Source organism: Sinorhizobium sp. BJ1 (genome assembly GCF_002531555.1).
GTDB classification, from domain to species: Bacteria; Pseudomonadota; Alphaproteobacteria; order Rhizobiales; family Rhizobiaceae; genus Sinorhizobium; species Sinorhizobium fredii_B.
In genome coordinates this window covers 1-57,671 of sequence record NZ_NWTH01000029.1, presented here as the reverse complement: position 1 = coordinate 57,671, position 57,671 = coordinate 1, and the positions used below count along the sequence as shown (strand labels likewise).

The window sequence follows — 57,671 nt, the reverse complement described above, 5'->3', positions numbered from 1 at the left end:
CCTTTCTGCGCGACGTGCATCATTACCTTTTCAACGTGGCCTGGACACCTCGATCGAGCGAGACCTACCAGGTTCAGCACGAAATCCGACGGCGCTTCGTTGAGAAGATTGCATCCGGTGCCAAAAAAGGCCGACCCCACGTGGTCGTCAGTCATAGCATGGGCACCGTGATCGCTTATGACTGTCTGGTGCGGGTACCAGACTGTCCGGGCGTTGACGCCTTGGTGACACTCGGCAGTCCGCTGGGAATTGACGAGGTGCAGGACAAGCTCGCACCGGAATGGACGCGTTCAGACGGGTTCCCGAGTCAAAAGGTTGAAGGCGACTGGGTAAACATCTTCGATCGCCTTGATGTTGTCGCGGCACTCGATCCGGTGCTGGCGAACGATTTCCGTCGCGGTGGGCTTGAGGTGGTCAGGGATATCCATGAACCTAATAGCGGCGTGTGGCGCCATAGTCTGAGGAAGTATTTCGAGGGGCCACTCTTGAGGACGGAGCTCAAGAGACTGCTGCAAATATAGGGGACGCCGATGAACTGCTCGGCAGAGGTGGCAAAGGTCCTCATAGCCGCCGCGAGCTTTGAGGAAAATCGGGTGGAATCGGTCTGCAGCAACTTGATCGAGTGCCTGCGGGCCGGTGATCGGGCACCGGACCTAGAGATTGCTCGAACGGTGCTGGACGTGCTGCGGCAGCACCGGCACATGAGCGCGCTCAAGCGTCTGGCGGACAATCTTGTGCGACTCGGATGTCAGGATGACCTTGTCTATCGGCACTACAGCCAAGCGCTAATCGAGAGCGGCGAACCCATTGCAGCAATCGAGATGCTTCAGGGCCTGGTTAGGAGAGTGCCCCTTGGCTCGAAAGAGTGGAATGAAGCTCAGGGGCTTCTCGGACGCGCATACAAGCAAATATACATCGACGCCTGCGGCTCCAACTTGGGTATGGCAGAGGGTGCCTTGAGGGCTGCCATAGCTGCGTATCGTCAGGTATTTGACAGTGACCCAACGCAGCTCTGGCATGGAGTGAACTTGGTCGCGTTGTTGGCCCGGGCTGACCGTGATGGTGTCAAGACTCCCGATTTTCTACGGATACACAGCATAATCGAGGCTTTGCGCCGCCAAATCGAACAACACTGGTCGGCAGGCACACTTGATGCCTGGGCCTATGCTTCCGCCGCCGAATTGGCGCTCGCGGGTGGCGATCTGAGCGGTGTGCGACGCTGGCTAAGGGAGTATTTGAACGCGGCCGACGTCGACGCCTTCAAGATTGCCGGGACCCTGCGCCAGTTCACCGAGGTATGGGGGCTTCGCGCGGGCGCCGGTGAAAGGGGAGCTGTTGTTGCTGTTCTAAGAGCGGCCCTGCTTCGTAGAAGGTCCGGGGTGCTCAGTCTGACGCCGCAGCAGGTTCAACGCACAGCTGAAGCGGACGTGGCATCTTTCGAAAAGATACTTGGAAACACCGGCGTTCAGACGTATTGGTGGGTGCGGACGGCAATGGACAGGGCACGCTCGGTTGCGCTGATCCGTCAACCGGATGGTCGAGGAGTCGGGACCGGATTTCTGGTCCGCGGCCGCGATCTCCACGAATCGCTCGGCGACGAACTCTTTCTGCTCACCAATGCTCACGTGGTAAGCGACTCGGCGGAACAGAGGGGAGTGCTCCGAAGCGACAAGGCATCCGTGGCCTTCGAGGCAACAGCCGACGTAGACCGGACCGCACGACGACATCGTTTGCTTGAGATTGTATGGAACTCTCCACCTGAACTGCTGGACGCCAGTCTGCTGCGTTTTGTGCAACCGCCGGTCGGGATCGAGCCTTGTCCCGTGTCGGATTCGCTTCCGGTGACAGATGAGGATCAGCGCGTTTACGTGATCGGCCATCCACTTGGGGGCGAGCTCAGCTTCTCGCTTCAGGACAATCGACTGCTGGACCATGAGGGTCCAATCAGCGGCAAGCCAGCGATCGCCGGGCGGGTTCTCTTGCATTACCGAGCTCCTACCGAACCGGGAAGCTCCGGCAGTCCGGTATTCTCCGCTGATTGGGACGTGATCGGTCTCCACCATGCAGGGGCGGACTTCATGCCAAAGTTGAACGGTAAGCAGGGGACCTACGCGGCGAACGAAGGAATTTGGATTCGTTCGATCAAAGAGGCGATTGCGCACAGCTTCATAGGCGGCACTGAGCCGAGCGAATGCTGAGTGCCTGTCTGGGGTCGGTAATGGCTCCGGAGGCGGCCGCTAATCGACAACTATCGGACGGCTGTTGCTTCACGAAGTAGACTTCGCTAACGTTCTCGTATTGTGCTCAAATGTGGCAGCCAGGTTGAAATGTCCGCGGTTGCGCAAATTGAAATGTCAACTTCAGGCTGCCGCGCGGCGACGCCGACCAGCCCCGATTTGACCGGCTGGTCCGGGTTGCAAGGTGAGATCGGGGCGGGTGAGAGGCACCCTTCGGCTTTAGCTTGGACAGCCCGATTAGGCGATCATTTTGCGGCATCGAGGTTGGAGAGCGCCTGTCGCCGTCGAGCAATGATCGCTGGATCGTTCATGAAATCCGTCCGTTTGCCCGGCTTGCGACCTCGCGGCGTATAGCCATTCTTCTCGCTGCTGGTCTTTATAGGCCAAGACATCGGAAAGCCGTTTGTTCTCGGTGATCGCCGCATGGGTCACACGCTGGTCCTTGTCGAACACCCGGTAAGGCAGGGAATGCCCCTTCCAGCGCATGTCCAGCCGGCCATCCGCATAGGCGTAAGTCTCGACATAGCGGCCGATCAGCCCGCGCGTCACATCGGTCTCCTCGGGCATGATCCGCTTGCGCTCGTAGGAGAACGTCAGTTGGGTACCGACTTAGCGCTGCTCACGCTTGCAGAGAATGTCGTTGAGCCGATCCGCCATGATGTTCAGCGGCCGGTGCATGTCCTCCGGCCGGGCAGGGGCGCGGGCAAACCGAGCGAACTGGGTGTTCTGCAGTGACACTCGTCAGCTTTTCGACAGGTAGGCCGGTTAAGAGCAGAGCGCTTCCACGTTGATGGTCCTCCGGACTCATCTGGTTGATGAAATGGCAGGAAGCATCGCAGCAGTATCGATCCATTTGCCGCGGTGGGACGCTTGTGAACCTGTACCCTCTCGAGTCGGCGCGGGAGCCGCAGCGCGCCTGCACTGGTTTCGAATGGTCGTTGCGCTGCGCAACCAGCTGCGGCTTGAGAAGCGGCGGGCGCATTCTTTGTTCTGACGATGGAGGAGTCGATGGACACAGGACAGGTACAGCGGAGTGCGGGTTCTTATCCGGTTCCTTCCGAGGAGGGGGAGCAGGAAAGTTACCTCAACGGCTTCACCCGAGCCGTGGCCGATTGGGTCGAAGCCTTGACAGGCTATCGGACGCCCGCCTCCTCGCGCGAGCGGATCCTGGAAGACTGGGTTGCTGAAGAAGGGCAAGGCGAAGCCGAGAACCGGCAACACGGGCGCTCACGAATCAGAGCTTCGGACAACGGGGGCTCGAGCTCGGTAGATTTGTCATCCCTCTCCCTGACCGCTTTGCCTGCCGCCCTGCCGCCCAGACTGCTGAGGCTGCACGCCATGCACAACGAGCTGGGCAGCCTGCCCGCTCAGCTGCCACCCGGTCTCCGCGAACTTCATATTAGCCACAACCAGTTGACCAGTTTGCCGGACGCTCTTCCAGCGAGCCTCGTTCGCCTGGAGGTGAGCGATAACAGGTTAACCAGCCTGCCGGCCAACCTACCGGCGGGGCTCGGTATCCTGAACGCAAACAACAACCGACTCAGTAGCCTGCCCAGCCCTCTACCGAGCGGGCTCACCTCGCTCGCGGTTAGCGGCAATCAGCTGACCGACCTGCCCGAGCCCCTCCCATCCTGGCTCGTCGAACTCGATGTCAGCAGCAATCAATTGACCCAACTCCCCGAACCCCTTCCGAGCGGGCTGCAATGGGTCAATCTTCGCGGTAACCGGCTGACCAGCCTGCCCGAATATCTCTTATCGGATATTAACTACCCGAGTTTGGAGCTTGAGTTCGGAGATAACCCACTCCTGGACGACTTCGGCGCTAACCTCGCGTCACCGCAGCTTGCGCAGCTATCTCTGTACGAGGCTGCCGCGCACTGGCTCGAGGACGATCCGGCGACACTGGCCGAATGGCAGCACTTTGCGAATGAGCCAGGCGCCGAGGACTACGCACGTTTCCTGGGGAGGCTACGAGGGAACATGAACTATGGCAGTGGCGAGTTTCGGCAGGCAGTAGCTGATGATCTGCGTCAGGCCTCGGCCAATCCGAGATTGCGCGAGCAGTTTTTCACACAGGCTTCCGAGGCCAACGCGACCTGCGAGGATCGTGTTATTTTGCACTGGAACGGTATGCAGACCGCGCGCCTCAACGCTGACGTCGAGGACGGGGTATATGACGATCGGCTTAGCGAACTGATCCAGCGCGGCCGTATTGCGTTCCGCCTGGAGACGCTGGACGAGATCGCGCGCGACAGGTTCAGATCGCTCCTCAGCGTCGACCCGAACATAGACGACGTCGAAGTCTACCTGGCCTATCAACATCTGCTGCGCGAACCGCTGGGGCTTAGTCACGTCGCCCCTCACATGCGCTTCCTAGCTGTCTCTCACGTAACCCAGAATGATGCGGCGCTGGCGCTGGACCTGGTCCGGGAGCGCGAAGCGAACCAATTCATAGACTACATGGCAACTCGCTGGCAACCCTGGGAGACGGTGCTGAGACGCATCGCGCCGGACGAACATGCAGCGATGCAAGACCGGCTCGTCGAAGCGATGGGCGAAGAGTTTCGAAGCCGCTTGGATCAGCGGCTGGCCGAGCACGGTCTGCTAGGCGACCCGGATGCCGAGCGGGTGCTCGGAGCCCAGGTTCGAAACCAAATCGCTGGCGAGATCAAACGCGAGGTCATGTACCGGCTGCTCGCCGATCGTGGCCTGGAACAATGAGACATCCCAAGACTCCCGCAGAGATCTTTATCATTGCTCTGTGGCGCTAGCTAAAGATCGATCGGGAAGGCTCGACCATCGCTTTCCAAGGTGCTTTTGCACTTGGGAAAGCGTGCTGCCGTCGATCAGGCCCTTTCGATCTTGCCGAGCCAGGAAAACTCCTGCGCGCGAGGCTCGGGGGTATACGCGTCCGGTCGAAAGCCGCTTCGGGAGGTATAGCGCGACGATCAGGATGAGGTGCGCCAGGAGAAGCTGGCGCGTTCCAGCCGGTGAAAGTCCGGCTCGGGTAAGGGGCAGCTCCCGCCCGATAGTGAGTGTTGCGGCGTGGACGGTGACGACCACGGCGAAGCGTACACAGCAAACATGTGGGGTATGGGAGTGAGCCACGATAACGACCAGATCGCAGGGGCCGAGACTTTCTCATCCGTCGCAGGCAACGTGCGCGGGGCCGATATGCGAGGCGCCGTCGCCCTGCCGGGGTCTACGGCCATGTCACGCATGAAAGGAACGCGTCAGAACCTGGGAGATCTCCCGTCTGGCCGGGTAGTGTCAGCCACGCCGGTCCGCATCGGAAAGGCGAGGAGCCGTAGCCAATGATGGACGGACAGGAGAAGTCAGACTCCGGCATAGTAGCTACGAAGCCAACGAACAAAGCCGGACAACCGGCGGTGGAGCTGGTGGAGCCAAGCCGGAGACCAAGGGGAGCGCGGAACAGCAATGCATGCACCGGACACAGAGCCGGGATCGCATGTTCCAGTCGCTGGACCGCATACGGAAGGCCGCAAGGATAAGGAAGAAGGATCAGTTCACCGCGCTCTTCCACCATATCAACGTCGATACCCTTCGGACAGCTTTCTACGCGCTGAAGCGCAAGGCCGCTCCCGGGGTGGATGGCATGACGTGGCGGGACTACGAGGCAGACCTCGAGCCCCGGTTTGAGGATCTGCACAGACGGGTCCAACGGGGAGCGTACCGCCCGCAACCGTCACGCCGAACGTATATACCGATGGCGGCGGATGGAAAGCAGCGGCCGCTGACGATTGCAGCCCTGGAAGACAAGATCGTCCAAGGAACAACGGTACAAGCTCGAGAATATCAGCGCGATCTTCGATCGAATGCAGGAGGGCAGGATCGACGGCCGCATCGTTCTGGATTTGAAGGGTTGAACCTTTCGATCAAAATAATGCAGTTTGACTACTCAATTTCGCGTCTCCGAAGCCGAGGGTCCTGCGGCCGTTGCCGGCGACCAGACGGGGGCAGGCGGTGAGACGCGCGAGACGGAAGGCCCAGAATGCGTGTACATGCCGGGCCTTTCTGGTGTGTACACGGTGAAGAGCCTCAGGCGGCTTTGCTGTGTGTCCGCCCTGATTGCTCGATATAGGCGTCGAAAGCGGCAGCGGCGGCACGGATGAGAAAGCGGCCTCCCTCGCGAAGCCGTATGACGCCGTCGGCATTTTCAAGGATGCCGTCGCTTTCCAGCATAGCGAGCTTGGCATTGCCGCGGAGCAGCATCTGCGGATCGAAGCCATGCGCGGTGGCAAGGGCGGGAACATCGACGCCGAAGTCGCACATCAGCCGCTCGATGATGCTCGCCCGCAGCCGGTCCTCGGGCGTCAGCCGGTAGCCTTTCACCGTTGCAAGCCGGCCCGAGGCGATGCGCTGAGCGTAGACGCCCGGCGGCACCTCGTTCTGGACATAGCCGTCCTTCATCCGTCCGATTGCAGAGGCGCCGAGGCCGATGAGGGTTTCGCAGGCATCCGTCGTGTAGCCTTGGAAATTGCGGTGCAGTTGCCCGCTTGCCTGGGCGATCGCCAGACTGTCGTTCGGGCGGGCGAAGTGATCGAGGCCGATACGGCGGTAGCCGGCGGCGACGAGTGTTGCGGCAATGGCTTCGGCTTGGGCGACACGCCCTTCCGCATCGGCAAGTGCTTTCTCGTCGATCAGCTTCTGATGTTTCTTGAACGAGGGCACGTGGGCATAACCGAAGACGGCGAAGCGCTCGGGTCCCATCCGGATGGCCGCCTCGGCGGTGGCGATGCAGGATTCGACCGTTTGGTGGGGCAGGCCGTAGATCAGATCGAAATTGATGCTGTCGACACCGGCCTTGCGCAGCCGAGTGACCGCGTCCATCGTCTGCTCCTCGCTCTGCACCCGGTTGATCGCCTTCTGTACTTCCGGATCAAAGCTCTGGACGCCGAGGCTTGCCCGGCGAACACCGGCTTCGCCGAGAGCCGGTGCCATTTCCGGCATGAGGGTGCGCGGGTCGATTTCCACCGCGATTTCAGCGGTGCTCGCGAAGTCGAAATGCTCGCGCAGAAGCCACATCAATGACAGGAACTCCTCGGGTCGCATGATCGTTGGGGTGCCCCCGCCGAAATGCACGTGGTCGATGCTAAGCTGTGCTCGCGTCTTTGCCGAGACAAGACGGACCTCCTCGTGCAGGAAGTCGAGATAGTCGAGGATCGGCTCGTCGCGCTGGGTGATCGTCGTATGACAGCCGCAGTACCAGCACATGGAACGACAAAAGGGGATGTGCAGGTAGAGCGAAGCCGGTTTCTCTGGCGGCGCGGCTGCAAGCCAGTCGCCGTAGGTGCTGGCGTCAATTGAGGGCGAAAAGCGAGGTGCCGTCGGATAGCTCGTGTAGCGGGGCAGTCGTGCCTCGCCATATTTTGCGACAAGAGCCGGTTGCATGAACAGTCCTTCTGGTACATGGTCGGTGCTGGATGAGCGGCATTCTATGCGCACACGGCCCTTTCTCTTTGAGTAATGTCAAGGAAGTGCACAAAGGCGCTTCCGCAATATTGTTGACCTCAGCCAAGTATGACTGCCCTTCAAGGAATCGTCGCGATAGCGGGACGACCGGGTCCGGTCGTCTTAGCGGCCGGGCTTTCGATTGCCGCAGCGGTTACCCTTCAGCAAGCTCTTCAAGCCATTCATCACGACCAAAGCAAGCGGAATGGGCATCGGACTGTCCATTTCGAAGCGGATCGTCGAGGCGCATGGCGGTGAGATGAGTGTCTCGAAAAATGCGGCGGGTGGGGTTACTTTCCGGTCACGCTGCCTGCCTATGTAGATGAACGCATCGGTGCCAATGACTGACTATGCGGTGCACATTGTTGACGACGAAGAGGCGGTAAGAAAGTCGCTGGCCTTCATGCTGACAATGAACGGCTTCGCCGTGAAGATGCATCAATCAGCCGAGGCCTTCCTCGCCTTCGCACCGGACGTTAGAAACGGGATTGTCGAGACGGACCTGAGAATGCCGGACATGTCCGGGGTGGACCTCCTCCGCAATCTCCGCGACCGAAAAAATCAAAATTCCCTTTTCGGGAAAAGCAACGTCGCTGCTTTCCGTGTCTACAAGCCTGAAAGCTCCAAAGGTCTGCAGAAAGAAAGCCATTTTGTCCTTTAGACGCGAACCAGCAAAATGCGCTCTGAAGTGACGAACGCTGCTGACTGTGTGAGCGGCAGTTTGTGCCAACTGTGCACAAACTTCAACAACTGCGTTCATTTGGTGGCGCGCTAACGTTAGGGTAGATTTTAGCAGAAGATTGCGCGACGATTTCGAGAAGTTTGCGACGCTTGCACATTTACCGAAGCTGAGCACGATCGAACGCAGGCGGGCGGTCGAAACGCTCAGATCGCCAGTATTCGAGAGACATGCTGTGGCAGGTCATTGATGAAATCGGAGCGCATGTCTTTTTTGATTACACAGATGAACGAGGCAGACCTCGAAGCGGCAGCAACCATCATTTCTCGCGCATACGCTGCGCCTCCTTGGAACGAGGACTTTTCAGTCGAAGCCGCAACCGAGCGTGTTTCGCAGCTTTTGGCCGCGCCAAGGCGCATAGCCTTAGCGGCCTGGGATGCGGATAAACGCGTTGGGATTACAATTGGTACACGGCGTCGACACCATGCGGGCCAACTGCTTTACCTGGAGGAGGTTGCGGTGCTTCCAGGTGCGCAGGGTGCCGGTGTCGGAACGGCACTGCTCAGCGCCATCGTCGAAACGGCAAAGGCGGCAGGGCGTCACAAAGTATGGCTGGTATCGCAACGCTCGGGCAGAGTATCCGAGTTCTACCGTCGTAATGGGTTCGTCTCCAGCGACAAGCTGGATATCTACTCCAAAGTGGGTTGAGCTCTAGCCGGCTCGTTGCGAGAGGATCAGCAGGACGTTTCGCCTGAACGCCGGACAAGCATGCTGCGAAGGCACTCCTGCTCGAAGCTGATGTGCCGTCGCACGCTGGTGAAGAAGCCGCGCAGCATGTAGCCGGCGGTCTCGGCATTGACGGTCCTGTCGGCCGCCCCCAGGCGGCCGAGCATTTCGGTCAGTTCCTCGGCGAAACATTCGTCTTCGCAGTGCTCGTATTTCAGGCGCTCCAGCAGGGCATGCACGGAAGCGTCGTCTGCAATACGTTGCTCGATCCAAGCAAAAACCCGCTGTTCCTCGCCGGCATGGAGATCCCGCATCATCGGACCGATCATCCTTGCCGCGTAGGCACATGTCTCGCGGTTGATCTCTTCCGGGAGGCTATCGGCAATCGCTTCGAGACTGTCGCAGAGCGCCAGTTGATCATGATGAGCGCTGGCGAGCCAGGCCAATGGATCCACCGGCGGCTCTCCTGCCGCGGAAGGCCGCGCTCCGTTCGTTAGGGTTCGGCCTTTGATCTTTACTCGCATGCGCTCCGGCCTTTCCCACCATCGCCTCATGTGCAGCCTGCCATGCTCGCAGGATGGGTCACAGCGCCGCGGCCGGCCTTGATCTGAATCAAGGTTGACGGCGAGCGATCCTGACAAACCAGGGCAGGTTGCGGCGGCATGCGTCGTTCGTGCGCCTTGTCGATGATTTGAGAAAGTTGGGGACACAACCATGTTCGAGATGACCGTGCTCGGGGTCGGCGCCTTCCTGGCGCTGGTTGGGGCCGGCCTCGCGCAGGACCGCCTTTTCGGCGCACATATGTGGGTTCTGTTCTTCGCGTTGCTCGGCGGCACGGTCGTGCTCCTGCAAAGGATGGAGTTCCGCCCGGCTGTCGCAGGCGCGGCACCCCCGCGGTCGGAATATTTCGACGAGGTCGTGAAATACGGCGTCATCGCCACGGTATTCTGGGGCGTCGTCGGCTTCCTAGTCGGCGTCATCGTGGCGCTACAGCTCGCCTTTCCGGACCTCAACATCGAGCCTTGGTTCAATTTCGGCCGCACGCGGCCGCTGCACACCTCGGCCGTCATCTTCGCCTTCGGCGGCAACGCGCTGATCGCGACGTCCTTCTATGTCGTCCAGCGCACCAGCCGTGCACGCCTCTTCGGCGGCAATCTCGGCTGGTTCGTGTTCTGGGGCTATCAGCTTTTCATCGTGCTGGCGGCAACGGGCTACCTCCTCGGCATCACCCAAAGCCGCGAATACGCCGAGCCTGAATGGTATGTCGATCTCTTGCTGACGATCGTCTGGGTCGCCTATCTCATCGCCTTCCTCGGCACGATCCTCGTGCGCAAGGAACCGCATATCTATGTGGCGAACTGGTTCTATCTCGCCTTCATCGTCACCATCGCCATGCTGCACATCGTCAACAATCTGGCGGTGCCGGTCTCTTTCCTCGGTTCGAAGAGCTATTCGGCTTTCTCGGGCGTTCAGGACGCGCTGACGCAATGGTGGTATGGGCACAACGCCGTCGGCTTCTTCCTGACGGCCGGCTTCCTGGCGATGATGTACTACTTCATCCCCAAGCAGGTGAACCGTCCCGTCTATTCGTGAACGGGCTCATCACCTTCGGCGCGATCTATTATCTCGTTCCGAAGCTGTGGAACCGCGAGCGGCTCTATAGCCTGCAGATGGTCAACTGGCACTTCTGGCTCGCCACCCTCGGCATCGTCGTCTATGCCGCCGTGATGTGGGTCGCCGGCATCCAGCAGGGCCTGATGTGGCGCGAATACGACGACCAGGGTTTCCTCGTCTATTCCTTCGCGGAATCGGTGGCGGCGATGTTCCCCTACTACGTCATGCGTGCCGCAGGCGGCGCCCTGTTCCTCGCCGGCGCACTCGTCATGGCCTTCAACGTAACAATGACGATCCTCGGCCGCGTGCGCGATGAAGCCCCGATTCTCGGTGCGACGGCGGTACCGCAGCCTGCGGAATAGGAGGGCAGATAATGTCCATTCTCGATAAACACGCGCTACTCGAACGCAACGCCACCTTGCTGCTCGTCGGCTCCCTGCTCGTCGTCTCCATCGGCGGGATCGTGGAAATCGCGCCGCTCTTCTATCTCGAAAACACCATCGAGAAGGTGGAAGGCATGTGGCCCTATTCGCCGCTGGAGCTTGCAGGCCTCCGCGAAGGCTGTTACGTCTGTCACAGCCAGATGATCCGCCCGTTCCGCGACGAAGTCGAACGCTACGGCCATTATTCGCTGGCGGCGGAGTCGATGTACGATCACCCGTTCCAATGGGGGTCGAAACGCACCGGGCCGGACCTCGCCCGCGTCGGCGACCGCTACTCCAACGAATGGCACGTACAACACATGATCGAGCCGCGCTCGGTGGTGCCGGAATCGGTGATGCCGAGCTATGCCTTCCTCAAGGAAACGCCGCTCGAGGTTACGAACGTCGCCCTGAACCTCAAGGCGAACAGGGCGGTCGGCGTTCCCTACACGGACGAGATGATCGACAAAGCGGCTGCCGACCTGAAGGCCCAGGCCGATCCCAATGCCGACAGTTCGGGCGTCGAGGCACGCTACCCTAAGGCGAAGCTCGGCGACTTCGACGGCGATCCGCAAAGACTGACGGAGATGGACGCGCTCGTCGCCTATCTGCAGATGTTGGGCACGCTGGTCGACTTCTCCAGCTATGACAATACGACCGGCTATCGCTGAAAAAAGGGGGCTGACGACGTGGAAACCTACACGGCCATGCACCATTTCGCCGACACCGTGCCGAAAGCAAAGCTCCCAGAGGCCGAGGAAGGCTTTTCTTTCAGAGCCGAAGACCCTTCCAGCCACGAGCGGGATGTCTACCGCGCGAACTTCAATCAACCGGAAACAGCAAAGTGAGCCTCTATGATCAGCCAACGCAGTGAACCGCGTCGTTTTACCGGATGGCATATGGTGGCGGTGATGGCGCTGTTCTTCGGCACCATCATCTCGGTAAACTTCGTCATGGCCTGGAATGCCAGCCGAAGCTGGAGCGGCCTCGTCGTCGAGAACGCCTACGTCGCCAGCCAGCAGTTCAATGGCAAGGCGGCCGAGACACGCGCCTTTGCGGCAAGCGGCATCAAGGGCGAACTCACGGCCGAGAACGGCGTCCGTTACGTGTTGACCCGCAGAGGCGAGCCGGAGCGGGCGGTCGATCAGGTTGTCGCAGTGCTCAAACGGCCCGTCGAGGCTCGTGAGGATGTTCGCGTCGAGCTCGTTCGCGACGGTAACGGCGTGTTCGTTTCGACGCAGGCGCTCAAACCGGGGCAGTGGATCGCGGACGTGACGTCCAAGGCGGGCGGAGTACTCGTCTACCGTCAGGCCATTCGGTTTATCGCAGCGGGAGAGGACCAATGAGCTGCTGTGCCTCGGCGGTCGGCACGACCGTTATTGCAGACGCGGCGGGGCAGGGGCTGCCCTCTTCCGAAGGGCTGTGGCTCACAAGCCGGGCGCTTGGGAACGGTTTGCGACAGACGGATCTTAGCGTGCCGGGCGTCCACTGCGGCGCATGCATCACAACGCTCGAGATGGCGTTGCGGGCGAGACCCGATGTCCAGCGGGCGCGCGTCAATCTTTCCTCCCGACGCCTTTCGATTATTTGGAAGGAGGAAACCGCTGGCAAGCGCAGCGATCCTCGAGAACTCGTGCGCGCCATCGCCGCACGCGGCTACGAGGCGCATCCCTTCACCCCTGGCGAGGAAGAGGGCGACGCCCTTCTGGCACAGTTGATCCGTGCAGTCGCCGTTTCGGGCTTTGCTGCGGCCAATATCATGCTGCTGTCCGTGTCCGTCTGGTCGGGCGCGGACGCGGCAACACGCGACCTCTTTCATTGGATTTCGGCTACGATCGCAGGGCCGACGCTGATCTATGCGGGCCGCTTCTTCTACCAGTCGGCCTGGAATGCGCTGCTCCACGGGCGGACCAACATGGATGTGCCAATCGCGCTTGCCGTCACACTCTCCTATGGCATGTCGCTCTACGAGACGATAGGCCATGGAGAGCATGCCTGGTTCGACGCGTCCGTCACCCTTCTGTTCTTCCTGCTCATTGGTCGAACGCTCGACCACACGATGCGCCGCCGCGCCCGTTCCGCAATCAGCGGTCTCGCACGGCTGTCGCCGCTTGGCGCAACAGTCCTCAATAGGGACGGTTCGCGGGAATATCGCGCCACAAGCGAGAATCTGATGATCGCTGCCGGCGAGCGAATACCGGTCGACGGACGCGTGGTTTCGGGCACCAGTGATCTGGACCGCTCGGTCGTCAACGGGGAGAGCGCGCCGATCTCGGTCGGCGCCGGCGATGCCGTCGAGGCCGGCACGCTCAACCTTACCGGCCCGCTGGTGCTCGAGGCGACGGCGAGCGCGCGCAACTCCTTCCTGGCCGAGATCCTGGGGCTGATGGAGGCGGCCGAAGGTGGGCGAGCCCGCTTGCAGGCGGTCGCGATTTCTACGCAAAGGGGATATTTGCGCTTTCTATTTCATAGAATACGCTACTTTACACGCGGGCCTTGCAAAAGAAAGCATACGGGACAAGACGGGCCAGTGCCGCCGTTGCCGCGTCCATCCACATACATCATCAGATCAACGTATCACAACGTTCGTCGTCAACGCGGGGAAGTGCGATGGTATCGAGAAAGCAACATAGGGCCGGAGACTTCACCTTGAAGACCGGAAATGACCTCAAAGAGATCTTGAAACAGACGACACACGTTTATCACAACAACGCGTGTTGCGAAACGGATAAGGTGGGGTTTGCCACCCCTGAGAACCGCCCGATCGAAGAACTTGTGGTTGACGCCACGCAAGGCTTTATCCCGCTGTGGGATAGGAACGTCATCCTAAACTGGCGCTTTCAGGAACAGTCGCTTCAGCGCTTTGCAAAACCCGAGGCCGTTAAAGCGTACGTACGAACGCTCTTCGGCGAGACGCCTATCAAATGGGGCAATGCTGTTCCCGTACAGTTTTCCGAAACGGCCGAACCGTGGGACTTCGAGATCGTGGTGAGAGCTGACGACAACTGCAGCAGTTTTTGGCTGCACGCTCGCGAGAGCATTCTTTCCGGATGCGGGGCAACATGAACTGGTTCTCTTTCCCAAAATGTTCGAACAGGTGCGGGAGGAGCAGGTCGAAACAGTTGCACATGAACTCGGCCATGTGTTCGGGCTCCGGCACTTCTTTGCAAAAGTCTCGGAAGCAGGTTACGCCAGCGAAATCTTCGGCGCCCACGACAAACGCTCGATCATGAACTACGGCGCCGACAGCATGCTGACGAAGACGGACATCGACGACCTGATACGTCTTTATCAATTAGCGTGGAGCGGAGCGCTTACAAAGATCAACGGCGCGCCGATCCGCTTGATGCGGCCGTTCAGCCAGTTGCGCCAGAAGGCAGATTTGCCCCCTCAATTCGCGCTGGTGGCACAAGTTTCGCCGTTAGACTTTAAAGCCGTCATTCAAGCGACGTTGAGGAGCAAACTATGCTCATGCGGACCGTACTTGCGGCAATGTTCGGCGCAGCCATGGCGGTCAGCGCTGTGGCATCCGACACGGTGATGGGCAACTGGAACATCCAAACACTCGGCTATCCGGGTGATCAAAAGGCCGTTTTCCCGGACGATAATGTGCGCAATGATACCGACTATGCGGATCTGAGAATTCGCGTTTTACGGAGAGAGGGCTGCAGGGATAGTGGTCGCGGATGCCGTGAGCTTCTGGCAACAACTCTTACTGAGGGCCTATTCTTACCCAGTCGACATCAATGGTATCAACCAAGGGCATATAACCTCGATACTGGCCGATCTTGAACTTCGTCTTCGAAGTCTTTCCAGCCCTGGGCTCGTAGCCGATCTTGCCGCTAACACGGACTATGAAGCGGGTCCCCTCGCTTATTTCAATCACCGCTGAACCTGAACGTCCGGCCTGGACTCGATAGTTCATTACAACCCAGTTTCCTGCGGGAGAGGATAGGACGGGCTCCGCACCGTACTCCACCTTCAGGTCCGGCGTGCACCTCTTGCCTTTCGAGTCTTCTGGGCGTGTCGATTGGCAATATTCGGGCGTCCCGTTTGTTCCGATCGAAGACGGAACCATCGACATTCATTGCCGATGCTATCATGCATCGGCAATGCTCGTCCTGGACGGTAATGTGAAGCACCCCATCGTCGAAGCGCTGGGCTAAGAATGGGCTTGCTCCCCATTCATCCCGCATTCCTTCTTGTACGCGTCGCTGACCGGCTCCTGTTTCCATTGCGCGGTCGCCCATTGGATCGAGTTGGTTTGGTCGCCAATCGTCTTGGGCATGCGGAACCCCAGTGAGTAGAGATGCTTCTCCGTGGCGTCATGGGTCAATTGTTTCGCGAGGCGGAGCTCCTGGCGTTGGATCCATAGTTTCTCCCCGTTTCCGTTCCTGACCTTTTCGAGGATTTCTTCGTTGCAGTAAGGGGTCCGGCCGATCAGGCGTCGGTGTTTTTCCCATTCATCCGGAGCATAACGATCATGCCAGGATAATAGCGTCTCCAGCCGCGATCCGGTGTAGCGACGACCCACCATCCCAGGATAACGAAGCGCAAAAGGGATTTGTTGGCTCTCCCTATTTAAGACGTGCCCACTTGCGATGGGCAGCTCTCGGGATTGGTCCTCAACTGAACTTCGGGCCTATTTTTTGCGTACAGGAGGCGCGGCGTCCGCGGGCGTTGATGCCGGGTTCTTTCCCAAGCCGGTCGCGCGCGCAAGTTCGGAGCGCTGTCGAGCGTAACTCGGCGCTGTCATCGGGTAGTCGGCTGGAAGTTTCCACTTCTCCCGATATTGTTCCGGCGTGAGACCGTACTTCGTCATCACGTGCCGCTTCAAAGACTTGAATTTTCCGCCATCCTCCAGGCAGACGATGAACTCGTCGGTCACAGACTTCTTGATTGAAACGGCAGGGCGTTGTTCTTCGGTGGTGGATTCGGTTTGTGGTAGAGAAGTTCCGCCCAGCGAGGCGTAGGTTTGCTGGATAAGATGCCGCAGATCGCCGGTGGGAACTACATTACGGCTCAAATAGGCGGCCACGATACGGCTGGTGAGCTCGAGTCTCCGTTCCCTTGTATCTGAATGAGATTCCGTCAATGGTCTTCTCCGTAGTCTGTGGTGATCGAAATTGAGCCGCGTAATTTGCAGGTATTTCCGCTGGAAGGAAGGCGATCCGAGAGGGGCGAGTGAAGTTATCGACAGCTTTCCGGTTACTTATTCTTGATTCCCGGCCGCATTTTGGCTTCCGAGAATCTTGCCTACTTTCTATGGTGATTGCTAACTCGCTCCACTCTCATGCCTTGCCAATCGGTACCGAGCGACGATGGCCACCAGCGCTGCGTCGCCTATCGAGGCCTCCCGCTCATGAGTACGATAGTGGCTTGTAACCGTGGGCTCGCTTCCGGCGCGTCAGGAAAAGAAAGCGACTGATCGCTTGACCATTATTCGCAGATAGATGAATGCGTTCTTGGCCGCGGGTGCCGATACGACACCAACGACAGACGAGCGCAGAGCCACGGAAGAGATCTGGTTCGATGGACATCGTATAATGGCGTGCCATGTTTCTGCTCGCGTCGATGCGCTGAACATATCCAATTCAGGGTCTGCCGACGCTTTATGACGATCCCGGGTGTCGCTCCCCGTCTGGCAATCGCCTACGCCGCGACGATCGACATTCTGTGCGGTTTTAGTGGCAAAAGGATAGCCTAAACCGCCCGCGTCGACTATGCTCACCGGAGTTCGCGCCGGAGCGTTTAAAGCAAGTGGGCCCCCGGATTTCCATCCCAGCGGAACGGTGGAGCATCCGCCTGCCGCGACAATCTGTTCGATGAAATGCGCGCACGCTATTCCGCCCCCCTGCTCATTGACTAATTCCGCACCCATCGGCGATGCTGTCGCGGTCTGAAAAGGGATAGCCATGACTTACGAGTGGCAGAGAACTCTCCTGGACGAGGAAGATCTTGCGAAACGAGCGGCGGCGACTGTGCCCAGAATGCTGGCGCATCCAGCGGTCACTTTCGATCAGCTGTCTCGGCTTAGCGGCCACATCGACGACTGCATTGCGAGGCTCGGGCGCCTCATTACCGACCTGGAAATCGCTGGCACCGATCAGGCCTGGATCCACGTAGCCAAGGCTATACATCGGCTCTGGAGAAGCTTGGCGCTCGATGCGGCCGAGAGGGTGCGATCGTTCGAGACAGCTTCCCTTGATGTCCGAAATGCGTCAACCGAAAGATAACCAAATCGCACGGCTGCTTTGGCAGCCGTTCGATGCATCTAATACGCGCCGACGTGGACAGGGCGATCAGGATCGACATAGAGGATAGTAAGGAGGTCGTTCTCGATCATACAGATCGCGCGCCCCCGGTGTTGCCGTCACGGTAGTAGGAGACGGCGAAACCTGCAATCGAAGAGACAAAGGGACAAAGGCGGCAGGGCACTCGTCGTGACCTTGCGCAGAACGAGGAAACGCCGCATATAAGTTAGAGACTTAATCGTGATTAGGACTATGAAGAAGCGATCTGAGACAACTCCGGTAAAGGGCGGGTGGGTTAAGCGTGAAGCTGCCACAGGCCGTTTCATGGAGATTGTCACGCACAAGGGTGCCGCTAAGGCAAGTTCAAAAACGGAGGCTACGGTCAGGGAAGCTTCGTCCAGGCGCAGTTCGGCGCTGAAGCGTCTGGCAGATCGCTAGTCGTCGGCACTACAGGCTGACCCTCGCGGACGCCACCGCTCACACGATGAAGCCTTGACGTATGGCGGCCTGAAAGGCGTTAGCAGCCTGCACCTGATCGAGTCGGCTCTGGCGCGACCCTATTCGGGGTACCGCAGCCCTTCTGCACAGCATGGTCGGCAATCACGGTTTCGTGGACGGTAATAAACGAACAGCCTGGCTCCTTGTCGAAATCTTAGTCGATCGTAGCGGGTATATGCTGGATATTCCGGACGACGAACCCGTCGATGATCTCGTCGTTGCCGTCGCTGCTGGGCAGATGGATTTCGACGAACTGGTGACCTGGTTTAAGTCTAGGTTAGTGGGACAGTAGCTGACTCAAGCTGATTCTCAATGAGCCGTCGATACTTGCTTACGAACTCCTGTTCGGGGTGGGGTCTCCCGTTCGAATCCTGTCAACGCGAATGGATGCAAAGTCGATTGGCGGCGGTCACATCATCGATCCATTGTCTCGAACGGGTGCGGGGGACCGACATCTCAAGCGAGCGCGCAAAGGCCGCGTTGTCCGTCAATCGAGGCCATCGCAGCGGCGCAAAACTCCCTGTCGCGACGTTGCAAAAGGCGGCCGTATGTTTTGATTGCCTCGCGGCAGATCGGTGGCAATCTCTGTCCGGCTCGACAGCGAGCCTGCTGCAAATTATCTATAAAATATGACCAACAGGAACGAAGACACTATTGCCACCCGCATTAGCCGCATCCTTGCCGATCGGATTGTGACGGGCGTAATGGAGCCGGGCACCAAGCTCCGGCAGGACCATATCGCCGAGGAGTTCGGAACGAGCCATGTGCCTGTGCGCGAGGCATTCCGTAGGCTTGAAGCGCAGGGCCTCGCTGTCAGTGAACCGCGCCGTGGGGTGCGGGTCGCGTCCTTCAGTCTCAAGGAGGTTCGCGAGGTTGCGGAGATGCGCGCCGCGCTCGAAGTCCTCGCGCTTCGCCATGCGGCTCCGCATCTGACGCCTTCGATCCTCAATGAGGCCGAGAAGGCGACGACCGAAGCGGACAACGCCCGCGATCTGCGCTCCTGGGAGGAGGCGAACCGGCGCTTCCACCGGCTGATCCTGACGCCCTGCGGCATGCCGCGCCTGCTTGCTGCTATCGACGATCTGCATGCGGTCAGCGCGCGTTTTCTGTTTGCAACGTGGCGGTCGAACTGGGAAGCCAAGCCCGATCACGATCATCGCTCGATTCTGGCCTTCCTTCGTCAGGGGAAGACCGAGAACGCCGCCGCCGTGCTGGGGCGCCACGTTCAGAGGATCGGCCAAAAGCCGATGAAAAACACGTCCGGTTCCCTGCCTAGCACCTTTGCGATCGTCGGCTGATCACGACGCTTAGCGGATTGCATTTGCAACATTTTTCCGGATGTGGGCGAGAATTCGTCGTGGCCGATCGATAGATCCGCCATCCCGTCATGGTTGAAGTTCGGCGCTTGCTCGCCGCTTAGGCGGTTGCGCCGCGTCGGGTTCGAATAGATTGTAGATAAAAATTAGAATCTATCTACACAAGCTGTTGCGCACGGGGAGGAGCTCTAGGAATGCTAGATAAACGCCGAATAGGGGGCGAAATTGGGGCCGAATCCGGGGCAAGGGCAGAGCGATGGACCGTCGCCGAGGCCGCAAAAATCTATAATTTTCCGTTCAACGATCTCCTGTTCCGCGCCCATTCTATCCACCGCGCGCATTTCGATCCGAACGCCGTGCAGATGAGCCGCCTCCTGTCAATCAAGACTGGAGGCTGCGCAGAGGATTGCGGCTATTGCAGTCAGTCGGCGCATTATCCGACCGGGCTCAAGGCGTCGAAGCGGATGGAAGTCGAACGGGTCATCGCTGAGGCGCGCAAAGCCAGGGAAGGCGGGGCGGCGCGCTACTGCATGGGGGCCGCCTGGCGCAGCCCGAAGGAGCGCGACATGGAGGCGATCGCCGCCATGATTCGCGGCGTGAAGGCGCTCGGGATGGAAACCTGCATGACCCTTGGCATGCTGTCGCCGGCCCAATCGGAGCGGCTGGCAGATGCTGGGCTCGATTACTACAATCATAACATCGATACCTCGGAGCGCTTCTACGGCGAGATCATCACCACCCGCACCTTCTCCGACCGCCTGGAAACGCTTGCCAATGTCCGTGATGCGGGCATCAAGGTCTGCGCCGGCGGCATATTGGGAATGGGCGAAACGATCGATGACCGCGTTTCGATGCTGGTGACGCTCGCCAATCTTCCGACCGCCCCCGAAAGCGTGCCGGTCAACATGCTGATTCCCATTCCCGGCTCGAAGCTCGCTGATGCGCCGCCGGTCGATCCGATCGATTTCGTCCGGGCGATCGCGCTCGCCCGTATCCTGATGCCGCAGTCCCATGTCCGCCTTTCAGCCGGCCGCACGGAGATGACCGACGAGATGCAGGCCCTCTGTTTCTTCGCCGGGGCGAATTCGATCTTCGTTGGCGAGACGCTGTTGACCGCCGATAACCCCGGCGAGGACCACGATGCGGCGCTGTTCCGCCGGCTCGGGCTGAAGCCGATGGAACTGCGGCCGGCGGACATGGAGCCGGCCGAATGAGCAGGCGTGCTCTCGACGCCTATGAGAGGACGTTGCAGGGGCTCGCGCGAAAGGGGCGGCGACGGGCGCTGCTTGCCGAAAGTGGGACTGATTTCACATCGAACGACTATCTGGCGCTCGCCAACTCGCCGCGCCTCAAAGCCGCAATCAGCGCAGCCGTCGAGCGCGGGGTGCCGGTCGGCGCCGGCGGATCGCGGCTGTTGCGCGGCAATCACCCGGAGCATGAGGCGCTTGAGTTCGAGGCGGCCGTATTCTTCGGCGCGGAGCGGTCGCTGTTTTTCGGCAGCGGCTATACGGCCAATTCCGCTCTGTTTTCGACCCTGCCGCAGCGCGACGACATCATCGTTCATGACGCGTTGATCCACGCGAGCGTGCATGAGGGGATCGCAGCAAGCAAGGTGCAGGCGGTTACCGCCGGGCACAACGATGTGGATGCCTTCGCCGGCGCCATCCGTAAGTGGCGCGGCGCCGGTGGAACCGGGCACCCGTGGATTGCGGTTGAAAGCCTCTATTCGATGGACGGCGACCGGGCGCCGCTTATGGAACTTGCCGCACTCGCAGAAGAGCACGATGGCTTTCTGGTCATCGACGAGGCCCATGCCACCGGTGTTTTCGGCCCCGGCGGACGCGGCTTTTCGGCGGCGCTTGAGGGTCGGGAAAACGTTGTGGTGCTGCATACCTGCGGCAAGGCGCTGGGCGTCTCCGGCGCGTTGCTCGGCGCCAGCCGAATCCTTTGCGACTATCTCGTCAACCGCGCCCGCGGCTTCATCTATTCGACCGCGCCATCGCCGCTGACGGCAGCCGCCGTTCGCGAGGCGTTGCGGATCGCCGCGGAGGAACCGCAGCGCCGGGCGGAATTCGAGGCTCTCAGCGCCTTTGCCAATGCGGCGCTCGCCGCGATGCTCGGCATCGAAGGCAGCGGATCTCAGATCCTCCCGGTGATGATCGGCGACAATGCTCGGGCCGTGAGGATCGCAGCGCGCCTGCGTACGGATGGCTTCGACATCCGGGCGATCCGCCCCCCGACCGTTCCCGAGGGCACGGCGCGGCTGAGGATCGCGATCACGCTGAACGTCGACAGGCCGGCGATCGCGCATATGCTGGAACGCCTGAAGGTCGCGATGGCGAAGGAATGGTGATTATGACATCCCGCATCGTGGTCACCGGGACGGACACCGGCATCGGCAAGACCGTCTTCGCCGCCGCACTCGCCGCTGCCCTTGGCGGCTTCTACTGGAAGCCGGTGCAGGCCGGACTCGAAGGCGAGACGGACAGCGAAGCGGTCGGACGGCTCGGGCGGATAAAGGCTTGCCGCATCCTGCCGGAGGCTTACAGGCTCACCACACCCGCCTCTCCGCATCTCTCCGCCAGGCTCGACGGTGTGGCGATCCTGCCGGAAAGCCTTTCCCCGCCTGAGACCGACGCGCCGCTTGTCATCGAAGGGGCAGGGGGGCTGCTGGTGCCGTTGACCGAGCGGACGGTCTTTGCCGATGTCTTTCAGCGCTGGCGGATTCCGGTCGTGCTCTGCGCCCGCACCGGACTCGGCACCATCAATCACACGCTGCTGTCGCTTGAAGCGATGCGCGTCCGTCGATCCCGGTCCTCGGCGTCGCATTCACCGGCGACGAACGGGCCGACACGGAACGGACGATCGCGGAACTGGGGCGCGTCCGCATTCTCGGGCGGCTGCCGCGGCTTGCCCGGCTGACCCCGGATGGGTTGCAGCGAGCCTTTCGCGAGCATTTCGAGGTGGACCATTTCCGCGAGGTTCTGGCATGAACGTTTCCCCGGTCTGGCACCCCTTCACCCAGCACGCGCTCGAACCGGCGATGAAGCGCATCCTCCGCACCGAGGGCGCCTATCTCATCGACGAGGATGGTGCGCACATTCTCGACGCGATCTCGTCCTGGTGGGTGATCACCCACGGGCACCGGCATCCGGCGATCATGGCAGCGATTGAGCGCGCTGCGGAAACCTACGATCAGGTGATTTTTGCCGAATACACCCATGCGCCGGCGGAGGAACTGGCCAGGGGCCTGATCGAGATCGCGCCGGCCGGGTTGAAGCACGTCTTCTATACCGACAGCGGCTCGACCGCGGTCGAAGTGGCGCTCAAGATGGCGCTCGGCTATTTCCACAACATCAGCGCGCCGCGTCACCGTATCTGCGTGATGGAGCACGCCTATCACGGCGATACGATCGGCACGATGTCTGCCGGCGAGCGCGGCATCTTCAATGCGGTCTACGAGCCGCTTCTCTTCGCGGTTGACCGATTGCCGTTTCCCGAAGCCGGTCGCGAACAGGAGACGCTCGACGCATTCGCGAGCTTCTGCGCCTCCGGCCAGATGGCGGGGCTGCTCATCGAGCCACTTGTGCTCGGCGCCGGCGGCATGAAGATCTATCCGGCCTTCGTCCTTGCCGAACTGAAGCGGATTGCCGACCGGCATGGCAGCCTCCTGATTGCCGATGAGGTGATGACAGGCTGGGGCCGCACCGGCAGTCTGTTTGCCTGTGAGCAGGCGGGGATCACGCCTGACATCCTGTGCACGTCGAAGGGGCTGACCGGCGGCGCGCTGCCGCTGGCGGCGACGCTTTGCACGGCCGAAATATTCGACGCGCATCTGTCGGCGGACCGGCGGCGGACATTCTTCCATTCCAGCTCCTATACCGCCAATCCGATCGCCTGCGCGGCGGCCGTCGCCAATCTCGGCGTCTGGAAGCCGGAGCCGGTCGGCGGGCGCATCGAAGCCCTTGCCGCCAACCAGCGGCGACGTCTGCAACGCTTCGGCGCCGATCCGCGCTTTGGCAATGTTCGTCAGGCAGGGACGATCGCCGCGCTCGACCTTTCCGTGCCGGCGGGCGGCTATCTTTCGGATGTCGGACCGCGGCTCAGGGCCTTCTTTCGCGAGTGCAAGCTGCTTATCCGCCCGCTCGGCAATGTCATCTATCTGATGCCGCCCTATTGCGTCACCGATGCCGATCTCGACCGGGCCTATGACGCGATCGACGAGGCAGCCTCGGCCTTTGTGAAGGGGCGGCTATGAGCACTGTCCGGTCATCCCGCCTTGCCGGCTTCGGCCATTCAGTGCCGGCAAGGCGCGTCGACAACGCCGAGATCGAAACGAAATTTGATCTCGAGCCGGGCTGGATCGAGCGCCGCACCGGCATCCGGGCACGGCGCTGGGTCGAGGAGGGCGATACGCTCAGCGGTCTCGCGGCCAAAGCCGGGGAGGACGCACTCGAGGAGGCCGGCATCTCACGCGACCGCATCGCCTTGACGCTGCTCGCGACATCGACGCCCGATCACCTGCTGCCGCCTTCCGCACCGCTGCTCGCCCATCGTCTTGGGCTTGCCAATTCCGGCGCGATCGACCTGGCCGGCGCTTGCTCGGGCTTCCTTTACGCGCTGACGCTCGCCGACGGTTTCGTCCGTAGCCGGGGAAAACCGGTCCTCGTCGTTGCCGCCAACATCCTGAGCCGCCGCATCAACCCGGCCGAAAGGGCAAGCGCCGTGCTCTTTGCCGACGCGGCAGGCGCCGTCGTCGTTGCGCCCTCGGACGATCCGGACAAGGGTCTGATAGGCGTGGACCTGGCGTCAGATGGGAGCGGTTACGATCTGATCACCATCCCCGCCGGCGGCAGTAACCGGCCCTTTGCGCCGAACATGCCTGCGGAGGATCTGCTGATGACGATGCGGGACGGGCGGGAGGTATTTGTCCGGGCGGTGGACATGATGACAGCCTGCGCAACCCGCGCGCTTGCCGATGCCGGTCTTGGGTCTGCGGACGTCAGCCGCTTCGTGCCCCACCAGGCGAATGTCCGGATCTTCGATGTGGTTTGCGGCAATCTCGGCGTCGATCCGTCAAGGACCGTGCGCACCATCGAGGAGCACGGCAACTCGTCGGCTGCGACGATCCCGCTCTCGCTGTCGCTTGCGCACAAGGCCAAGTCCTTCCTGCCCGGGGAGAAGCTGTTGCTGACGGCGGCCGGGGCGGGGATGACCGGAGGGGCTGTGCTCCTCAGCATTTAGGCTTCTCGGAACTCGTCGCACACCGGCTGACGGACCTGTCGTCCAAGCACGCGAGTGTCGGCGATCGCGATGCAATCCCTTCTGCTTCCGTACGGACGCGGGAACGAGTTTCATCATGGATCGCCGGCAGCGGATCCAAGCGGGCTCCCGAATGGGCCGCGGCTGCGCGACATCGTCGATCCTATCTGCAGCGACGTGATCAGGGTGAAGGCGCGGAATTTCAGGTGAGGGATGGCGGTGGCATTTCGTGAGTCGGCTGTTCGAATCTTTCAGGGCGGCAGCGTGCTGCGACCGATCGGGAGCCTCCACCTGGTGCCTGACTGATTGGCATACGAGCGCCTTCCGGTCTCGCAGGCTTTCCTCTATTAAGGCCACGACAAAAGTGACGGTGAGGGAACATGAGAAAGCTTGTCGCAGGCAAACTGCATGGCATCTACGTGACTGAGGCAAACCTCAACTATCATGGGTCAATCACTCTTGACCCCGATCATTGCGAGGAAGCCGGCATCCTGCCGATGGAGTTCGTCGAGATCTGGAATAAGAACTCCGGCGCGCGGATTTCAACATACGTCATTTTTGGTGAACGCGGTTCGAGGTGCTGCGTTCTCAACGGAGCCGCCGCGCGCACTTGTCAGCCCGGTGACCAGGTCATCATTTGCAACTCGGTCTATCTTGACGAAAGCCGAATTACTTCATTGAAACCGAAGGTACTCACGTTCGATGAAAACAATAACATACGCGACCGCATGAGCTACTCTGTGAACGTCGATCCTCAGGGAAGGTACACATTCGAAATTTTCGATGAGGCGCATGTTTCGTTGCCCGTTCCTCTAATGGTATCTGGCGCATAGAGCGCTTCCCGCGATTCGGTGACCCGACTTTGAAGACGTGGCACACTCTGTCCGGCAGTGCTCGCGGGTTTTGTATCTCGTGCTTTAGCAGGCTTGGTGCCTTGGTACAGCTCAAATGAAGATGACAGATGATCCCCTCAATACGGACCAGAAATGTGCTTACTCCTATGCACAACTGTTTGAGTCCCACCCACAAGCAATGTGGGTGTATGATATTGAGTCGCTGCAATTCTTGATGGTAAACGATGCCGCCATCGCCCGCTATGGCTATTCTCGGAGCGATTTTCTGAACATGACCATCAGGGACATTCGTCCCCAGGAAGACGTGCCTGCGTTGTTGGAAAGTATTGCCACGGGGCCTCGCGGGCACGAGGAGTCAGGTGTTTGGCGCCATCAGCTTAAGGATGGCCGGATTGTATTCGCAGAAATATCGTCCCATCCCTTCGACTTTGAAGGTCGAAGCGCAAGGCTGATAATGGCTCTGGATGTAACCAAGCGTCTGGTTGCTGAGCAGAAGAGTCGAGAAGGCGAGGAGCTGTTTCGGGCAGTCGCAAGCGTAACTGCGGACGTCATCTGGGATTGGAACGTTTCTACAGACGCGATCTGGTGGAGTGATGGCCTCAAGACGGTGTTCGGCCACTCGCCCGAAGAATGCCGCAGGAATCTTGAATTCTGGAAAACCCATGTCCATCCGGATGACCGAGAGCGCGTGTTGCGGACCACTCAAACGGCGATGGATCGCAGGCAACAAACATGGAAAGATGACTACAGGTTTCTTCGCAGCGATGGCTCGACCGCGCATGTCGAGGATTCCGGATATATTATCTACGATCACCAGGGAAATCCGGTTCGTTTCGTCGGCGGCATGACTGACATTTCGGCACGAAAGGAAGCCGAAGACAAGCTCACTCAGCAGGCTGCGCTTCTCGATCTTGCCCGCGATGCGATCATCGTTCATGACATCGACCAGAGGGTTCTGTTTTGGAACAAGGGCGCGGAGCGCATCTACGGATGGACGGCGGAAGAAGCAGCAGGCCGATCTCTTCGAGAACTGCTTTACGGCGATGATTACAATTCCAATCTCCGCGCTTATGTAGCCGCCGTCGTGGCAACGGGGGAATGGAGCGGGGAGATTGCGCAGCGGCGCCGGGACGGGAGCTGCATTACCGTGGACGCGCGATGCTCCCTGATGCGTGACGTTGATGGCAGCCCGCGATCGATCCTTTCGATTAATTCGGATATAACAGCGCGCCTCGCCGTCGAGGAGCAACTGAGACAAGCCCAAAAGCTAGAGGCAATCGGCCAGTTGACCGGGGGCTTAGCGCACGACTTCAACAATCTTCTGACCGTCATCCTGGGCAATGCAGAGGTTCTCGTCGACCGGCTGAGCGACGATAAGAACCTCCGCCGTCTCGCGGAGATGTCCTGGGCGGCTGCTCAACGGGGTGCCGAACTCGTGCACCGGCTGCTTGCTTTTGCGCGCCGACAGGCTCTTGAACCACAAGTGGTCGATCTCAATTCTCTGCTGAATGGTTTGGACGCTCTCCTGCGACGGACAATTTCCCAAGACATAGAAATCGAGTTTCTCCAACCGGCGGACCTTTGGAAGGCTCTGGTCGATCCCGCTCAGCTTGAAACGGCAATCCTGAACCTTTGCATCAACGCGCGCGCGATGCGAGGCCATGTGGCGGACGTCTGACGATCGAAACAGCAAACATCTCTCTCGATGAACACTTTGCCGATTGGAAGGCGGACGCCGCGTCGGGGCAATACGTGATGATGACAATCTCCGATACCGGGACCGGGATGGAGCCCCACGTCCTAGCGCGGGCCTTCGAACCGTTCTTCACGACCAAAGAAGCCGGAAAAGGGAGTGGTCTCGGCCTTAGCATGGTCTTTGGTTTTGCAAAGCAGTCGAATGGGCACGTCAAGATTCACTCGCAACCCGGCGAGGGCACGACGATCAAGATGTATCTTCCGAGAGCCGCCCAAGCTGATAAGGAAACAACATCGAGTCCAAGCAGGAGCAAGCTGCCCCGAGGCTCGGAGACGATTCTTTTGGTGGATGACAATGAGCTGGTACGCACCTATGCAGCCACACAACTCGCAAGCCTCGGCTACAAGCTAGTTCCTGCGAGCAATGGTCAGGAGGCCTTGGACACTCTCCGAGAAATAACAGATATAGATCTTCTGTTTACCGACATAGTAATGCCTGGCCGACTAAGTGGGCTTAATTTAGCGGAAGAGGCGCGCACAATTCGTCCAAATTTGCCGATTTTATTTACTTCTGGATACGCGGAGAACGCCCAAGGCGACCTAGGATTCGGTATCCACTTTCTCAGGAAGCCTTATCGTCCCTCGGAGCTGGCCGTAAAAGTTCGTCTGATGCTCGATGGCAACGCTTGAGGCGTTGGGGGGCGTATAAGCTCTGAGACGCCTGTGCTTGCGCTCAGGGGGCGCCCCCGCCCAAAACTTGCCGAAGCCTAAGCGAAAGTAAAAAAGCGTAAAACCACGTTAAAGAGGTGGCAATTAAGCAACTCGCGGCATAAAGGGGCGGAGTGGAAACGTGCCTCGGAACAAACCGCCTCGGACACACTACGGGATGCGCGTTCTGCGGGGGGAGGATACATGAAGCATGGCGGGCGAAGATCTTCCCAGAGAGTGGTTTAGCCGTTTCGGCAGACAACCCGCTTGCAGCACTCGTCAGGGAGGTGGCTTGCCATGGCGGTGCGGGTCATCGCGCATCACGGCGGCGACTCTCAAGAGCAGTCCAGGCTCCCTACCTGGGGGACACTGGCGAGAGAGGCACGTCGCCGCGCGGTTACAGCAGATCGAAGGCAACCTGGGTTCATGGATATACTTGTTATCGAAGACGATCCGTTGATGGCCGAAACGATTCGCATTGCGTGGCCGGTCCCCTCCGATCGCCTTCGGTTTCTGTCGACCTGCAAACAGGCTGCGCACATCGTACACAGCTGTGAGATCGATTACTTTGACGGGATTGTCATCGATGTAAACCTCCCGGATGGCAACGGGATCGAAATATTGCGAGCCATCCGGCGAAACACAAATGTTCCGCTTATTCTGATTTCCGGGGCGGGAACCGGCGACAGTCGCGCCGATGCAATTGACCTCGGCGCAGACGACTACATGATGAAGCCGTTTCATGTCCGGGAATTACACGCCCGAATGAGGAGGCTCGTGATGCACAGGTCCGAACGGCCGGTGGAGGAACGAAAGGAGCTGGTATCTTTCGGGCACGTGATCTGCGACCTCCAAAGAAGAGTCTTGGCATGTAGTGGGAGCGAAATGCGGCTAACGGACGCGGAAGCACGCATCATTGAAGCACTTTACAAAAACAGAAACCGAAATTGTTCGAAGTCTTTCCTGTACAAGATCGTCTTTTTTCGCGAATTCGACCCGTATGACAAGACGCTCGATGTTTATGTCAGTCGATTGCGAAAGAAACTGAAGCAACTGAGCGAGGAGAGCGGATCCTGCATTCAAACTGTTCGCGGTTCTGGGTACCGATACAGCGAATTGTGACCTTCGATCCTTCCTGCAGAGCAAAATTCGAAGTGGAACCTTGATCCTACTTAGGTCGTGGATTTCGGGTGACGCCAATCCTGGCCTGCAGCATGGCGCACGAGTCTCCACCGAAGCGGCTCTCAATTGAGCGACACACACCATATCTGGGGCAGGCAGCGCGGCGGTTTGTCAAGCCGACAGCTTGGTGAAGCAGGGCACCCCCAAACCACGCGCGGTTGTGCTGCCCAAAGCGGCGGGATGTGCCAATCCCCGAAAAACCGGACACAGCGTAGGCTCTGACAGGAGATATCCCTGGACATGGGTAGCACCAGCCGCTCTTGCCAGCGTGAGTTGCTCGTAGGTCTCGATCCCTTCAACGACGATCGTCGGGGCCACACAGGAGGCCAACCCTACCATGTGATGTAACAAGCGGTCAGCCTCACAACGCCTGCTCAACTGTGCGAAAAAAGCATCGATCTTGATAATGTCGACGGCCATCGAAAAAATGGTTTCGGGACTCGAGTAACCAGTCCCAAAATCGTCGATGGCAACTCTGTAACCTAAATTCCGAATGTCTTGAATGAATTCCGCAACACCGAACTGCTGTATGACGGGCGCGCTCTCAGTAATCTCCAAGACCAGTTGCGGTGCAAGCGACCGGTTTCGATGGAGTTGGTCGAAGAGCATCGCCCGGCGTTCTCTGCTGGAGAAGTTCAAGGATGAGACGTTGCATCCGAGCGGTACGGACGCGCTGTTGGACAACCATTCGAAGGCTAAGTTCAAAATATGGCGATCCAATTCTGGTGCATGCCCCGATGCTTCCAGGGCGGGCAAGAATTCGCCGGCGGTGATCACGGTGCCGTCGAGTTTTTCAAGTCTCGCCAGACATTCAGAATAAAACACTTCATGGTGCTCATTGACGCAATTCACTTGCTGTAGCGAAAAACCGATCCGGCCCTGTCGCATCGCCTGGAGGGCAGTGCGAACGATACTGTCCACGTCGTCGAAGCTCATTTTCTCCCCTTGGTTTGCTGCGTTTTCCTGCACATCACCTCGCGAGCAGTGCGATTAGCCCGCCGCAGCGGTCTCATTCGAAGGGGGCCCCCGCCTTCCCCACAGCATCGAACTGCTCGCCCAACCCGACCAGCCGATCTTGGCTGCGATCAATAATGAAGTACCGAGACACTAACGAGCGCCGCTGTCGCCTAACCGGTCGTGTCCAGCCGAGGCCCAGTAACAACTTCTCCATCTGGTAAAAAGTTAAAAAGGGTTAATACCAGCGAGCGCTGATTGCGACTCGTTAGGGGATTCCTAAATCGGCTGATTTCTGACTCATTGTGCCAAACGGAGGTTTGGGATGACGAGAGCGATTTCGTTGCGTGGAGACTTTGACGGGCCTGCGCTGCGGCGGCTGGCGAAGAAGGCAAAGGATGCCGCCCAGGTTCGGCGGCTGTTGGCGTGGCTTCGATTTATGATGGCGGCTCGCGGCAGTATGCATCCGAGATTGGCGGCGTGACGGTGCAGCTCGTCCGCGATTGGGTCATGCGCTTCAACGAACGCGGCCCCGATGGTTTGATGAATGGGAAAGCGCCTGGTGGGCGCGCGAAGCTAAACGACGCGCAGCGCCAAGCGCTTTCGAAGATCGTCGAAAGTGCCCTATCCCTGCCGTGCACGGCGTCGTGCGCTGGCGCAGGAAAGACCTCGTGCAGTGGCTCTTCCAGGAGTTCAGGATATCCGTCGACGAGACGACGGTCGGGCGGGAGTTGAAGGCGCTGGGCTTTGCCAAGCTCTCCGCCCGTCCGCGCCAAAGGAGGCGCGGTCGTCCAGTGCTTCGGCGAGCTTGACGTCGGACAGGTCGTACCAGACCGACAGCAGCATTGCCCTGAACAACGACAACGGCGGCCAGGCAGGTTCTCCTTTGGCGGCACTGGAGATCATCCCGAGAGCGCCATCGATCGGTGCCCAGTCGATCAGCTTGACAAGCGCATCCAGCGAGGACGGTTTACCGCGTGCGAGGACAAAGCCGAACTTTTCCTGACCAATGCGCCGACGCCACATCGCATCCCTCAATCCATTGTTCAGATCGATAGAATCACAGTCGTTCGCTTCGGTCCAGACACCCGCGCACAGGTCTCATAAAAAGCCGGGCGGTCGCGGAGCATGCACTCAATACCTTCGCCGAGAATCCTGCCAAACATGCGCGTGACGTTATTGCCGGACAAGGATCGCCAATCTAGAGCCTATTGGCTGTCTATGACTTTCCTGCCGAGCACCAGAGCCAGCTGAGAACTACAATCCGATCGAGAGCATCCGCCGCGGTGCGGCAACCGAACGTGCGAGCCAAGGAAGCGTTGCCGCCACAAACCGTAAAATTGATGGTGCAAGCTGATCGAGGTGGCCTCGAAACGTGCGGGTTGACTGAAGAGACCCAATCAGTTGCCGAGATGGTCGCGGCGTCAGAGTGCCGACGCCATTGTGCTCGTCCCGAACTGGCAAAGCCATGCCGCCTGCTCGGTTCCGTCACGAGTCGCGGTCAAGAGCGGCGAAATGACTGATCTGAGATCGCAATCGCGTCAGTCTCTAAGCGCGTCAGCTTGTCGACAGCTGATCCGAATAGAACGAGAGAGAGCGCCACTATCGGCTCGGCATTGCGAACCGACTCAATCCCCGGGGAGTTGACATGGACCCATTTAACAGCATCAACCCATTCGACCGTGACCACGCCGCAGTGTCACAACCACAACAGCAGCAAGCGGAGTTTGAGCCGTACTTGGATGAAGCGCCGCAGCTTAATGCCCCTGCCGTTGCAGAGTTTCCTGCTTCTTCAGATCGCTACTATCTTCCTCTGTCTGAGGAAGAGCGCAGCCTCATCGAGGCTTTGGAACGTGGGCACCAGGGGGCCCACGGTCCTCCTCCCGAAGACGCCGTCACCAGACACCTCGGGGACACCGCTGCCCAGCACAGCGCGCCGCGGGAAGCTTGGACTTGGCCGATAGAGCTGCCTGCGGAAGGTCACGATCGGGACCCGCTGCGAGGGATGATGGGCGAACCCACCCTAACATCGTCTCTCTCAACCGCGCGCGATCACCAGGGACCGGACCGCGGAAAAGCCGTTCGCCAGTTCAACTGGAGCGACGGCTACCAACCGGCTCGCAACGAGCTGACCGGGAGCGCTCCCTCTTCAAGTCACGAGGTCCTCATGGGTGAGGATTACACCGGGGAGTTGAAGCCTGCGAAAAGGCAAAGAACACTAAGCCATACGGAAGGGGATACCATCGGGCGCCAGGTGAGCGAGCCCGGTAGTTCAGTCGTTCGCGAGCTGATGGAAGACGCCGGCGCACCGTTTCAGACCAGCGATCGGCTCGTCCTTCCTGCGGAAGGCTACGATCAGGATCTGCTGTGGGCGATGGTGGGAAACGCCGGCCCATCGGCGTCTCTCGAGCCAACCGAGGGTCATCACCAAGGGCTGGATTCAGAATCGGCCGTTCTTCCCTTCAATTTCCGGCAGGGCGACCAGCACGCGTCCGCTGCGCTTGACCGGAGCAACGTCCCGCCGAGCCAGGACAGCCGACCCAACAGTTTTATCGTTCACAATGACCGCTACACGGCGCTGTTTGTGCCCGCGGCAACGATGAGGCGAAGCACCCCACTCAATCCGCCAGGCGCTGCCATTCCTCTGGGATTTCGACTGGAAAACGTTCCGCAGCCCAGCGCGCAACGAACGAATCGAGCCTCAGCGCTGTTTGGAGGGTCGATGGAGCAAGCCGCTCCGGCGTCCTCCAGGGCTGAGAGGACGTCCCCCGCGCCCCGCGAGATTTATGCTGCATCGTTCGCCGTTCCCGAGAATTTTTCGGACGGCGACCAACCAGCCCCGGACACGATGCTCTCGAAGCTCCGCCGCTGGGGCCACGTGCCGAACGAGGCGCAGCCGGCAATAAACTACGACATTCGCGGCGAGCGTTACACCGCCCTCTTGGGGCCGGGGGGCCCCAATGACGTTCGGCTCATCCATCACTCAAGCAATGTAGATGCCGACAGACAATCCCCACGCTAGGAACTAAGAACCCGTCCACATAGCTCCGGTATTGGACTTGCTAATGTAGCATAGCTTGCTCCAGCGAGCTTGGCGCGGTTCCGGGGGGTCCGGGTGAGCGCTACCCCGCCCGATTAACTTGCGCGCATCATCGCTGTGCGGCTCCTCGTTGAGCCGCACAGCGATCTTCTTTGATCTTCCGAACGCCAAAGTAGGTCGGTTGATGCGCTGAATCCGCTGGGCAGCGCGAGCACCGTCTTGCTGGCGCCAATTTCTGTTTTCCGCCAGTTGATCGCTGGAGCGGTGTCAGGCCCGGCTAGGTGGAAAACTCGTCCTCTCCTGAAGATCGACGCTGCTGGAGCCAACGCCACTAATGCCGTCGCGGTCACAGAACTTACGTCAGGGATTGTGGCACGCAGCCGAGCATCTCGCTCTTCCCGGGCACGGCGCGTTATCGTCACGTCACCTGATCCTGTCCTCCAGTGATGGCAGCGTATCAGCCGCCATGGCGAGTGCTAGGCGAGCTGCTTTCGGCGGAGTGATGAAACCCGCAACATCGGGTAGCCCTGGGCAGTGATGAAGCCGTACTCGGTGGCCACGCAGCGAGTTGTTAATCTGCGCCGCTGTCGCGCCAGAAAATCCCGCGCCAATAAACCGCACCGGCGCACGCCTCCATGGAGACCATGCACACAGGCTGCTCGGCTTGACGGAATACAAGTTGCGCCGCCACGGCGGAACATTTGACATAGATCAGAGACATGGAAGAGCGCCCCAGTTACGGAGCTAACATCAGGATGAGAGACGGCTATGCTAGAGACAAAACATAGCGAGGCAAGCCCGCCTTGGTACTTCAATTATCCAACCGCACCGCAGTTCTCCGCAGCGATCGGCGCGGAAACTTATGGGGAATGGCTGGGCGGCCTACCAGCTAACGATTCCGTATCGCTCTACATCCATATTCCATTCAGCCGGTCGATGTGCTGGTATTGCGGCTGCTACCATCACCCGGCGGGATGCGCCGATCCAAAATTACGTGGCGGCGCTGCGCGACGAGATCCGTTTGGTCTCGGAGCTAACGCAGCAGGCGCTGCCCGTGAGCGACGTACACTTTGGCGGCGGAACGCCGACGCTCGTTGGGCCAAAGGAATTCCTCGCCTTGATGGAGTTTCTGCGCCGATGCTTCGCATTCAGGCAAAAGACCGCCATCGCCGTGGAGATCGATCCGCGCACGTTCAGTGCGGAGACGGCCGAAGCCTTAGGAGCAGCCGGGGTGAACCGCGCGAGCCTTGGCGTGCAGAGTTTCGACCCCTTTGTTCAAAAAGTGATCAATCGGATCCAGAGTGTAGAGCAAACGGCGATTGCCGTCGAATACCTGCGCCAGCAGGGAATAAGCCGCATCAACATCGATCTCATCTACGGTCTTCCCAATCAGACGATGCAGTGCTGCGTTCAGACCGCAACGGTGGCGGTAGCCATGCGCCGCCAGCGGCTTGCCGTGTTAGGCTACGCTCACGCGCCATCCTCTAATAAACATCAGCGCCTCATCGAGAAGGCAGCGCTCCCGGACAGCGCTGCTCGCGCCGAACAAGCTGCGGCCGTAGCCGAGACGCTGGTTGCCGCCGGCTACCGAGAGATTGCGTTCGACCACTTCGCCTTGCCGGACGACGAGCTCGCATTGGCTCAGAAAAACGGTCGCCTGCGGCGCAACTCCCAAGGTTACTCTGCCGAAACCTGCAAAACCCTGATCGCCTTTGGTGCGTCGGCTATCGGGCGTGTTGGAGAGGGTTACGTCGAGAACGAAGCTGCGCTGGACGGCTATAGTCAGCACATCGCAGCCAGTCGCTTGGCAACGTCGAAGGGCTACCGTCTCACCGGCGAAGACCGCGTCCGAGGCGCAATCATCGAGCGACTGATGTGTGATCTCGAGGCCGACGTACCGGCAATCTGTGCAGCCCACGGATTTGATTGAACCCATTTTCCCGATTCAGCTGAGCGCTTGGCAATGCTGGCCGAACACGGGATGGTAGACGTCGAGAATGGCTTCATCCGCGTGCGGCATGGCCATCGCATTTTGCTTCGCTCTGTAGCTGCCGCATTCGACGCTTATCTCGACCAGTCGTAGTGAGCCACAGCGAGTGACCATGAGCGGAGGCCTGAGAAGTTCGATACGAACTGTTGCAATCCGCCGTGGATCGGAATTCCTTCGTGTACCCGTTATCGCAGCACCGTGAGTTTTAGTCCCCTGTACGAGCAACGCGCGACTTTCCGGCATCACGGGGACTTTGCCGCGCTCGAACGGCCGCTTTGGTTCAGTGCGAACACGAGGAATGGCTCCGGAGTGGTCGGCACGTTCACTTCTATAGGGGAGATGGCCACCGTACTCTGCTCCGTGACCCTGGGACGCATCCCCCTTCCGGCAGAGCGTTCAACGATAAGAATTCTAGCTGTTAAGGACATCTCATGACATTCAATATTGCGATCTATCGGAATCGTATCGGCCTTGCTCGAGTGCCGACAACGGTAGACGGTCTTATTGCCCTTCAGCAGGCTCAAATGCGCGCGATTCCCTTTGAAAACATCGATGTGCTATTGGGTGATATACCCAATCTGACTGAGAATTCGATCTGGGCCAAACTGATCAATGCCCGGCGAGGGGGGTACTGCTTCGAATTGAACAAGTTGTTTGGCTTGGCGCTCGAAGCACTCGGCTTCATGATCCAGCCCATCCTTGGCAGAGTGCGTATGGGTGCAGCGGAGGGTGGACCACGCACACACCAGGCATTCATCGTAACCATCGAGGGCGTCGACTGGCTCGCCGACGCTGGCTTCGGTGGTCCAGCACCGATTGAACCGCTGCGGATCGATACAGAGGAACTGCAAACAGCTGGCCGTGACGTGTTTCGTCTGCGAGCTGATTCCGCCAGCGGAGAACTCGTCATTGAACGCAAGAACGGGAATGAATGGTTCGCTCTTTATGGTTTCGATCGAGCCACCGCCTTGCCCTCAGATGTCGAGGGCGCTAACTTCATCTGCGCTCGCTGGGACCGTTCGCCGTTTCCATCCAGCCTCATGATCAGCGTGCTGACAGCCGAAGGGACTGCGAACTTGTTCAACAAGGATTTCAGCTTGATTCGGAACCAAACTGAGGAAACAGAAACACTCAAAACGAAGACCGAACTGCAGCGACTCTTGTCCGATGTTTTTCGGCTGCAACTTCCTCGGTCCACGATTGATTCGTTATGGGAAAAGCTTGGGTCGTGTGGACGGGTATAGGAAAGAAGGCCGGCAAGCCTTGCCACTGCAGCGGTTTTCAGCAGTCGATCGGCCTTTTTTTGCAGGCAACGTGTTTGGCATCACTCGAAGCCTCATAAGTAAATGATCCTGCTCGTTCAAGTCCGCTCACCAGCCGTCAGCGGTGGCAGCCAATCCGCAGCTCTAGCCAAGATCTCCGGATTGGATAGGTGAGCGTCGGTTACGGTGTCGCCACAAGCGATCGAGCATACCGGTCGACCCAGCGTCGGGGCCCCGTTAACCGGGCGCTGCTCAGCAATTATCTCAAATCCGTTCTCATTCCGCATTCCCAGACTCCACCGGTTGTGTGCTCGAATCGTTCAGGGGCGGCGGCGCGGCCATGAGCGTTGTTGACACGTTCGGGTGCCTGCGCTCTCGAGTGCTCGGATACACATGATGGGTGAGATGGAGCGGCTTGGTTAAAGGCGCTGCCGGCCGATTGAGTTCCGCAATGCCACGGAATCAGCGCCATCATCCATTTCCACCTTGGGCGTCGCTCTCAGCTCTCGAAGTCACTTTCTGAACTAACCCCCGCGGGTTGTCGGACATACGACATAGTGATGTCTGCGCAACATGTTGTTCTAACGTGTTTTTTCTGTTGGCTCGCTACTTGCTTCCTCGCTGGCAAATGCATTTTCGGAACCAGGAGAAGGAATAACTACAGAAAGTGCCATAGCCCCCAGTGAAATTTTGCCCTAGTTTTTTGCCAGGCTAGCCGGCCGCAACCTGCAGTGCCCCGCGCGCCATACCGATTACACGTCAGGACGTCGCTGGATGGGTATCGACGAAATCTGCGGTGAGATGCAACGAGTCTACCGGGATTCGCTGCCGGTATCCAACAACATCGATGAACGCGTCGATGGCACAACCGACAACTTCCCGATCAAGCGGTTCACCGGACTTGTCGTCATCACAGGCGGCGAGCCGTTGCGACAGCAGATCGAAGTGCTGGTACTCAAGCTGATTCAGCATTTCGGTTGCTATGTGCAAGTCGAAACAAACGGTTTGCTGGCTCCTCCACCGCTCAGCATCATCAACAAGAACACTGCTGATTGCCAGGGTCTATACATCGTGTGCAGCCCAAGGTCGGCCAAAATCAACCGGGTTACAGCTGAGCGAGCGTGTTGCTTCAAATTACGTGATAGCTGCGCACAGCGTCGACGAAAACGACGGGTTGCCGGTGTACGCGCTTGACAATATCCTCGGCAAACTGCGCGCTGCGCGACCTCCGGTGAACTATACCGGCACAATCTACCTGCAGCCGATGGACGAGCAGAACTTACAGCTCAAGGAGGATCACCTGCAAGCGTGTGTGCAGTCGTGCATGCAACACGGTTACAGGCTGCAACTTCAAATTCACAAGATCCTTAGTATGGAGTAAGAGTAACCATGATGAAAATCCTTGTCGTTCTTTCTGGCGGGCAAGATTCCACAACCTGTCTTTTCTGGGCCCGAAGCTTGCTCACCGATAAGGGTGACAAGTTGCGGGCATACAGCCACACCAGCTATGACGGGAAATACCCTTCAACAGACATGAACCACTCAAACGTCCTGCGAGCCCAAGGATTTCTCGAAGCTGAAGTTCCCGACCCGCTGGTCGTGGGCGCATGGCGCGAAGGGTGCATGGAGCTACCCACAACGGCGAACTATGCATCACTGCGTGGTGACGCATGAGCTGGCAGGCGAAGCGCTACCACGATATCAGTTGCGGACACCGCGTTGTCGGGCATGAAGGCAAGTGCAGGCATCTGCACGGGCACAACTACCGTGTGCATTTCACCTGCGAAGCTGATGAGCTCGACAATGTGGGGCGCGTCATCGACTTCAGCGACATGAAGAGCAAGCTCTGTATGTGGTTGGAAGAGAATTGGGATCACAAGATGCTCCTGTGGGAGCATGATCCGGTTGCCAACGTGTTGACCGACGACAAAATCAAAACGGGTGACGGGACGACGCTCGATGATGGCATCGTACTGGTCCCGTTCAATCCGACTGCTGAAAACATTGCGCAGCATCTTGTGCTCGTGGTGGGCCCGCAGCAGCTCAAAGGCACAGGCATCAAGCTGACCTATTGCGAAGTCGAAGAAACGCGCAAGTGTTCCGCCGTGTACGCCCTGCAGCCTCAAAAGAACGATTCCAGGCAGATGTAGAGGTAATGATCAACAACAAACTATCGTTCAGCGAGTTCAACGCGCTGGCAGCGAAGTTGGCTGCAGAACTAAACCGGGTTAAAAGCCGGATGTAGAGCAAGCATTCAAGATCTATGCTATTCCTCGCGGGGCGGGGCGACCGGGCGGATTGTTGCCAGCCGTCGGCCGCCGCAAGATTTTGGCACGCCACATATCAGTCAGCTTACAAGCTGCGTCATCGTCGGATCGGTAATTGCTTGCTCAATGGCCGTCCCGTCATTCGCCGCCGCAAACGACGTTCTGTTTTCCCTCCGACGATGGCAATTTCGTCGTTTTGGGCGGAATTGGCCTTGCTGGCAGGGCTTCTTGTTTCCGAGATCGTAGTCGGCCAGCGCCCGGTCGAGGCGGATGACCGTGCGATTTCGGGGGTTACTGGGAGAGCGACCTCGTTCTGGGCCTTGGCAGTTCGGCAACGGGCAGGCTCGTAGGGTGCACGACGCGCTTTCACGGCAATGCCAAGGAGTGGCCTCTCTACAAGGATGCGGCCTACGCGTGCAAACGGATCGGGGTGTTCATCGAAACCATATACAAACAGTATCGGCAGGATACGGCGCTCGACTAGTTAACCCCCGGAAGAATACGACCAGAAGCATTCACGCAGACGATAGATGGAAAAGCCGCGTAAGCTCCACATGGGAGATGTCCTCCATTTTCTCTGTCTCAGTCTAGAGGTGCGCTCCAAAACTGCCCGGCAATCACTCGGAATCCTATCCGGTGTTTTCCGAATGGCGTCCGGCTTTTCACCTCGGAATCCGAACTAACGGCGCGTCGGCAGCCATTCCATCAGGCTTTATTGCGGAAGTAGCTGCGGAACCGGAAAATCGAGCACATCGTTCGTATACCTTTCAGCCAACGCACTAAAAGGCGTGCCATTTTGCAACTTCAGCACCGCATGATGTTCGAGAAGGAACGGCGGTAGCGTCAAAGGTCCTGAGTCGGCCATCGGTAATGCTGCTGTCGTGTCCCAGCCTTCCGGGAGAGGGGACCAAAGCAGTTTGGCCGTTAAGGTGGTTCGGGTGAAGTTTAAGGACCGAACGGCTCGACCGAAAGAGATATCAGTAGTATTCAACGCCTCGTTCATCTCGGCTGTCAGTCTTGCAGGCACATACCAGTTGTCTGCTTCCGAAAGGATGCGATCACCGCAAGCTAGGCGGACATGGCGATAGACGATCGGCTCGTTCGGCCCGACGTTCAGCAATTCACGAATATGAAGGTCAGCTGGCTTGTCATGGCCCTGTACACGTTTCGCTACGATCTTAGAACCCGTTGGTGCAAGCCTATGCGCCGCACACCAGCGATCGAGCGTCAGCGTCGCACTGGCATTGCTGAGGAGATTCGCGTTTAGAGTCTGAAGAACCGCAAGGGCTTCTACGCGTGATAGGGGAGTTCCCGGCCACTGGTGCGGGGCGGACAGATCATCCGCCGTCGAAGGCTGCACGCCAACGATGGCGGTCATGACGGTGAAGGTGATGATGCGAATGAACGTCGAACAGGAAAAGACCATGGAAATGAAATCCTTTATGGGTCCTACGGACCTCGTGGCACGATTTTGTGAACTTTTGCAGGCAAGCCAGGCGTTCTTCGCCGAAAGCAGCGACAGGAAACCATGCGCGATTGCGCCTCCGCTGCGCGCCTCGGGCCGGTGATTGGAATCCCGCACATCACGTCCTCTTCCGCCAAGGCGCAAATTTCTCGCGTTCCGCCGGCCCTGTCACAAGCCGATTGACCGAAGGTCGTTCATCGGCATCAGACCACCTCTAACAGCGCTCGCGAAAGACATTCGCCCTCTGTCTTTCAGTTGAAGTCAGCTCTCTCTATCGCCGTTCGGAGGGTTTCCAAAACGCTTTGTTTGGATAGCAACGATCCACGCCGCAGATACCAGCTGCTCTCCCGGTTGAGCGCACAGAGCACAAGCAGATTGTAGATGTATTCGCGGCATATCTGTCGAATGAGAGAGGGCTCTCCGCCTCGACGGTGGTCTTATTAACAGAAAGTGTCATGAAGAGGATGATCCTGAAACGGCGACCTGGTTGGGCTGGGTTTAATGGGTCCTAGGAAATGATTGGAGAACTTGAACGTGCAGCGCCGCGTAGCGAGATGCGGGGCGCGAGCTTCCGCACGCGGCGTTGGCAGAAGTTCGAGGCCTGCATCGTAACAACTCGTCGCGGAAACAAGTGAAGTCTGGTAATGACCGCACTCCGTGCTCCTGGTTGTGATTGATGCTGCGCGCCACGGCCGTGAGAGTGCGTTCGGTCATCAGCGCGTCGCGCACACCGAGGAGATGAGATCAAGGCCCCTAAAATGACGTCCTCGTGTATCTATACTGACGATGGCTGCGATCCAAAAAAGCAATTTTGTCAACGTCATGGGGTAGGTTAGAAAAGAGGAGGCGGCGTCAGGAGAAAGAAGGTTTTTGCGTGCGCCGTCAGATCGCGACAGGTTGTTGCTCCAGCTTAAGATCTCATGTAGCCGGTCCAGCTCATGGCCACAACGCGCAGCACCGCCCGTCCACTAGAGTTAATTTATTGAGCGCAGAGGTTATGGCAGGCAAGCTTTTCGCGCGACTCCATGACCGGCCGAGGGCCATAACCGAGCGAGCGAAGATGCGATGAAATGGAGAACGCGTGTTGCTGTCGTGATCGATCGCGGCCATGCACCGCCCCTTCCGATTACTGGCAGGCCCTCGACAGCGAATGGTGTGATGCGCTTCACAGGGCATTCCCATCGACGGTGGGCACCCCACGATTGAACAGCTTTTCGTTAGGTCGCTGTTTCCCCACTTTCTTGAGCCTGCCCGGGTGGCCTAAAGGTCGACTGACAGGCTCTCTTCAGGACTTATTTTACATGTCGCAAGAAATTTCAGTTTCCGAAGTCAAAGAACTTCTCGGCAAGGAGATCGGGATCTCCGACTGGATCACCGTGACGCAGGAGAGCATAGACTGTTTTGCCGAGGCGACAGGCGACTTCCAGTTCATCCACACCGATCCGGTGCGCGCGGCGGCGGAAACCCCATTCGGCGGTACGATCGCGCATGGGTTCTTGGCGCTCTCGCTGCTTTCGGCGATGAGCTACAATTGCCTGCCCAAGATCCGCGAGCAGACGATGTGCATCAATTACGGCTTCGACAAGGTCCGCTTCGTCGCGCCGGTCAAGAGCGGAGCACGCGTGCGCGGCCGCTTCGCTGTTGCCGATGCACGCCTCCGCAGTGCCGGCATGTTGATGGTGAGCTATGATGCGATGGTGGAGATTGAAGACGAACGTAAGCCCGCGCTGACCGCGTTCTGGCAGACAATCATCCGATTTCAACCGAAAGATCGGTCGGCGGATATTTGACAAGGGCTTGGCCCAAGTTCTTGCCACGATACTGATGAAGTCGGCAAGGATCACGGCGAGCCCGCCCGAAGGCGACCGCTGGTCGCGCCGGAGACATCGGAGCCGTTTATTTTGCAGACACCTGCTTATATCAAATGGCGTGTGGATCAGATGCGGGCGAACTCCCGAATCGAAGGTATGACCTGATCCGCGGTACATAGACTTCACGGCTCAAATGGACACCGAAGGCGTACCAGTGGAAGAGCAGATCGAGCGTTTCAAGGCTTTCCTGAAGGCCACTAAACCGTCCGTGGCTGAATAGCCTCGGCAGAGGACCTCTCATTGCGTCGAGCGACCATCGGCCAACTTTGCCGCGAAGAAACATCCCCATCGCCAGCCACGATGACACCACCCTTTCCGACGTCAAGGAATTGCACGCCGACGGCATCACCCTAAGCGAATTTCCGACGACGGTTGAAGCTGCACGGCTTGCCCGCGAGTGCGGCATGAAGATCGTGATGGGCTCACCGGGCATCATTCTCGGCCGATCGCATTCCGGCAATGTCAGCGCGATGGGGTTGGCGCACCTCGGTCTGCTCGACGTGCTCACCTCCGACTATGTGCCGAGGAGCTTGCTGCACGCGGCTTTCGCGGAGGCCGCAGAGGGTTTCGACCTTCCGAAGGCGGTCGCGATGGTGACGAAGAACCCTGCAGACCTCCTCGGCTCTAAAGATCGCGGCCACATTGCCCCCGGACTGCGGGCCGATCTTCTTCGTCGATGGCGTGCCGGTCATCCGCAACGTCTGGGTCGCAGGGCGACAATACCTTTGAGCAGGCGCTCAGGCGCCGTTGGAACGACAATAATGAAATCAAAATGGCGCCGAACCGGCGATTGCCAACGGGTTGTCGGTCGATAAGGCCAAGGCGCGTGCCAGGACTTGCTCAACCGACTGCACGTTCCCGAACGCATCTGGTCGCTGGCGACCGCCACTTTGCCTGGCGGCGAACAGGAACGCGTCAACATCGCCCGCGGCTTCGTCGTCGACTATCCGATGCTGCTGCTCGAGGAACTGACAGCCTCGCTCGATGCCACCAACCGAAAGACCATTGTCGAACTGATCCGCGAAGCGAAGGCAGTGGTGCAGCCATCATCGGTATTTCCAGGACGACGACGTGCGTAGCGCGCTCGCCGACCGCCTGCTTGATCTTGGAAGGGCGGTCGAGCCCTTGATTCCCGCCGCAAGCTAAGGGAAGAGCCGCAAAATTTGTATTCTACCCGTTATTCGAAATCGCGCGGTTTAAGGTTTGTTTCGCCACAACTCGGATGTGAAACAGCACTTGCACTGGTTAAGTCCACCCTCTCCTGTCCGCTATTCCTCAGAAACGCGCGTAACCGGCACCGCTGTCCGTTTGTAAGGTCCGCGACAATGCAGTTCGACCTGGTTTCCTGCTCCTCATTTAAACGGTGGATATTGCACTTCATTCTTGCCTGAGCGCCTCTCTGCGTAACTGGCACGAGTTTTGAAGCTCCTCGTCAAGACGCGTCACGAACTACCGTGACCTACTGATAGCCGCGCCCTGAGAGGAGACTTATGCTTAACGAAGGTCGACCTGAGAAACTCGAATTTGTCGGAAGCCAGTTAATCGATGTTGTCGCGGCTATCGATAAGATTGCGGCATCATCCCCCGACAGGATTGCGATCCAATATGGCTCGGAGGAGCTCACCTATGGTGAGCTGCGGGCGCGGTCAGACGCCATCGCCAACACCCTACGGGAGCGCTGCGCGGATGGCGCGGTCATCGCCTATTGCGGCGAACGGAACAGCAATTGGGCAGCCACAGTAGTCGCCATTCTGAAAAGCGGCTCAACATATTTGCCGCTCGATCCATCCTTACCAGCCTCCCGAATTTCCTTCATGATTAAGCAAAGTGGATGCACTCTGATTATCGGGCCGGAAAAACCCAAAGCGCTTGGTCTTTTTGAGAAGGACTGCGACGGCGTCAGACAATTCATGACGGTGCAAACGGCGCTACTCGGTAGCCGTGTCTCTCCTGCAATGCCATCTTCGCCCGACGCCCGTCTCGCTTATATTCTGTTTACGTCCGGTTCGACGGGAAGGCCCAAGGGAGTGATGGTTCAGCGCGCAGGCCTAAACAACCATTTGATGGCCAAGATAGATGCCCTCCAACTAAGCGAGCAGGACTGTGTCGCACAGACTGCCTCTCATGGCTTTGATATCTCTCTGTGGCAGCTTTTGGCAGGCTTGTGTGTCGGCAGTTGCGTCGCGATCATAGATGACGCTGCACTGCGATCTCCGATAGCCCTTCTTAAAGCACTGCAGGCGCATCGTGTTGCAATCGCCCAATTCGTTCCATCGGTGCTCGCCGTATTCGTTGAACATCTGCTGACACTCTCAGCCAAGCAGCGGCTCTTCGGTGCCTTACGCATGGTCTCCACGGTCGGCGAACCGCTGACGCCTGCCTTGGCGCGCAGTTGGCTGAGGCTCTATCCTGAAGTCCCCATTCTCAATCACTACGGCCCGACAGAATGTGCGGACGGGGTGACGCACCATTTGATATCGGTCCCGCCCAGAGCAGCTGACACCTATGTACCTATTGGTAAGCCGATTTCTAATCTTGAGGTCTATGTCGCCAATGGATTGCGTCTGTGCAAGACGGGAGAAGTCGGCGAGATCTATGTCAGTGGAGTCGGTGTCGCTGATGGATATATCAACGATAACGACCGTACCAGAGACGCCTTTCTGCCAAACCCCTTCTCCGGCCATCCATCCTATCGACACCTCTACAAGACTGGCGATCTCGGACGCATCAGGGCAGACGGCCTCGTGGAATGTCTAGGTAGACGAGATCGTCAGATCAAGCTCCGCGGGCACCGGATCGAACTTGCAGAGATCGAGTCTCACCTCTGCGCTCATCCTTTGGTAACGGCCGCAGTGGCTACCGCGCCCGTCCACGAGAGCGTGAAACTTACGGCGCGGGACATAACCGGTGCCAACCGCGAAACTGGGCGAAGGCGAATAGTGGCCTATGTGTCGGCTCCTGCCGAACTAACAGAGGGTGAACTCCGGAGCTTTGTCGCCGAAGCGCTTCCTAGCTACATGGTTCCAGAACGAATCATTCGTGTCGACCGGTTTCCTATCACCCCAAACGGCAAAGTGGATCTCGCGTCGTTGCCGGAACCGTCGGCCGTTCGCCCCGAGCTGCTGAGCCCGTTTGAGGAGCCAAAGACGGGGTTGGAAAGCACGCTGCGAGATATTTGGTCCAATGTTCTTGGCATCAAGGTTATCGGCGTCAACGACCAGTTCATGGACCTCGGCGGTGACTCGCTCCGGGCGACGCTTATATTGGCTCAAATGCACGGACAGCTCGGGGCGAAGGTGGATTTCAGGCTTGTTCTGAATGGGACCATCAGATCGCTGGCGGCGGCGATATCAAGGCAATACAAGACAACACAAAACTTGCTTCCTGCAAGCGGGAAGCTCAAACGCTCACCGCTAACACGAGTGCAAGAGCACCTCTGGTTTCTATGGCAGCTCGATCCGGATGCGAAGAACTACATTATCCAGGGCGGTCTGCGCATACGGGGTGCCATAGATCTTACCGCATTCAATGAAGCCTGGTTCGATGTTGTTCAGGCGCATGACGCGCTTTCAGCACGTTTCAGCGACGAAGACGGGCCGGTTCAGATTTTTGATGATCCACAGGGCTGCTGCGATCTAGAGTTGGTGGACGCCACTCACCTGACTCAAGGGGAGACCGATGAACTAGTAGCGGACCTGAGGCACACGGAGCTCAACAACACCTTTGACCTCAGTCAAGGACGTTTGTTTCGTGCACGGATGATCCGCCTCGGCGCGGATGACCACCTCATACTGATAAGCGCGCACGAAATCATCATCGATGCATGGTCGATCTCTGTCCTCCTCAGAGATTTGCAGACGAGATACTCCAATGCTGCTGCCTTCTCTCCCGCGGAACGCACATCCCTCGCGGCCTATGCTCTTTGGGAAAGTGTACACATTACACCAGAGTCGCTCGATGAGCAGCGACGATATTGGCGTCGGCAGATAGGCGACAATCCTCCGGTACTTTTGCTAGGTAACAGGCGACTGCGGCCAAAAGAGAACTCCTGCCGTGGGGGCTCGCATGCGTTTTTCCTTGGCCGCGAACTGTCTGAGCAAACGCGAGACTTTGCACGCCGGCACAGATGCACGACTTCTACGATCCTCTTGGCGTGTTTCAAGCTGCTGTTGCGAATGTATAGCGGACAAGACGATGTTGTCGTTGGCATACCGCATGTCGTGCGTGGCCAACCAGGCACCGAGAAGATCGTGGGGTTCTTCCTCAACATGCTGCCAATCCGAACGACGATCGATGTCAATAAATCCTTTGTGACGCACGCGACTCACGTGCAGGGCATTATAAGCGATGCTATCGCGAACTCGGCGTATCCATTTAGCTGGATGGTCCGGGATACTCGATTCCACCGCGAGCCTGGTCAATCGCCTATCTTCCAAGTCATGTTCAACATGTACTCCGAGCCTCCGGAGCCTCAGGCAAAACACGATCTGGAACTGACATTTCGCGAATATGACACAGGGTATGTGAAATTCGACCTTACCCTGTACGCGCAAGACGAAGGCGATGCAATTGCGTTGCAACTGGCTTATGCCGAAGACAGTTTTTCGAGCGATGTGATCGCTCGCATGGCCGATAATCTTCGCCATCTCATTGCTGCCTGTGTCGAGAGGCCAGACGAGCCGATTGTCGCCTTAAGCGGCCTCAGCCCCTCGGAGGTCGCCTTTCTAAACGCGCTAAAGGGCGATGAGCCGTTATATGAGGACGAGCCTTCGCTCGTGGAAGCGTTTAATCGAGTAAGCGCTTCAACCGGCGATCAGGTGGCTTATTTCGGCGAGTTCGGGGCAATCACGTTTGGCCAGTTGCGCAAACGCATGGCTACGATCCAGTCCGTTCTGCGAACCTGTGGGGTGGGCGCGGGTGACAGCGTCGCCATGCTGGTCGACCGGTCGCCAGATGTAGCGGCCACTATGTTGGCTATCCGGAATTTGCAGGCAATCGTAGTGCCTATATCGCCATCTTACCCGAAGGGACGGATTGGCCACATCATAATGGACAGCGGGGCAAACCTCCTTGTTCACGCAATCGCGGATGAAGGGGCCACTTTCGGTGTGCCGTGCGTTAATCTGTCTACGCTGCAGCGTGAAAACGATCCTGGACGGGTCTCGAGCCGAACTGTCGAGCCACTAGAGGAGGGTGCAGCTAGCCTTATATACACTTCATCCTCGACGGGTAAGGCGAAGGGCGTCCTTATACCGGAATCTGCAATTCTCAATCGATTGAACTGGATGTGGCGATGCTTTCCTTTCGATCGCACCGACGTAATGGTCGTTCAGAAGTCAGCGGCACTTGTGGCTTCGATGTGGGAGTATTTTGGAGGGCTCCTGAAGGGCATTCCAACGCTGATCCTTACGCATGAGCAGTTGGTCGACCCCGACCTCTTGTTAGGGGCATTGACAAGGTATCAGGTGACGCGGTTGTTTGCTTCTCCGCCCGTTTTGACCGGGTTGATCGCCTCTCAAAAGCGAGAGGTGAAAACGACCAGCTTGCGCCTAGTTACAAGCAGTGCTGAACCGATGCCGCCATCGCTTCCTGTTCGTTGGCGAGAGTGCTTTCCAGATGTGCCGCTATGGAATTTTTATGGGACCACGGAGTGCGCATCTAATGCCGCGGTGTACCGAACATCGGACGCCAACGATGGCTCATCAGCTGTTCCGGTCGGCCGCCCGATCGATAATGTGAAAGTTTATGTCCTTGACGCAGAGTTGAAGCGGGTTCCTGTTGGAGTCTCAGGTGAACTTTGCATGGCAGGACGCTGTGTGAGTGCGGGATATTGGAAGGACTCACAACGAACTAAGCACTCTTTCGTGCCAAACCCATACGATGAAGGTCAATACAGTGTCCTTTATCGCAGTGGCGATATCGCCCGCATCTCAGCCAAAGGGCTTCTGGAGATTTGCGGTCGAGCGGACAACCAAGTTCAGCTTCGGGGTTTCCGAATTGAGCTGGAGGAAATTGAAGCGGCGCTTGAATCTCATTCTGGCATTGCGCAAGCCGCCGCTCTGGTAGAGGGCGTGGACGACGATCGGCGGCTCGTTTCCATTGTGGCTCCAGCTCACGACAATCTGACCTCAGGAGACATTATAACTCATCTGCGGCAGGTACTCCCGTCTTACATGATGCCATCAGATTTTCGGATGGTGGAATGTATGCCGCTCACACCCAGCGGGAAAATAGATCGGGCTCGTTTGCCTTCAATCTCGTCCCGGCCGATTCAAAAAACCAGATCGGCTGAACCGCGTACGGAGAAGGAGCAACTCCTCGCCGCGATTTGGCAAGAGTTGTTGGGCACCAAATCTGTTGGCATTGATGACAGCTTCTTTGACATAGGCGGAAATTCGCTTCTGAGCGTGCGGTGCGTCACACTGGCGCGGAACGCGGGAGTGAACTTGACGGTCGGTCAGCTGCACCGGACACCGACGATTCGGCAACTAGCAAAGCACGAAGCGCCTTCGGTGACATGTGAGACTCCCAAGGGAGCGCTGCCGGTAACCCCTGCAATCACACATTGGAATAGTGTCGTCGGAATCGGTGAGCACTACAACATTGGCGATCTTTTCTTCATGCCCGCCGGCCTCCTGAATATATCCATTCTTGAACGTGCCCTTTTGCATGTCATCGGCCGGGAGGAAGGACTGAGGCTCCGTATCGACCAAACGGATAGCGGCCTATCTCAGGTAATCGGATCAATAGCAGATTCCCCTCTAGAGGAAGTAGACCTTGTCGATGTGCCCACATCAGAACAACTCAAAGTGATCGAGCGCGCCTGTGCGGAGCGTCAGCTCGGTTTTCGATTTGACGGCCGGACGCCTCTTGTAAAAGTCTCAGCCTTCCGGACATCAGAAGGCGGCGATTACTATTTGCTTGTTCTGCTCCATCACTTTGTAGCAGATGGGGTTGGATACAGACTGTTCCTGAATGCGCTCGATACAGCTTATAGCTCGTTTGCCGCAGGCCGAACCGCTGCAGATCCGGCGACCACGCCCCTGTCTCAATGGCTCGGCCGATTGAATGATTACGCGAATGGTGAAGCGCCAGCCGAGCTCGAATATTGGGAGGGCCTGCGGTATAACTTGTTCGATATGCGCGTAAGCGACGCCGGGTCACGTGCGGCGGGATTTTCAGCTGAAACTGCGAGGTTGCTCCACTATGCAGGCTTTGAGGAGATAATCGATGAGAAGCTCTGCAGCCCACTGTGGAAAGATCAGGCTACATATCATTTAAGGATTAGTGAGCAGAAGACGGAGCGCCTTCTCAAGACGGCGCCGACGTCCGCGCATTGTGAAGATTTCGACGTACTGCTTACGGCTATCTCGGGGGCATTTGGCCGCGCTTTTGGAAATTACTCGCTGTGGATTGACAGTCTCACTTCGACTCGGGGAGGTTTATTCGATGACATCGATCCGTCGCAAACGATCGGCTACATCGGTGAGTTGGTACCGCTGCCATTATACGTTACCGGAACGGAGTCTCGTCGAGACCGCGCTCGCTCTATATATCAGCAACGCAGCTCCTTGCCGCGCAAGGGCATAGGTTTCCGAGCTTTGAAGTTCTTGAATCGGCAGCCCACAGTGCGGGAGCGGATCGATCGTCTGCCGTTACCCAAGATAGGAGTGAACTATCGAGCGAGACTCCAACGTCATTATCCGCGCCGCCTGCTATCCAGAGATCCACACCCACTGTGGATCGGCGAAGATATGAACCAGTCAGTTATGAACTATCTCTATTGGTTTCGTGTCGGATACCAATCGGGCAAACTACAAATTGAAGTGAGATACGATCCAAGACAAGTAGGCTACGAATCCACCCGCAGCCTCTGCACAGCCTTCCGCGAGGAGCTCCTACTGACTGTCGATGCGTTTGCAGAGGCCAACGGATGAGCCGTTGGAGCTACATATGAAAGGCAAAGACGAACGCATGGCATCGCCGGCAGAGCACATCAGTTTGTTGGACGGCAAGGTTTCCCGCCTCATCATGCGGCTCGCCATTCCCTCAATTATCGGTTTGTCGATCAATGGACTCCAGCAGGTCGTGAATGCCGTCTTTGTCGGAAGGCTTGGCCCCCAGGCAATCGCCGCCGTCAGCATTGCTTTTCCGTTCGTGGTGCTGCTCTCCGCAGTGGGGCAGGGGATCGGGGCCGGTACAGCATCATTCGTGTCCCGCAATCTTGGCGCCGGCAACTCATTGGAAGCGAGTCGTGGTGCGAGCTTGGCACTCGCTCTCGCACCTCTGATTGGACTGGCGCTTACCGTCACGCTCCTTTTCAGTTTGCGCGACGCTCTCGCTTTGCTCGGCGCCAGTCCGACTATAATGCCAGCAGCCCTCCACTATGCATCGACGCTCCTAGTTGGCTACGCGCTCACCCTGTTGAACATGGTCAATGGGTCCATCGTCAGGGCTGAGGGTAACACCCGGTTCAGCATGTGGACCATGATTACGGCTTTTACGTTGAATGCGCTGCTCGATCCGGTTCTAATTTTCACGCTGGATCTCGGTGTTCGCGGCGCCGCGCTGGCAACACTGTTGTCTCAGATCGTCGCCAGCAGCATGTACGTCGTGTATTTCGCGAAACAACGCGGGATTGTCCGTTTCCGAACTTCCTACATCACTTTCAGTGGCGACCGAGTGAAGCAGATCGCAGCCGTTGGAGCCCCAGTGACCATCAACGGTATTTTGACGGCGGCTTCATTCATGCTCTTGTACAGGGCTGCTGCCACGTTCGGCGACAATTCCGTTGCCGCTGTGGGTATAGCCGCTCGATTGCTAACAATCGGAACATTCCCGATCGTTGGCTTTTGCATCGGCTCACAGGCGGTTCTTGGTTTCAGTTGGGGAGCACAGGATTTCGCTCGGCTGCGGAAGGCGGCGAGCTTTATGCTTTCCACAGTCTGCGCCTATTCTGTCATCTTTTCTGCTGTGGTTGTGATTTTCGCCCGGCCAATCGTCCACCTTTTCAGCGACAGCGAGGATGTGGCTGAAATCGCCGGCTCCACCTGTATTATGTTCCATCTGTTTTTCGGGCTATTTGGCGTCCAACAAGTGGTAATAACTATGCTTCAGTCGTTCGGGAGAGCACGCCTGAGCGCGGTCGTTTGCTTTGCAAGGCAAGGATATCTCTTCGTGCCAGCCATACTGCTGTTTCCACGCATTTGGGGCTTCACGGGATTATTGGTCAGCCAGGCAGTTGCAGAGCTGCTGGCAGGACTGCTTGCCGTCTTTGTGGCGATCAAGCAGTTCAACAATTTCAAAGGAATGTTCCTGCAGGCTAAAGCCAAATGTATGTAGGAGGTGATGCTTACTTACCCTTGGCTGATAACGCTTAAACCGATTAAAAACGGCATGTGCAGCGACCGCCGCAAGCACGACTTTCCATGAAGTGCGCAATCGTGCTCGAGCGAAAGGAAATCTCAATTGATAGAGACGCTGCTTCCATCAAAGATAGCCGTGCAAACCTCGCGAGCAGGTACAGACAACGGGGTTGAAGTGATGGCCGAAGAAGAGAGTGCCGTGGCCGGGGCGGTCGACAGCAGAAGGCGTGAATTCTCCGTCGGACGAGCATGTGCCAGATCGGCATTGTCCAAGCTTGGCTTTCCTCCGTGCGCCATTCCAAGTCGACCTGACCGGGCACCACTTTGGCCAGCCGGCATAGTCGGCAGCATAACACATTGTGCTGGATTCTGTGCCGCCGCTGTGGCCCTGCAGCAGGACTACGTTGCGCTCGGAATCGATGCGGAAGTCGACGAAGAGCTGCCGTCGGGCGTCTTGGAGCTCATTTCGGTTAACGAGGAGCGAAAGTGGCTGGCCAACGCAGCAAGGCGCCTCAATTGGGGCCGATTGCTCTTCAGTGCTAAGGAGAGCATCTTCAAGGCTTGGTTTCCGCTCACACGTGAATGGTTGGGATTCGAGGACGCGGTGGTCACTTTCATTCCGGACGGGACGTTTGTTGCTCGGCTTCCCAACACGCTCATGCCGACCCACAATTGCGCTTGGGAGCTCCGCGGCCGCTTCAGCATTGCAAATGGACTGATACTAACTGCAGTTTTCATTGCGGGACAGGGTTGGCGCCGGAGCCTGCCGTTCTCCGGTTAAAGGCGATCGCGCCTGATGGAGCACTCAATGGTGAGCCGTGACAAGGTGATCTGAGAGGGGCAGCGGTCATGGCAAGCTGGTGGTGTTGAACGTCACCAGATCCACTCACGAGCAACACCGGGATGCTCCACCCCGCGATTGTGTATTGTCGCTCGCTTGATTTCTCAATGGTGCCCACGGCTGGTCTCCCTTCCATTGGCGAGGGCAGGAGAGGGCGTGAAAGATCGATAGTCGCACAAGCATGAGTGCCAGCTCGGGTGCGGAACGGGCACTCACAACAGGTTGAGCACCTCACTCCGCTGGGGAACAGCGCGGGACGATAGCGGTGGTCGCGATTAGCTCTTCGGGACAGACGAAGGAGGCGGAGCATCCGCCGAGTGAGACGATCGCCTTGAGCGGCGCAGCCTCCAGACAGCTCAGCTGGGCGGGACCGATCTGGAGCCCATCCGCGCGCATGGTCGAGATCGTCAAGCTGCCCCGGGGCCCTTGAACACACGCCGTTGTTCCAGGTGATGTTGGTCCGGCAGAACAACAGCGTCGGGTCATTGGACCTGCCGAGGCTGCGGGTGGAGGCCGCGGGGGAGGGGCTCGATCAGGTCAAATTCGATCTGGAGCTCGATCTTCGCGAAGATGGCGAGGTGATCGCCGGAACGTTTGGCTACCTGCAGCGCAGTGAAGGCCGGAAACTGACATTTGAAGTCGAACTTTGTTGCTTGTGTCGAACCTGCGACACACCCTCATTCCCCAGCGCACAGTTCTTCTCACGACTAAACGACTGATAAGTCTCGGCAAGTCACGCATATAAGGGCCCGGCCGATTTGGCATGACTTTTGAAGTCGTTGAGGGGCGGCGGGAATGATCGACCGGCATTCGGATGACGGGAATCGCGAATGTTGAAATGGAGACAGCGCCGCTTGGAGGTGAGTCTAGTGTCAACTACCGACTATCTCTCCGAGCTTACCAGTAAAGCGCCCGATCTCGAGGAGGACCGACAGATGTTGCAGTGCGGGACGATCTGCCATCGGGTCAAAAAGGGAAACGAACCCGAAGTGTTGCTTCTTACCAGTCGCGACACAGGCAGGTGGATTATTCCGAAAGGATACTTAAAGCGAAACGAACGACCGCACAAATGCGCCGAACGTGAGGCCCTGGAAGAAGCCGGCGTCACGGGAAAGATCGGAAAGAAGCCGATTGGCTCCTATACTTACATAAAGCATCACAAGAGACCGCCCCATGTAGTTTCTGTGTTCCTGATGAAGTTCATGGGCGAAGTTGATCATTTTCGAGAGAAAGGGCAGCGGACCAGGCGGTGGGTTTCGCCACTGGAGGCAGCGGACCTCGTTGTTGAAACAGAACTACAAAGACTTTTCAGACGGGCTGAGTTGAGCAACAAATGCACGTCTCTCCGACGCTAGAGATCACAGAGCCCATGGCCCTGCTGCTGCGAATGGATAATGAAGCAAGCGGCGGGGGCGATCCTCCTCCATCGCTGTCGGCTGTTCTATGACGCGGTACAACAGTTTGCAGGGCGAGAAGCCGTCGTTTGGTCCAATCTTCTGCAGTGACCGTCCGGCCCGCGGCGGGGCTACAATACCCCAACGAGAGATATAGAAGGAAATTGGCGCCGCCACGCAAACTGGCCTGCTTCTTGCGGGGAGCATTTCTGACAGAGCGCGATGTCCATCCGAACGATGTGTTGGGGTGGGATTGCTGGAGGAGCAACATGGCAGCTGCCGACACCTTTTATGACGTCATTCGCCGGCAGGGGATTACCCGGCGCAGTTTCACCCAGTTCGGCAGCCTTACCGCCGCGAGCCACGGCTTCGGGCCCAGGGTGGCCACAGCGATGGCTGAGGCGCGCCGGAGGCCAAGGAACGCGTTTCAGTCGTCTGGATGCACCGGCTCGAATGCACCTGCTGTTGGAAGATTTTCATCCGCTCGGCTCATCCGTTGGTCAAAGACGTGGTCCTGTCGATGATCTCGCTCGGGCCCTCTGGCGGAGGCGATCCTCGAGGAGACGAAGGACATGTACAAGGGCAAATACATTCTCGCCGCCGACGGAATCCGCCGCTCAACGAGGACGGCATGTTCTGCATCGACGGCGGCCGGCCCTTCGTCAAGAAGCTCAAGTGGATGGCCGAGGACGCCCTTGCCATTATCGCCTGGGGCACCTGCGCCTCCTGGGGCTGCGTGCAGGCCGCCAAACCCAATCCAACGCAGGCGACGCCGATCGACAAGGTCATCCTCGACAAACCGATCATCAAGGTTCCCGGCTGTCCGCCGATAGCCGAGGTGATGACCGGCGTCGTGACCTACATCACCACCTTCGGCAAACTGCCCGAGCTTGACCGCCCGAAGATGTTCTATTCGCATCCAAAACAAATCCTACCGGCGCCCTCATTTTCGATGCTGGCCAATTCGTCGAGCAATGGGACGACGATGGTGCTCGTAAATCTACAAAGTGGGCTGCAAGGGCCCGACCACCTACAATGCCTGCTCAACCGTCCGCTGGAACGGTGGAGTGGCCTTCCCGATCCAGTCCGGTCGCGGCTCATCGGCTGCTCGGAAGAGGGCTTCTGGGACAATGGCAGCTTCTATGACCGCCTGACCAACCTCCAACGGTTCGGCGTCGAGGCGAACCCCGACAAAGTTGGTCTGACCACGGCCGGGGTCGTCGGCGACGCGATCGCCGCGCATGCCGCCGTGACTGCCGTCAAGCGCGTCGCCACCAAGCGCGAGAAAGCCGACCCTAATATTCAGGGGAGGAACACTAACATGACGATCCAAACACCGAACGGCTTTCCGCTCCGGTCGATCGCCACGAAGAGATAAAGCCTGTCCTCGGCGGTCTGGACACACCACCTTCGCTTAGGGCGGAAGTGAGCCAACTGGGGAAGTCCGACGAGCCGCTAAAGGATCGAGAGGAGATCAGTTTGAGCTTTCTTGAAACGAGTTTGCAGCTGTTTCAGCAAAAATATGCGCCTGATTTAGGTCCTGAACAATACGCTCACCACACTGGAGTCGACCGGGAGGGCAATTCAATGAGTGGCGCACTGTTATGGGCTAAGGCTGAAGCTCAGAGGATCAGTAATGCGCTCGTCACTGGCACAACTAATATGGTGGATGCTGAGCTCAAGTTGGTCCAAAAACTTCACGAGAGAGTGAGAGATTATGTTCAATGGTATCACCAGGACGAACGATGTCGTAAAGGGGTTTCGGTTCTGGAGTATGGGCCCGGAACAGTGCGAGCCTTCCAACAGAAAACGCTTCCCCTTGTAACAGCTCTGCGCGGCGAAACCTCACGTTGCACGCTCGTCGACCGGTCAAAAGAGTTCCTCGGGGACATAGCGCAATTGTCGTCCGCTTTGGGGTTGAAAATCGAGATCATACGCGATGATATATTCTCTGGGCGACGCTATTTTTGCGACGATGAAGCGGCATTTGTTGTCATGTTTGGCCGGACATTTGGAAATCTTGCCGCCCCAATAAATGGATCGCCCCCCGTGGAGGCGGTCGTCGAGACGCTTAAGAAGATATCGAATAGTGCGAAAAGGTGCTGGGTTGCGATCTCAATTGGCTCAGATCTGAGGAGGGATGTGGCGAAATCCTACTATGAAGCGCATCCTGAATTTCAGCTAAACGTGTTCTATAGAATGAAGGCAGAGCTGCCGGTGGACGCTAATTTCGATCCAGAGGCATTTGAGTATGAATCGGATGTAAGAGGTGAAGACCAATTCATGCAAGTCATACACACGGCGGTGGTCAAAAGGAACCTGGACTTTTGCCTTGGTGGTAAAGAGATTGTACTGTCAAGTGGTGATCGACTACATCTAAAGAACTCGTTTTCTTTTTCGGAGTTGTTTTTCAAAAAATGTGCCCGTCGAGCGGGGTTTGTGTCAATAGATGTGCTCTCAGACAACGCCGGCTCAGACATTCACGTGTTAAAGAGGTCGGATTAGAAAGAACAAATAATGAGCATGATTGTTGTCGAGAGACAAGCGTGCGAACATCGAAGCGCGTGACCGCAAAAAAAGCAAGAAAAAGGCAGCGGATCAGCAGGATATGCACTATATTATTGTAGCAGTAAAACAACACATTTTGTGTTTGAACTCCTTCAGCCGGGGAACTCTCGGGTGTGAACTGGACAACGATCGAACGGCTTCTTTTCGTCCGCATCGCGAAGGAAAACGACCAGGCTCTTCGTCAGCGGCAGTGCCATGTGTCCATCCAGAAGATCCAGCGTATCCATCCGAGCAGGGCCGCAGGATTTTGGGCGCCGCGCGTGGTAATGTCGGTTCATGGAGATTGATGAGGACAAGATCGACGATGCCGTTTGGCGCTGTTATGGCTGACGCTGCATAACGAGCGTTGTTCCTGGAAAGGCGTCGACTGGGCAACGACGGATCGGCTTCACAAGAAGGGCATGATCGCCGACCCGGTCAACAAGTAGCTCGATCGATAACGTTCGATGATCGCCTCAACCAGTTCCGTCCGTGTCGTCATGCTGATCCGCCGTGCCATCTATCCCGCGAGCCGGGACAGCGAACCATAACCATCCCTTCGGGAGCATCACTATCGTTGACATTTTGCTTGAGGCAATGCGGGGTCAGTTTTTCATTTCGCCGGACAGGGAGGCCCACGTCAGCTTTTGGAAAGCTAACGTTTGTAGGAGGGAACCAGACACCTAAGCCGATGGACGAGCTCATGGACCGATTCAACACTGTCAATCCAGCTGATCATGATTCGGTTACGTCCGATGCCACCGTGGAACAACCGCAACAGCCGCACGCTGGATTTGAGCAGCACCTGGCAGCCGCACGCGGGGTGGGCCCCATATATCCTCACGCGGAGCTCCATGATGTCACTGAGGAAGACGATCGCCTCATCCGGGCAGCGTCCGGCGCTGCGCTCGAGCGAGGGCAGCCGCGGAGTTCTGCAACTGTCAGCATTTATGATCGTCGACTTCGCAAATTGGCTGAGGCGCTGAAGCTGCGTGGCAAATCAATCGCTGGCCTCGATGACGATACGTTGCTCGGTTACGCCAGGAAGCTGCTGCCAAACGACAAGGTCATCGCCCCAGCATTGTTAATGGTCAGTCGGTACCGCGAGCCTGACGCCGACGCTCGCCCCCTCACAACACATTATCGTCCTTTCAGGGAAGATGAGCGTCTCATCAGGGAGGCCGCCGAGGCAGGCTTTGGTCGACGGATCGGCGCGAAAACGGCCCAGGGCTATGCGAGCGGTCTGCGGAAGTTGGCGGTAGCGCTCCGACCCTTGTCCATTGCCAAGCTCAGTGATGACGCACTGCTTGGCAAAGCGGACACTTTGTTTCCGAATGACAAGACGCTCATCGCCGCCTTGAACGGCCTCCGCGACTATCGCGCGATCACCGGGCAGCGCAATTTGGGCGCTGAAGGAGGCAGCTCGCGCCAGGCCATTCAGCCGCCCGCCTCCTCGCCCATGCGGCCGGTCGATGAGCAGCGCCTGGGGAACGCTGCGGATCGCGACGCCTCATTAACGGCTGAAGGTTTCAATACTCTGCAGGTTTGGCAAGTGCTGGGTTTAGCCGCTCATTCGCCGATACAAAGTGTCGCCCAGGATATGCTTTTCGAGGCTGCGGAGCAGAGCGGCGAACTTCCAGCTCCTAGCTTTGATGCACCAGTGCTTTGGCAGCAAATGCGTTCAGTGGGGTCTTCGTCCGAGCAAAGTTTCGCTCAGGAAGCGCTATTCGATATCGCGGACCGCGAGCGCCTGCTG

General features: G+C 58.3%; 42 protein-coding genes and 11 pseudogenes (1 of these 53 running past the window's edge). 43 read left to right on the top strand and 10 right to left on the bottom strand.

Translation table 11 applies throughout. The features are described from left to right. Positions 1 to 521, top strand: partial view of a hypothetical protein gene (locus CO676_RS27220; RefSeq protein WP_144340205.1) — the 3' portion only. Its footprint begins 418 nt before the window's first position; the window shows 521 of its 939 coding nt (coding positions 419–939); its start codon lies beyond the left edge, outside the window; the stop codon is at positions 519 to 521. A gap of 9 nt (positions 522 to 530) precedes the next feature. Next, a complete protein-coding gene (locus tag CO676_RS27215) occupies positions 531 to 2,198 on the top strand; it encodes a TRAFs-binding domain-containing protein (RefSeq protein WP_097523366.1) in 1,668 nt (555 codons plus the stop codon). A 284-nt stretch (positions 2,199 to 2,482) separates the two neighbouring features. Here CO676_RS27215 and CO676_RS27210 read toward each other — a convergent pair. After that, positions 2,483 to 2,951 (bottom strand): annotated as a pseudogene (locus CO676_RS27210) (ISNCY family transposase); the annotation flags it as partial. A gap of 294 nt (positions 2,952 to 3,245) precedes the next feature. Here CO676_RS27210 and CO676_RS27205 point away from each other — a divergent pair. Both CO676_RS27205 and CO676_RS37050 read left to right on the top strand, forming a co-directional pair. Then, positions 3,246 to 4,958, top strand: a complete 1,713-nt coding sequence (locus CO676_RS27205; protein ID WP_179875663.1) for an NEL-type E3 ubiquitin ligase domain-containing protein — start codon at positions 3,246 to 3,248, stop codon at positions 4,956 to 4,958. 596 nt (positions 4,959 to 5,554) lie between these two features. Next, a pseudogene (locus CO676_RS37050) lies at positions 5,555 to 6,027 on the top strand (group II intron reverse transcriptase/maturase); the annotation flags it as partial. A gap of 269 nt (positions 6,028 to 6,296) precedes the next feature. On the opposite strand, the gene hemN (CO676_RS27190) reads toward CO676_RS37050, so the two are convergent. Next, positions 6,297 to 7,649, bottom strand: coding sequence for an oxygen-independent coproporphyrinogen III oxidase (gene hemN / locus CO676_RS27190; RefSeq protein WP_097523363.1), 1,353 nt, complete (start codon positions 7,647 to 7,649; stop codon positions 6,297 to 6,299). Between the two features lie 226 nt (positions 7,650 to 7,875). Between hemN (CO676_RS27190) and CO676_RS27185 the strand changes: the two are divergent. The 3 genes and pseudogenes from CO676_RS27185 to CO676_RS27175 all read left to right on the top strand — a co-directional run. Further along, a pseudogene (locus CO676_RS27185) lies at positions 7,876 to 8,057 on the top strand (ATP-binding protein); the annotation flags it as partial. After that, positions 8,050 to 8,256 (top strand): annotated as a pseudogene (locus CO676_RS27180) (response regulator); the annotation flags it as partial. The pseudogenes CO676_RS27185 and CO676_RS27180, both read left to right, overlap by 8 nt. Positions 8,257 to 8,637: 381 nt before the next feature. Further along, positions 8,638 to 9,096, top strand: coding sequence for a GNAT family N-acetyltransferase (locus tag CO676_RS27175; RefSeq protein ID WP_348628079.1), 459 nt, complete (start codon positions 8,638 to 8,640; stop codon positions 9,094 to 9,096). A 26-nt stretch (positions 9,097 to 9,122) separates the two neighbouring features. Here the strand turns inward: CO676_RS27175 and CO676_RS27170 are convergent, their stop codons facing one another. Continuing rightward, positions 9,123 to 9,569: a hemerythrin domain-containing protein gene (locus CO676_RS27170; RefSeq protein ID WP_348628078.1), complete on the bottom strand. Its 447-nt coding sequence runs from the start codon at positions 9,567 to 9,569 to the stop codon at positions 9,123 to 9,125. A gap of 259 nt (positions 9,570 to 9,828) precedes the next feature. Here CO676_RS27170 and CO676_RS27165 point away from each other — a divergent pair. The 7 genes and pseudogenes from CO676_RS27165 (at position 9,829) to CO676_RS35770 (ending at position 14,691) form a co-directional block, all read left to right on the top strand. After that, a pseudogene (locus CO676_RS27165) lies at positions 9,829 to 11,090 on the top strand (cbb3-type cytochrome c oxidase subunit I). A gap of 11 nt (positions 11,091 to 11,101) precedes the next feature. Then, positions 11,102 to 11,821 carry a cytochrome-c oxidase, cbb3-type subunit II gene (ccoO, locus tag CO676_RS27160; protein WP_097523361.1) on the top strand — a complete coding sequence of 240 codons (720 nt, stop codon included), beginning with the start codon at positions 11,102 to 11,104 and terminating at the stop codon, positions 11,819 to 11,821. 18 nt (positions 11,822 to 11,839) lie between these two features. Next, positions 11,840 to 11,998 carry a hypothetical protein gene (locus CO676_RS35485; protein ID WP_179875659.1) on the top strand — a complete coding sequence of 53 codons (159 nt, stop codon included), beginning with the start codon at positions 11,840 to 11,842 and terminating at the stop codon, positions 11,996 to 11,998. Positions 11,999 to 12,004: 6 nt separating this feature from the next. After that, a complete protein-coding gene (locus tag CO676_RS27155; protein ID WP_097523360.1) occupies positions 12,005 to 12,496 on the top strand; it encodes a FixH family protein in 492 nt (163 codons plus the stop codon). Then, positions 12,493 to 13,581, top strand: a pseudogene (locus CO676_RS27150) (heavy metal translocating P-type ATPase); the annotation flags it as partial. The gene CO676_RS27155 and the pseudogene CO676_RS27150, both read left to right, overlap by 4 nt. 218 nt (positions 13,582 to 13,799) lie before the next feature. After that, complete coding sequence (locus CO676_RS35775; RefSeq protein ID WP_210202641.1) at positions 13,800 to 14,216, top strand: hypothetical protein; 417 nt, start codon at positions 13,800 to 13,802, stop codon at positions 14,214 to 14,216. A 19-nt stretch (positions 14,217 to 14,235) separates the two neighbouring features. After that, on the top strand, positions 14,236 to 14,691 hold the full coding sequence (locus CO676_RS35770) for a reprolysin-like metallopeptidase (RefSeq protein WP_210202640.1): 456 nt from the start codon (positions 14,236 to 14,238) through the stop codon (positions 14,689 to 14,691). Positions 14,692 to 15,312: 621 nt separating this feature from the next. On the opposite strand, the gene CO676_RS27135 is transcribed toward CO676_RS35770, so the two are convergent. The 3 genes from CO676_RS27135 to CO676_RS27125 all read right to left on the bottom strand — a co-directional run bounded on the left by CO676_RS27135 (position 15,313) and on the right by CO676_RS27125 (position 16,744). Next, positions 15,313 to 15,687, bottom strand: coding sequence for a hypothetical protein (locus tag CO676_RS27135; protein WP_097523358.1), 375 nt, complete (start codon positions 15,685 to 15,687; stop codon positions 15,313 to 15,315). Positions 15,688 to 15,792: 105 nt separating this feature from the next. Continuing rightward, entirely contained in the window at positions 15,793 to 16,245 is a 453-nt protein-coding gene (locus tag CO676_RS27130) for a MucR family transcriptional regulator (protein ID WP_097523357.1), read from the bottom strand. A gap of 265 nt (positions 16,246 to 16,510) precedes the next feature. Beyond that, on the bottom strand, positions 16,511 to 16,744 hold the full coding sequence (locus CO676_RS27125) for a WGR domain-containing protein (protein WP_280952054.1): 234 nt from the start codon (positions 16,742 to 16,744) through the stop codon (positions 16,511 to 16,513). Positions 16,745 to 17,065: 321 nt separating this feature from the next. Here CO676_RS27125 and CO676_RS27120 point away from each other — a divergent pair, with 321 nt between their 5' ends. From CO676_RS27120 to CO676_RS27060, 11 genes and pseudogenes are all read left to right on the top strand, one after another. After that, positions 17,066 to 17,386 (top strand): hypothetical protein, encoded by a 321-nt coding sequence (locus CO676_RS27120; RefSeq protein WP_097523356.1) that lies wholly within the window; start codon positions 17,066 to 17,068, stop codon positions 17,384 to 17,386. Between the two features lie 1,145 nt (positions 17,387 to 18,531). Continuing rightward, positions 18,532 to 19,200: a GntR family transcriptional regulator gene (locus tag CO676_RS27110; RefSeq protein ID WP_097523354.1), complete on the top strand. Its 669-nt coding sequence runs from the start codon at positions 18,532 to 18,534 to the stop codon at positions 19,198 to 19,200. A gap of 212 nt (positions 19,201 to 19,412) precedes the next feature. Beyond that, positions 19,413 to 20,432, top strand: a complete 1,020-nt coding sequence (gene bioB, locus CO676_RS27105; RefSeq protein WP_097523353.1) for a biotin synthase BioB — start codon at positions 19,413 to 19,415, stop codon at positions 20,430 to 20,432. After that, a complete protein-coding gene (locus tag CO676_RS27100) occupies positions 20,429 to 21,571 on the top strand; it encodes an 8-amino-7-oxononanoate synthase (RefSeq protein WP_097523352.1) in 1,143 nt (380 codons plus the stop codon). The genes bioB and CO676_RS27100 overlap by 4 nt, the downstream gene beginning before the upstream one ends. Before the next feature lie 2 nt (positions 21,572 to 21,573). After that, positions 21,574 to 22,211 (top strand): annotated as a pseudogene (gene bioD, locus CO676_RS27095) (dethiobiotin synthase). Continuing rightward, positions 22,208 to 23,476: an adenosylmethionine--8-amino-7-oxononanoate transaminase gene (locus tag CO676_RS27090; protein ID WP_097523351.1), complete on the top strand. Its 1,269-nt coding sequence runs from the start codon at positions 22,208 to 22,210 to the stop codon at positions 23,474 to 23,476. The pseudogene bioD and the gene CO676_RS27090 overlap by 4 nt, the downstream one beginning before the upstream one ends. Beyond that, on the top strand, positions 23,473 to 24,462 hold the full coding sequence (locus CO676_RS27085; protein WP_097523350.1) for a beta-ketoacyl-ACP synthase III: 990 nt from the start codon (positions 23,473 to 23,475) through the stop codon (positions 24,460 to 24,462). Before CO676_RS27090 ends, CO676_RS27085 begins: the two co-directional genes overlap by 4 nt. Positions 24,463 to 24,860: 398 nt before the next feature. Further along, positions 24,861 to 25,313, top strand: coding sequence for an aspartate 1-decarboxylase (panD, locus tag CO676_RS27075; protein ID WP_097523349.1), 453 nt, complete (start codon positions 24,861 to 24,863; stop codon positions 25,311 to 25,313). Positions 25,314 to 25,428: 115 nt separating this feature from the next. Continuing rightward, entirely contained in the window at positions 25,429 to 27,012 is a 1,584-nt protein-coding gene (locus CO676_RS27070; protein ID WP_097523348.1) for a PAS domain S-box protein, read from the top strand. A 77-nt stretch (positions 27,013 to 27,089) separates the two neighbouring features. After that, positions 27,090 to 27,719 (top strand): response regulator, encoded by a 630-nt coding sequence (locus CO676_RS27065; RefSeq protein WP_097523347.1) that lies wholly within the window; start codon positions 27,090 to 27,092, stop codon positions 27,717 to 27,719. A gap of 315 nt (positions 27,720 to 28,034) precedes the next feature. Further along, positions 28,035 to 28,859 (top strand): response regulator transcription factor, encoded by an 825-nt coding sequence (locus CO676_RS27060; RefSeq protein WP_046118004.1) that lies wholly within the window; start codon positions 28,035 to 28,037, stop codon positions 28,857 to 28,859. 171 nt (positions 28,860 to 29,030) lie between these two features. Here the strand turns inward: CO676_RS27060 and CO676_RS27055 are convergent, their stop codons facing one another. After that, positions 29,031 to 29,855 (bottom strand): EAL domain-containing protein, encoded by an 825-nt coding sequence (locus CO676_RS27055; protein ID WP_097523346.1) that lies wholly within the window; start codon positions 29,853 to 29,855, stop codon positions 29,031 to 29,033. Positions 29,856 to 30,566: 711 nt separating this feature from the next. Continuing rightward, positions 30,567 to 30,899: a transposase gene (locus tag CO676_RS27045; RefSeq protein WP_210166922.1), complete on the bottom strand. Its 333-nt coding sequence runs from the start codon at positions 30,897 to 30,899 to the stop codon at positions 30,567 to 30,569. A 622-nt stretch (positions 30,900 to 31,521) separates the two neighbouring features. Between CO676_RS27045 and CO676_RS27040 the strand changes: the two genes are divergently transcribed. The 6 genes and pseudogenes from CO676_RS27040 to CO676_RS27010 all read left to right on the top strand — a co-directional run bounded on the left by CO676_RS27040 (position 31,522) and on the right by CO676_RS27010 (position 38,315). After that, entirely contained in the window at positions 31,522 to 32,895 is a 1,374-nt protein-coding gene (locus CO676_RS27040) for a hypothetical protein (RefSeq protein WP_097523345.1), read from the top strand. A 786-nt stretch (positions 32,896 to 33,681) separates the two neighbouring features. After that, a pseudogene (hemN, locus tag CO676_RS27035) lies at positions 33,682 to 34,996 on the top strand (oxygen-independent coproporphyrinogen III oxidase). A gap of 338 nt (positions 34,997 to 35,334) precedes the next feature. Beyond that, positions 35,335 to 36,147, top strand: a complete 813-nt coding sequence (locus tag CO676_RS27030; RefSeq protein ID WP_097523344.1) for an arylamine N-acetyltransferase — start codon at positions 35,335 to 35,337, stop codon at positions 36,145 to 36,147. A gap of 792 nt (positions 36,148 to 36,939) precedes the next feature. Further along, a complete protein-coding gene (locus CO676_RS34815) occupies positions 36,940 to 37,359 on the top strand; it encodes a hypothetical protein (RefSeq protein ID WP_144340203.1) in 420 nt (139 codons plus the stop codon). A 198-nt stretch (positions 37,360 to 37,557) separates the two neighbouring features. Then, the gene (locus CO676_RS35765; protein WP_210202639.1) at positions 37,558 to 37,839 is read left to right on the top strand and encodes a 7-cyano-7-deazaguanine synthase; all 282 of its coding nucleotides are present in this window, start codon (positions 37,558 to 37,560) and stop codon (positions 37,837 to 37,839) included. After that, positions 37,836 to 38,315 (top strand): 6-carboxytetrahydropterin synthase, encoded by a 480-nt coding sequence (locus CO676_RS27010; RefSeq protein WP_097523342.1) that lies wholly within the window; start codon positions 37,836 to 37,838, stop codon positions 38,313 to 38,315. Before CO676_RS35765 ends, CO676_RS27010 begins: the two co-directional genes overlap by 4 nt. Before the next feature lie 829 nt (positions 38,316 to 39,144). Here the strand turns inward: CO676_RS27010 and CO676_RS27005 are convergent. Beyond that, on the bottom strand, positions 39,145 to 39,810 hold the full coding sequence (locus tag CO676_RS27005) for a hypothetical protein (RefSeq protein ID WP_234706658.1): 666 nt from the start codon (positions 39,808 to 39,810) through the stop codon (positions 39,145 to 39,147). Between the two features lie 1,388 nt (positions 39,811 to 41,198). On the opposite strand from CO676_RS27005, the gene CO676_RS27000 reads away from it, so the two are divergent. The 6 genes from CO676_RS27000 to CO676_RS26970 all read left to right on the top strand — a co-directional run bounded on the left by CO676_RS27000 (position 41,199) and on the right by CO676_RS26970 (position 51,914). Next, positions 41,199 to 41,687 carry a MaoC family dehydratase gene (locus CO676_RS27000; RefSeq protein ID WP_097523341.1) on the top strand — a complete coding sequence of 163 codons (489 nt, stop codon included), beginning with the start codon at positions 41,199 to 41,201 and terminating at the stop codon, positions 41,685 to 41,687. Between the two features lie 347 nt (positions 41,688 to 42,034). Beyond that, complete coding sequence (locus CO676_RS26990; RefSeq protein WP_245424487.1) at positions 42,035 to 42,583, top strand: amidohydrolase family protein; 549 nt, start codon at positions 42,035 to 42,037, stop codon at positions 42,581 to 42,583. A 21-nt stretch (positions 42,584 to 42,604) separates the two neighbouring features. Continuing rightward, complete coding sequence (locus tag CO676_RS26985) at positions 42,605 to 42,847, top strand: hypothetical protein (RefSeq protein ID WP_046118014.1); 243 nt, start codon at positions 42,605 to 42,607, stop codon at positions 42,845 to 42,847. A 411-nt stretch (positions 42,848 to 43,258) separates the two neighbouring features. Continuing rightward, on the top strand, positions 43,259 to 49,705 hold the full coding sequence (locus CO676_RS26980; protein ID WP_097523340.1) for a non-ribosomal peptide synthetase: 6,447 nt from the start codon (positions 43,259 to 43,261) through the stop codon (positions 49,703 to 49,705). A 16-nt stretch (positions 49,706 to 49,721) separates the two neighbouring features. Then, positions 49,722 to 51,110 carry an MATE family efflux transporter gene (locus CO676_RS26975; RefSeq protein ID WP_046118067.1) on the top strand — a complete coding sequence of 463 codons (1,389 nt, stop codon included), beginning with the start codon at positions 49,722 to 49,724 and terminating at the stop codon, positions 51,108 to 51,110. A gap of 126 nt (positions 51,111 to 51,236) precedes the next feature. Continuing rightward, entirely contained in the window at positions 51,237 to 51,914 is a 678-nt protein-coding gene (locus CO676_RS26970; protein WP_097523339.1) for a 4'-phosphopantetheinyl transferase superfamily protein, read from the top strand. A 291-nt stretch (positions 51,915 to 52,205) separates the two neighbouring features. Here CO676_RS26970 and CO676_RS36345 read toward each other — a convergent pair whose 3' ends face one another. Next, positions 52,206 to 52,370 carry a S46 family peptidase gene (locus tag CO676_RS36345; RefSeq protein WP_245424485.1) on the bottom strand — a complete coding sequence of 55 codons (165 nt, stop codon included), beginning with the start codon at positions 52,368 to 52,370 and terminating at the stop codon, positions 52,206 to 52,208. 44 nt (positions 52,371 to 52,414) lie between these two features. Here CO676_RS36345 and CO676_RS35470 point away from each other — a divergent pair, with 44 nt between their 5' ends. The 6 genes and pseudogenes from CO676_RS35470 to CO676_RS26935 all read left to right on the top strand — a co-directional run. After that, positions 52,415 to 52,693, top strand: coding sequence for a hypothetical protein (locus tag CO676_RS35470; RefSeq protein WP_097523337.1), 279 nt, complete (start codon positions 52,415 to 52,417; stop codon positions 52,691 to 52,693). A gap of 1,114 nt (positions 52,694 to 53,807) precedes the next feature. Next, positions 53,808 to 54,170, top strand: a pseudogene (locus tag CO676_RS36340) (hypothetical protein); the annotation flags it as partial. Positions 54,171 to 54,375: 205 nt separating this feature from the next. Further along, on the top strand, positions 54,376 to 54,522 hold the full coding sequence (locus tag CO676_RS36335) for a hypothetical protein (protein ID WP_234706659.1): 147 nt from the start codon (positions 54,376 to 54,378) through the stop codon (positions 54,520 to 54,522). A 325-nt stretch (positions 54,523 to 54,847) separates the two neighbouring features. Then, a complete protein-coding gene (locus CO676_RS26945; protein WP_245424483.1) occupies positions 54,848 to 55,873 on the top strand; it encodes an L-histidine N(alpha)-methyltransferase in 1,026 nt (341 codons plus the stop codon). Between the two features lie 339 nt (positions 55,874 to 56,212). After that, positions 56,213 to 56,361, top strand: a pseudogene (locus CO676_RS36330) (DUF6429 family protein); the annotation flags it as partial. 257 nt (positions 56,362 to 56,618) lie between these two features. Then, positions 56,619 to 57,671: pseudogene (locus tag CO676_RS26935) on the top strand (hypothetical protein); the annotation flags it as partial.

Bases quoted from the DNA above. Each gene is read 5' to 3' on its own strand.
- CO676_RS27215 (WP_097523366.1), top strand. From the start codon at position 531: ATGAACTGCTCGGCAGAGGTGGCAAAGGTCCTCATAGCCGCCGCGAGC.
- CO676_RS27205 (WP_179875663.1), top strand. From the start codon at position 3,246: ATGGACACAGGACAGGTACAGCGGAGTGCGGGTTCTTATCCGGTTCCT.
- hemN (WP_097523363.1), bottom strand. From the start codon at position 7,649: ATGCAACCGGCTCTTGTCGCAAAATATGGCGAGGCACGACTGCCCCGC.
- CO676_RS27175 (WP_348628079.1), top strand. From the start codon at position 8,638: ATGAAATCGGAGCGCATGTCTTTTTTGATTACACAGATGAACGAGGCA.
- ccoO (WP_097523361.1), top strand. From the start codon at position 11,102: ATGTCCATTCTCGATAAACACGCGCTACTCGAACGCAACGCCACCTTG.
- CO676_RS27155 (WP_097523360.1), top strand. From the start codon at position 12,005: ATGATCAGCCAACGCAGTGAACCGCGTCGTTTTACCGGATGGCATATG.
- CO676_RS35770 (WP_210202640.1), top strand. From the start codon at position 14,236: ATGTTCGAACAGGTGCGGGAGGAGCAGGTCGAAACAGTTGCACATGAA.
- CO676_RS27135 (WP_097523358.1), bottom strand. From the start codon at position 15,687: ATGGTGGGTCGTCGCTACACCGGATCGCGGCTGGAGACGCTATTATCC.
- CO676_RS27120 (WP_097523356.1), top strand. From the start codon at position 17,066: ATGACTTACGAGTGGCAGAGAACTCTCCTGGACGAGGAAGATCTTGCG.
- CO676_RS27110 (WP_097523354.1), top strand. From the start codon at position 18,532: ATGACCAACAGGAACGAAGACACTATTGCCACCCGCATTAGCCGCATC.
- bioB (WP_097523353.1), top strand. From the start codon at position 19,413: ATGCTAGATAAACGCCGAATAGGGGGCGAAATTGGGGCCGAATCCGGG.
- CO676_RS27100 (WP_097523352.1), top strand. From the start codon at position 20,429: ATGAGCAGGCGTGCTCTCGACGCCTATGAGAGGACGTTGCAGGGGCTC.
- CO676_RS27090 (WP_097523351.1), top strand. From the start codon at position 22,208: ATGAACGTTTCCCCGGTCTGGCACCCCTTCACCCAGCACGCGCTCGAA.
- CO676_RS27085 (WP_097523350.1), top strand. From the start codon at position 23,473: ATGAGCACTGTCCGGTCATCCCGCCTTGCCGGCTTCGGCCATTCAGTG.
- panD (WP_097523349.1), top strand. From the start codon at position 24,861: ATGAGAAAGCTTGTCGCAGGCAAACTGCATGGCATCTACGTGACTGAG.
- CO676_RS27070 (WP_097523348.1), top strand. From the start codon at position 25,429: ATGAAGATGACAGATGATCCCCTCAATACGGACCAGAAATGTGCTTAC.
- CO676_RS27065 (WP_097523347.1), top strand. From the start codon at position 27,090: ATGATGACAATCTCCGATACCGGGACCGGGATGGAGCCCCACGTCCTA.
- CO676_RS27060 (WP_046118004.1), top strand. From the start codon at position 28,035: ATGGCGGTGCGGGTCATCGCGCATCACGGCGGCGACTCTCAAGAGCAG.
- CO676_RS27055 (WP_097523346.1), bottom strand. From the start codon at position 29,855: ATGAGCTTCGACGACGTGGACAGTATCGTTCGCACTGCCCTCCAGGCG.
- CO676_RS27045 (WP_210166922.1), bottom strand. From the start codon at position 30,899: ATGTGGCGTCGGCGCATTGGTCAGGAAAAGTTCGGCTTTGTCCTCGCA.
- CO676_RS27040 (WP_097523345.1), top strand. From the start codon at position 31,522: ATGGACCCATTTAACAGCATCAACCCATTCGACCGTGACCACGCCGCA.
- CO676_RS27030 (WP_097523344.1), top strand. From the start codon at position 35,335: ATGACATTCAATATTGCGATCTATCGGAATCGTATCGGCCTTGCTCGA.
- CO676_RS34815 (WP_144340203.1), top strand. From the start codon at position 36,940: ATGGGTATCGACGAAATCTGCGGTGAGATGCAACGAGTCTACCGGGAT.
- CO676_RS35765 (WP_210202639.1), top strand. From the start codon at position 37,558: ATGAAAATCCTTGTCGTTCTTTCTGGCGGGCAAGATTCCACAACCTGT.
- CO676_RS27010 (WP_097523342.1), top strand. From the start codon at position 37,836: ATGAGCTGGCAGGCGAAGCGCTACCACGATATCAGTTGCGGACACCGC.
- CO676_RS27005 (WP_234706658.1), bottom strand. From the start codon at position 39,810: ATGACCGCCATCGTTGGCGTGCAGCCTTCGACGGCGGATGATCTGTCC.
- CO676_RS27000 (WP_097523341.1), top strand. From the start codon at position 41,199: ATGTCGCAAGAAATTTCAGTTTCCGAAGTCAAAGAACTTCTCGGCAAG.
- CO676_RS26980 (WP_097523340.1), top strand. From the start codon at position 43,259: ATGCTTAACGAAGGTCGACCTGAGAAACTCGAATTTGTCGGAAGCCAG.
- CO676_RS26975 (WP_046118067.1), top strand. From the start codon at position 49,722: ATGAAAGGCAAAGACGAACGCATGGCATCGCCGGCAGAGCACATCAGT.
- CO676_RS36345 (WP_245424485.1), bottom strand. From the start codon at position 52,370: ATGCGCGCGGATGGGCTCCAGATCGGTCCCGCCCAGCTGAGCTGTCTG.